This is a genomic window from Motilimonas sp. 1_MG-2023, assembly GCF_030547455.1.
Classification (GTDB): Bacteria; Pseudomonadota; Gammaproteobacteria; order Enterobacterales; family CBDFNC01; genus Motilimonas.
In genome coordinates this window covers 57,672-115,342 of sequence record NZ_JAUOPX010000001.1, presented here as the reverse complement: position 1 = coordinate 115,342, position 57,671 = coordinate 57,672, and the positions used below count along the sequence as shown (strand labels likewise).

Below are 57,671 nucleotides of genomic sequence, written 5' to 3'. Positions count from 1 at the left end.
ATTGTAAATTCGCAATACCATTACCCCCGGGGACACAAGTGCCAGCCCCGCCAGCATTGTAAACTTCCGACACCTCAAGGGCGACTTCAAATGACGTTAATGGATTGCTGCTAGGAACACGACCCGAAGCAGTTAGCCAGCAATTATTATTAAAACTGTGGCGCTGCAATAACACCGATGGCGCTTCACTGAAATTAGCACTGCTTAAATCCAAGGGTTGCCAATTACCCCCACGCTGACCACGCTGTGAAGCATTAGTGGACACAGTGCCAGCATAAATTTTATTGCCGTCAGGCAAGGTTGTTGCACCAGGCAGTACTGCCACAAAGTCAATTTTATTCATTGCCCGCACCACACCACCAAAATTATTAGGGGGTGCAATTTGTGTGACAGTGAACCCTGTTGCGGAAATATTTGTCACTTGCAGTGAAGATGGTGCATCAGCATCAGGATCGCTTGGATCTAAATTTGGCATCGCAAAAACCAACGGCACAGCGCTAAATGGCGTATCAAATGATACCGCCCCTAACGCCACTTGCCCATACTGAATTTCTTGCTGAACTGCTGGTGACGCATTGCGACACATACCATTAAAGTCGGTGTTAGCAATCGCATCAGGGCGATAGTTCACCGTGCCGTTATTACTTATTTGGCCAGCAGCGGCAATGGCACCGTTAACTACCGCGCCCGGTGCAATACTGATGGTCCCTTCCGCAAATATAAAACCATTTACCGTGGTACCGGCACCAATCTCAACATTAGCCTTAGTCGCTATTAATAGATTTTCTGTCAAGTTGCTATTGTTTAAAACGATGGTGCCATTGGAGGCAAAAGTGGAGAAGTTACTATTAAACAACATCCGCGTAGTCGCACTGTTATTCGCTAGTTGATAACTATCGTTTACAAATTGAACAAAGCCATCAATGTAGAAATAATCTCGAGCGGCCAACGTTTCATCAGCAGCCCCCGTTAAGCGCTGAAATTGACCGTCTGAACCATTATTTGGAGGTATATATAACAGATCTGAACTGGTGGCATTAACGGCGCCATTAAACACATCTTCACATAAAGGTAAGGTAGAAATTCGGCTAGTAAAATCGATGACAATGTCATCCCAAGAAATATCAAATCCATTAAGCACATTGATACGCAACACATATTGGCCGGAAGCAAAATCTAAACTACTTAATACTGGATTGGTTGCCACCACATCACCATTACCAGAGATATAACCAATTTGGTGAGAAGTGCCATTTGACTCAATCAACAGCAGTTCTGCTTGCGTATTATCAGGGTTACGTAAATTGTATAAGGTGATACTGGTGAAGTTAGACACTGTGGTTAATGCAAAGCTAACATCCAATGGATTAGCTGAGCCAGCATTAGGAAATAAGGAGTTACCGGTATAGCCATCGTTATTATTGGTCGAGCCAATATGCTGACGCTGAATTAACGCAACGTCATCTGACAACGCCCCGACAAGCTCAATATTGCGGTAAGACAGCTCATCCCAATCGTTACAATTCCTACTGAATTCGCGACCTTGACCCTGCAAACATTGGCCCCAAGCAAACAGCTGATAATCTCCCGGCGCTAAGGTTAAGCCAGAAATATTAAATGTGTGATTGCCTAAGTTAGCAATACCTCGATACAGCTGGTTACCCGATGCATCCCATATCACCAATACCGCCGGCTCAATGGTTGCACTGGCATTTAATAACTTCACTTGGGAAATAGGCGAGACAGCAGTTATTTTAAAGTGAATGGGGTAATGGGCCTGATAAGTAGGTGAAATACCGCCATTGCTCTGCGACACCGCCACATTAGGGGCGATAGCATCGTTGCCATCACCAACTGTCATGCCGCCATAAAGGGTAGTATCGGCCCAGACCTGAGACTGCATCAGCAAAAAAGAAAAATAAACCAAGCATCTGAGCCACCACCGCATCTAAATCTCCTTCGCTTGCGCTTGGATTTTACGCCGAGTGACAAACTCACCGGCATCACATTCGGCCACGCTGTCAATTTGATATAGCTTACGCGAGCTATCTGCTAATGTTTGGCACTCATAAGTCACTACACAACCATGAAAAGCAGTTTGGCTGGATAAATCCAGTGAAGTAATAACGGGAGGATCATCAGGATCCGCACAAAAGCTGCCCACCCCGCCGCCTAACGGAAATAAACGAATAAAAGCTTGCTCTATCCCAGCGTTAGCCGCTAAATAGGCACGGGTGCCATACACTTCATAGCCAATACCTTGTTGTGAATCTTGCAACATGCGGGTTAAGGCGGCGGCTAATAACGACATCACCACAATAATAAACACCGCGATCACTATCGCGCTGCCTTGCTGGCGTGATGCTTGCGCACTAAGGTACATTTTGGATATGAATAGCATGATGAAACACCAAAGACTCTGCGCCATTGTCGCGGCTAAAATTCAAAAACAACTTAACCACACTATTACGGCTTAAGGTGGCCTCGGTAACAGCAAACGGCGGCTGATAATCCGCAGCAGTAGCCGGTAATAACCTTATGCCCTGCGCCATTAAACTGGAGTTGATGATTTGCTCGGGCGGCGTTTCACTGGCCCAGCGCATTTCTTCACGCTGTAAATCACCATTACTGAGCACACAATAACGCACTGGACGCGACACAATATAAATGCGCTGTGAAGGTGACGGTAAAGGCCATAGTGACGCCGCAGCAAGTGCTAACTCATCTACATCACTGCCCGATGCAGCGAGAGTATAACCTGTCACGGGCAATACCGTGCTTGAGCTAGCGCTGTAGATATCATCACTACTTAAGGCATAAACAGCAGCCTTGTGCTCAGCACTAAAAGAATATTGGTCAAATGCAAACACCTTGGCCACCGCCGCTGGCGCATCAGGGCTGACAGGCAGCTCAAGATAACTGCTGCTGGCCACGACCGGAACAAAACGTAAGCAGTTGCCACTATTGCTAATTTGCTGACTGTTAGGCAAAGAGCCTCGGATCTCTCGGTTTAATCGCTCCATAGCAAATCGAGCGCTATTAAGGATTTTCTCTCGCTCTGCGACATCGCGATACAGCTCAGTGCCAAAGCCAAGGTAATTAGTGACCGCAATACCCAGGGCGGCAAGAATGATCATAACAATCACCAACTCAACCAAGGTAAAACCACGCTGAGTGCCATAAAGGGCTCGTTGCCATTGACTCCTCATTAGTAATTCCCCCGATAAGCACTAAATAACTGTTCGTTGCCACTGGGGGACAAAATGGTTAAATCAATCCGCTTTGCTGTATCGGGCCCCCCACCAAAGCTGGGAGCGAGCACTACGTCGATTTTCAGCTGGAAGTTTTGGTATACGCCATTGAGTGGTTGACCTAAGGTATCGCCAAAACTGACCGCATCAACATAAGGGGTAATGTAATCATCCACGTCATTAAAGGTGTTTTCACCGCCGCCCCGCACTTCACCAGCTTCAGGCCCCAAACTTGTTGAACATAATACGATTTGTGCATTTGGATCTGCGTCCCACGCCACCCAACCTTGATTCGCTTGATCAAACCAGCTGCTACCACTGACATTGGCATCACCTTGCCACCAAATTTCACCGCAACGATATAAGCCACCGTTATGATCTGAATACTGGTCATACGAGCGCGACACGATTTCATTTAAAATACTTTGCCCTAACTCCGCCGCGCGCATTTGATGCAAGGGATCGATACTGTCTCTCGATTGCGTTACCAACAGAGTAGTAATAATTGTGAAAGCCACCGCCATCACCACAATGCCAACCACCAGCTCGACCAAGGTAAAGCCCAGTTGAGTGATTGATCGAATTAATGCTGGCTTAGGGCACATGAATATACCCCTGCTGTTCAATGCGAATGCTTAAGTGATTACCTGAGTTAATGCTGATATCACAAGGAAAACTATTGCCACAACCCACCTGCTCAATGCCGTGATAATCGAATAGGTAATTGGCTGGGCTAATAGTCACCTTGCTAGAAAAACCCACCAAATCGTAAGGATCGCCTTGATGCTCAGGAGCACTAGCATCACATGAAATACTTGCAGCAGGGGCTGTACAACTCGCACCGCTACGCACCGTTTCGAGGGAATAAATACAGCGCCCCGCAGCAGACACTTGCACCACGGTCCAGTAACAGGCATTAACCGCCGCGTTAGGACTGGGATCGGCATTCATATTTTGTAATTGGGAAATACGTAAACGAGAGACAAGTTGGTCGCGCACGGTATAATCTTCAAAACTGCCAGAGGACAGCAGTTTAGGTAAAGCAAAGGCCGCCAAAGCGCCAATTAAAATAATCACAATCACCAGCTCTACCAAAGTAAAGCCAGTGGTTTTAGAGGTTAAAATAAATCGCCCTTGGCTGGCCATGGCATGGCTAATTAGCAGCCAGTCTCATTAACAATAATAGTAGGCCTAGCGATACTAGTACCTTCAGTATAAGACGCATTACAAGTCGATACACCACCACTTGGGTAAATCAGAGTAGGATCTGCACCTGAAATAGTCCAATCTCCAGAGCTTAGCTCGATCACTTTCGCAATATTTGAAGCTTCCGCTTCTGGGTAACCAAAAATTGCATCTACAGTCACACCATTACCTATACTAACGGATACTGCAGTTGCTGACTTCTCTAACCCAGCAATCGCTGCTTTGCTATAGGTTAATGTTGAAGCCCCCTCTAGAGCAGCCTTTACTCCCTGTAGAGACGAAATTCTAGCATCCGACTGCAAATCAATAAACTTAGGTGCAGCGGTTGCTGCCAAAATACCTAATACAATAATCACAATCACTAATTCAATCAGTGTAAAACCAGACTGCTTGGTTAAGTTCTTTTTCATAGTAACCCCTTATTTCAAAAATATGTTCTTAATTAATGTTGGCCGCTACCTGACCCGTTGCCGGTTTATAGGTAAAGTTCTTAAATTTTCCGGTATCCGAGCCGGGATCCGTATATAGGCCATCCGAGCCTTTATCCAAGCTATTTACTAAATAGAATAAACAGCTGGTATCCGTACCACCATTGGTTGTAGTGACATAGAATTTGTAAAAATCACCTTGCCCGCTAACATCGCTAAAGCTACTGGCGATACGTGGCGGGTTTTGTAAAATAGAATTCCAAATCGATTCACATTTAGCCGGTGTGAGTGAAGCAGGTGTCACATCTTCATTTTGATTGGTCATCGGATAACCTGGTGAAACCGTACCTGCGGTAACTTCGGCATTGGTCGGCGTGGTTAAATAGAGTTTAGTACCATCATAAATAACGACATTCTTCGCAGCTTCTTTCGAACGACCGATGGCTTCCCACTGGGCACGCGTTAAAGACACGCCTGTAGCAAACCCACCAGCAACCCCTTCAACGCTGGCGTTTTTCGCTTCTTCAGTCACATCTAAAAAACGCGGTAAAGCAGTAACGGCTAAAATACCTAGCACAACCACCACAATCACCAACTCAATAAGGGAAAAACCCGAATGTTTAGTCATTTAAACCCCAAAGTTAGAAATAAAAACATTTTAGAACAAAAATAACGTTATTACAGTGTTTTATCTATTAACCTTTGCTTAATCAACCCTGTTTTAGCCCAATACTCAAAACCACTTTGCTCTGGTAAATAATACAAGCAGCCACTATCACGGCCATTAATATCACCTAATACTTTTACCTGTATCGGCTCGTTATTAATCAGCATATCTGTATCTAATAGCCCTTGCCATAATAATGCACAGTTTAAGCCATTTTTGTTAGCTGCGATTGATTCTGGCCAACCATGAGAGTTAACAAATACCGTTTTACTTCGCCAATTCAGTTGTTTGGGTTTACCCTCTCGGAGCCATTGCAAGTGAACTTCTGCACTCGTTTGCGCAAACAAATTAGCACTAAGGGCAAAACTGGTTTCATTAATAGCGCTTTGCTGTTGTTGAGAAAAGTATATAAAACAACTAACTAATAGCAGCATGATAGCAATCATCAACTCTTTAAAACCAAAGCCTCGTAATAATTGCTCTAAAACCTCTTTATTCTTCATGCCTCGCCCCTTAAAGGTTAACGATCCTATGAACCAAGCCCAAATATTAAGCAACTCGACAGATCTTACCCTCCTTTAAATGCGCGCATCATGTCCCACATAGGAGTAAAGATACCGAGAGCTAGAATTAAAACCATCCCCGCAACTATCGCAATTAATATTGGCTCAATTTTGGCGGTTAGGCTTTTTAAGTCATAATCCACTTCACGCTCATAAAACTCTGCAGCTTCTTGTAACAGCTCATCCACTTGGCCTGTTTCTTCACCAACAGCAATCATTTGCAGCACCAATGGCGTAAACAACCCACTGGCGTTTGAGGTGCGCAGCAGACTTTCACCGCGCTCGATACCTGCCCGCATGCCCAGCACCTGCTGTTCCATATAAGCATTATCGGTTGCCTTCGCCACATAACTGAGCGCGGAATTTAGGGGGACGCCAGCTGTCAGCATCATCGAGAAGCTACGTGCGTAACGTGCCAATAGGGTTCGGTTAATAATGTCGCCAACAATCGGCAAACGTAGCTTATAGCGGTCCCACACTAAGCGTCCTTTAGTAGTGTTATACCAAGCTTTAATGGCAAAATACGTGGCGATAATCGCCATTAGCATATAAGGCCAATAGTTAACGAAAAATGCCGATGTCCCCATTAAGACTCGCGTAGACCAAGGCAGCTCCACACCAAATTTACCGAACATACCGGCAAAAGTCGGGATCACAAAAATATTCAAAATAACCATGGCTGCAGCCAGTGCCATCAGCACAAAACTGGGATAACGCATTGCCGCTTTAACGCGTTTTTGCGTTTCTTGTTCCAATTCCATGTATTGCGATAATTGTAAAAAAGCCTTATCTAATTGGCCTGTGTTTTCGCCCACATTGACAATAGAGAGAAACAACGAGTTAAACACCTTGGGATGGGCTTGCATGGCCACCGACATCGGCCGACCATTACGCATTTGTTCAGACACATCCTGCAACGTGCGCCGCAACAGTTTACTGTGGGTAGAGTCCGCCAAACCATTAATAGCACGAATAATCGGGATGCCTGCCTTGGTTAGCGAGTACATTTGCCGGGTAAAAATCACCATTTGATCCATCGGGATCGAACGCTCTAGCCATAAGCTTAAATCAAAGTCTGACTCTGCTTTTGCCGCCTTTATGGTTAGCGGCATCACACCACGACGCAATAAAATATCGGCAGCGGTGGTTTCATCGTTGGCTTCAAGTCGCCCAGTGATCGGGCTGCCTTGGGCATCACGTCCTTTATATTCAAAAGTGGCCATGGCTATTTACCCATTTTCATCATTCACCGTCCTGCCAGAGATCCACTTGCTCCACTAAACGCAGCACCTCATCTAACGACGTAATACCTTGAATAGCATAATCTAATGCCGAAAAAGCCAAGGGACGATAATGCGCACTTTGTTTAGCGGCTTGAGAAAACGCTTCCGGATCATCACGCCTTAATGCTTCCATCATCGGCTCATCTAGTTCGAGCATTTCGAACACCCCTAAACGCCCTTTGTAACCCGTGTAGTTACAGTTCTGGCAACCTGTTCCTTGGTATAACTGCACTTCTGCTAGCGACTGCTGGGAAAGGTTTTCTAACCAAACCCGCTCACGGGTTTCTGTGTCATGAGGCTTTTTACAGTTGAGGCACAATTTTCTAATCAATCGCTGCGCGACAATGGCGCGCAGAGAGCTTGCCACCAAATAGCCCGGTGCTCCCATATCAATTAAACGTAGCGCACTGGTAATGGCATCATTGGTATGTAAAGTAGATAACACTAAGTGACCGGTTAATGCGCCCCGCAACCCTATTTCCACCGTTTCATGGTCGCGCATCTCCCCCACCAACAGAATGTCAGGATCTTGTCGTAAGGTAGTGCGCAACACGTTGGAAAAGTCTAAACCAATCTTAGAGTTAACTTGAACTTGGTTGATCCGTGGTAAACGATATTCCACTGGATCTTCGACCGTGATGATCTTTTTACCCGGCTCATTAAGCTCAGACAAAGCGCCATATAAAGTCGTCGTTTTACCGCTCCCCGTTGGCCCGGTAACTAAAATCATGCCATGAGGACGTTGTAATTGACGACGAAAACGAGGTAATAATTCAGCCGGCATCCCGGTTTCCTCTAGGGATAAGATACCTGCACTTTGATCCAGTAAACGCATCACCACCGATTCACCAAACTGCACTGGCATGGTGGATACCCGCACATCGATGCTGTGGCCGCGAATCGACATATTAAAGCGGCCATCTTGCGGTAAACGCTTTTCGGAGATATCCATGCCCGCCATCAGTTTTAGCCGCAGCACTAACGCACTAACAATACTGACTTCATTTAATACGCTTTCTTGTAGCACGCCGTCTACCCGCTGACGAATACGCAACAACTTTTCTTCAGGCTCAATATGCACATCCGACGCGCCAACTTGTACCGCATCTTCAAACAAAGACTGCAGCAGTTTAACCACGGTGGCTTCAGAGCCATCTCCGTCTAACCCTGACAAACCAATATCGAGTTCAAGCTTATCTTCGCCATGCTCTTCTTGCAGTTTTTCGGCAAAGGAGGCAATCTCTTTGGTGCGGCGATATAAACGGTCGAATGATTCTATTAATTGCGATTCACGAGCAACAGCTAGCTTGACATCACGGTTAGCAAGTAAGCCCATAATCGTGTCTAGGGCGCGTAAATCTGCTGGGTCAGACATTGCTACCGTGACACTTTTACCATCATCATGTACCACTAAAGCACGTAAACGGCGCGCATGCACTTCAGGTAATAAAGCCACCACCTGACTGTCGATTCGCAGTTGGTTTATATCAATCAGCGGAATCCCCAGTTGGCGCGATAAAAACTCCAACATATCGTCTTCGCTGATAGAGCCGAGGCTTTGTAAGGTTGCGCCTAATTTACGGCCACTTTTACGTTGCTCAGCTAAAGCTTGCATCAGTTGCTCTTCGGTAATGATGCCATCTTCAACTAATAAATCACCTAAACGCTTTTTTAACTTGGGTTGTGCCATATTTGATGCAACTCCTTGACTCGACTATGCCCGATTACTGTAAAAACTCGATACGAGTTCGCACATAATCCATGGAGGCCAAAGATAGCCCACCGATTAACTCTGCCTGCTGATAACTGCGTAAGGCGTCTGTAGAATAGCCTAGTTTTTCCTGGCTGATACCCAAACCAAGCCACCATTTAGCTTGTTTTGGCTGCTGCTTTGCTAAAGCAAGATACGCCGTCAACGCTTTTTCATCTTGATTTAATTGCTGCGCTAATGCCGCCTTGGTGGCATAAAAATCTTGATTACTTTTCACATCCGGCTTAATTCCATCTAATGCCTGAAAAGCTTGCTGGCGCTGTTGTGACGCTAAATAGATTCGTGCTTGCATCAGGCGAAAGTCTGCATTATTTGGCGATATTTTCACGCCCTGATTAAGCAATGCCATGGCTTTTTCACTATTACCACGGCCATAGATAATAGACACAAGATCTTTGCGCACCTGTTGATTTGCAGGGGCGATAGCCAGCGCTTTTTCCAGCCTGACTTGCGCTCCAGCCAAATCACCTTTACTTTTTGCAGTGCTTGCTTGTTTTCGGTACAGCGAAATTAATTCTTCATCGCTGAGCTGAGATTGAGTGATAGTTAATGAGCTGGGTCCCGCCGGAGTAGGTTTGACCATTTCTTTAGCAATCGACCTCTCCATAGGCTCCGCAGCCGCCTTATCCGGTTGCGGTTTCACCACTGGTGCGACATTGATAATTTCTATCGCTTGGTTTTCTGTTGCTTTCGCAGCGAGCTCATTATTATTCGATGGGACAAGCGCTGGCGATACGACTGGCTGTTGCTCCTTAGTCACTGCAAGTTCACTGGAAGGTGTAGTTTGCCCAGCAAGCATTGGCTTTGCGGCAGAAGAAGGAGCTGGTGTTATAAAAACTGTTTCTACTGGAAAGGTTTCCACCTGACTTGTCTCGGGCAGACTTGCCTCGGTTTGAGCAGTCTCGGACTCATTAGATATAACTTGAACTTTCTCTTCTAACGAATCAACAAGCGCTTGTTGCTGCTCACTTTGTACCGCTATGGCCGGCTTATTCTTACCACTAGGCTCTGCACTCACCAAAGCATCTTCAGAGAGCGCTAATTCAGATAAAAATACCACTTGGGTATCAAGCACCTTGATTCTGGCATCATTACTTTTGACCGAAATGGCTTGGACAAGCGGTTTTGTTTCACTGTTTTCAACCGAGGCAAGTTTTTCAACATCTGCGCGGGACTCATTACCCACTCTTTGATCGTCGTTTTTTGCTGTCGCAGCCACTGTTGGTTGCAGAGGTTGCGAAACGGGCGATGCGACAACTGCTACTTCATGCTGAACTAACGCCGCCTCAGTAGCCTGAGAAGTTACACGAGGCGAGGAAAACCAGGCAAACGCGGCGGTAATGGTAAGACCAAATAACACCACAAGCCCCAGCCCTTTTAGTGTGCTGTGACGACTAAACCAAGGGGCTGACGTTAACACTGGACTCACGTTATTATGCTCAGAATGCTCGCCACTCTGACGCTTGGCCAAGTCCCGTTTCATTTGGTTTATCACGCTCATACCGCGCCCCTCAGCCAACTAAAAATCACATAACATTCAAAGAGCACTAGAGGGATCAAGAAATACAGCCACTTTGGCCAAACGGGATAGTGACTGACATTATCCGTGTCTGCGATGGCACTTTGTACGCTAGCTATCGAGATCAAGGGATCACCTTTACCATAACTAACAATCAAGGCTTTATGACATAATATATTGAGCAGACGGGGAATACCGCGACTAGCCCGCCAGATTAACTTAACCGTTTTAGCATTAAAAAGCGGCTCGCCTTGATAACCAGACATCTTCAAACGGTGTTGGATATACAATTTAGCTTCAGCGAAGGTTAATGGCCGCAGCTGATAACTGAATACCACGCGCTGTTGTAACTGTCTTAACTTACTTTGCCTAAGACGCATATCCAGCTCAGGCTGACCAAACAGCACGACTTGAATAAGCTTATCTTTTTCCGTTTCTATATTGGTAAATAAACGAATCGCTTCTAGCGTTTCATCAGGCAGGGCTTGAGCTTCATCAATAAACACCACCAACTTTTTCCCCTGCTCATTCAATCTCATTAAACTACGCTCAATGGCTTGAGTTAAGCTTGCTTGATTAACTTCGCTGTCTATTTTGATTTTTAAGCATGTGGCAATGGCGTGACGGATTTCATGAGCACTGACATAAGGGTTTGGCAAAAACAAACCGACATACTGTGGTGCTAGCTGATTCATCATCTTACGACATAATAAGGTTTTACCTGTGCCAACTTCACCTATTACCTTGATGATGCCTTCACCACCATCTAATGCCGCGACAAGAACCTCTAACGCCTCGGCGTGCGGCGTCAGCTCATAAAAATAATGAGTATCAGGGGTTAGCGTAAAAGGCAGCGCTGCTAAGCCGTAATGCTCCAAATACATATTATTCTACTGGGTACCATTTCTCTAACAAGGTAGAAGAGCGCTCTAACTCTTGCTGCCAAGTGCCATCCACCACAACCGTTGGCTTCAGTAAGATCACCAGCTCGGTTTTAAACGTTTGTTTGCTGCGATTAGTAAATAACTCTCCAACCCAAGGAATATCACCTAATAGTGGTGTTTTTGAAACCAAATCTTTGGTTAAGGTTTTCATTAAACCGCCAATCACGATGACGTCATTTGATTGCGCTTTAACGATGGTATCCGATTCTCGCACTTCGCTTTTTGCCACAGGAATAACCAAGCCATCCTCTGAACCAATGGTGGCATCACCAGCACTGGTGGAACGAAAGCTAATTTTCTTTTGTTGCTCTTCAATATCGATAATCGATGGATGCACATGCAGTAACACCCCACCTTGTTCGTCAATTTGTGGCGTGACGTCCAATGAGATCCCAGAAAAAAACGGGGTTAACTCAACATTTGGTGTCGAGGTAGTCGCATTACCTGTCACTGTCGTGGTTGAAACATCCGTAACAAAGTACTCATCATTACCGACTTTAATAACGGCTTTTTGATTATTAATCGCGGTGATTCGTGGTTTAGACAACACATTCACATCGCCTTGGGTATCAAGCAAAGACACCACCGCACTAAAATCCCCGTTGCTAATAGTAAGAGCACCACCACCGCCAATGGTATTTCGAATCACGTTTTCAGCCACCTTAGAAACACTATCAAAGGCGAGATCCGTCGTGTTAGCATTGTTGGCAAAATCCCAAGTGATACCTTGTTGATAATTATCATCAAGCACAACTTCAATAATTTGCGTTTCTAAAATCACTTGACGATGCAAACGGCTTTCCGCTTTTTTAATAAAGTCCCCCACCATTTTAAGCTCATCAGGGTAAGCTCTTACGGTGACTAAGCCAGCCATCGGGTTTGTTACCACTTTTCGCCCTTCGCCACCACCAATTAAGCCAACTAAAGCCTCTTCCAAAGATTGCCAATAAGTGGTGTTCGTTCGAGTAATAATTTGTGTGCCATTGGTATTACCACTATTAGAACCACTTGAACTATTGGAGCCACCTAAGCTATCCGTTGAGCTGCTACCTGAGTCAAAATTATTTGAATCGTTATTACTGTTTTGATCCGCTAAGTGCCCAGTCGCAACAGTTGTCTTTGTCGCGCCGTCTCGATCCATCAGCAAATAGTTCATGGAAAAGGTTTCAACCCGCATCCCCGATGGGTAGATATGGTAAATGCGCCCTTTGCGCTGAATATCATAGCCGTACATATCTTTTGTTACCGATAGCACTTCATCCAAGGTCACATCTTTTAGATTCAAAGAGATATAACCTTCCACACCGGGGTGGATTGCCATACTAAAGGGGGTATCCTGCACTAATGAGCCAAAAAACTGGTTAGCTTCCACGTTATTAGCCGCCACCTGAAAGCGTTTTTCATACACCCGCTGTTGGCTAGCATTAAGGTCGGTTTCCGGAAGTAGCTCATTTAATACCGTATCGGGGATCGCTATCGGTTGCGGCGCTTTAGCTGCCACTTGTTGTTGCTGATTATTGTCAATGGATTGGTTAATGGCTTCCTTTTGATCTTTCGCGTCTAAAGTTGCGGTTGTTTTACAACCGGCTAAGGCCAATATACAGATCATTAATACGGCATTTTTCATTCTTCTTTCCCTGCAATAGCGCATCGTTTGCTATTTGATAAAGTCAGCATTGAACAGTGATAACTTGATGGTTTTACCATTACGCTTTAATAAGACGTGACTGGCTTGAATACTCAAGACCCGGTAGCCTGATACCATTTCACCAACCCGATAAGCCTGATTGTTAATGACCGCAGACTGATGATCTTGTTGATATAAAATACTTTGTAATTGAGGTAACACTTGCTCTGTTTGCAATGACGGCGCGACGACCAACTCCCCTTGCTTGGGCGCCGTTGGATCGACTAAATCTTCACCCCAAGCAAAACCTGACAAGCTAGCGATAAAGAACAAATATTTACCATTAACCACGTATAAAATCCTTATTGGTACTTAAGGTATAAATTTTCAATACAACTTGTGCATTGGGGTGCTGCTCCACTTGGTAATGAATGGATTGCCAATAGAACTTATCCGGCAACTGCTCCAATGCCGCTAAAAAATCTTTAATCGCAAAAAAGCTACCATTGAAAGTTAAGGTTAAGCCATGGCGAAACAAATTGATTTCTTGATTAAATTCACCATCCATAGGCAACAAAGGAACAGGGGCGATGGATTCAGCTCTCTCTAACGTTAACTTTTGGCTGTTACTTAATAATTGCTCTAACAACTGCGCCATTTTTTGCGCAGAAATAAGATCTAATGTGCCCGCTGCGAGCTGCTTATCCAATTCCGTCACTGCTTGCTTTAATATCTGCAGCTCTTTTTTTGCTGGGCCATCAGGATCTCGCGCTAACAAGATGTTGGCAATGTCAACTTCACCACGTAGCAGATCTATTTGTTGCTGATTTTGCTGATGCAGTTTTTCATTAGACAAACTAGATTGATAAATAGGAGCTAGCCAATAGGTGTAACAAGGGAAAACTAAAATAATAATCCCTGCGCTAAACATCATCAGCCGCTCGCGCATCGACAAGCTAATGACTTTCTCTTTTACTTGCGTCCATTGCGCCCCTAAACTCATGGTGACACCTCAGATTTTTTCGCCGCAGCAACTAACTCAAAAACCATCTCTTGTTGCTCATTGCGAACAACTTTTAACTCAGCGAACTCTTGTCCAGCTAAGGTTTGTGTACCCTTAAAACGACCAATCCAACGCGGCACCGCACTATTGCTGTAACTGATCCCCCCTAAGCTTATTTGTCCGTCTGCCACTTTAATTTCAGTAACACGAATATCGGGATCGTTAACTCGCGCCAAATCAGTTAACACACCTGCAAAACCAGCATTTTTAAAGGTTTCATTGCGCCCCACTGCGGCCAATAATTTTTGCTTAACACTGAGCTCAGCTTGCTGCTGTTGTAATAATTTTTGCAGTCTAGGTGATGACTTATGCTGCGCTAGCTTAGCTTGTAAAGCACTTAACTGAGTTTGCTGCAGGGTGAGATCCGCAGTGCTTTGCCGTGCTAGCACTTGCATCTCTTGTTGACGATAGTTTAGCCATGTAGAGCTCAATAAGATGAGGAGTAAAATAAGCGCCCAGACTGACACCATTTGCGGCAAGGATAACCATACTCGTTGTGGTACAAATTCTTGTGTATAAAGATTAATCCTGGTCTTCATTCCGCCACCTCAACTGAGGTTAAATTCAGCTTTTCGACAAAAGGCAACGCCGCCATCGCAGGTAGCGCATCGCTTTGTTCAGGCGTATCAGGCATCTGTATCGCTATTACTTTTCGGCCTAAGGCTTCACCAATTTGTTCAGCAATTTCATTGGCATGGGGACTAGGCAAGGATAGTTTAATACGACTGACATCAGCTATTTTTAACTGCGCCACGACATAATCCAGCGAACGCTGTATTTCAAGACCTAAACCTTCCAGTAAAAAGGTATCCATCTGTTTGGTTTGTTGACAGAGGGACTGGAATCCCCGCAAATGCCGAGAAAAATATAACGCATTATCACGCACCACAGAAACCAGTACATCGTCGGCGCTATGTTGATAGATTAGCATTTGTGTTTCTGCTTTCGAGGTTAACAGATTCGCCAACGCCAACTCTACAATACCGATATGCTCTAAAGTCAGCCCCGCCATTGCAACGCTTTTTACTACTCGCTTGATCACCGACTTCTGGCTATAAATCACATTTAAGCGTTCAGCCATCATCGGCACTGAGGGCACTTGATAGTAGTCCAACACTAACTCATGGACAGGCTCAGATACTAATTCTTTTATGGCAAAGGGCAGTGACTGGTTTAATTCGTCATCAGCGACATTAGGGCGTTCAATTTGCAGTTGTTGATAGAAATGCTGAGATAGCACTGCATAAACTCGGCCTTTTTTGAGCTGATGTTTCGAGACTATTTCAGACAATGCTTGAGGCCAAAGCTCAGAAGAAGTGACAGGCTGGGTATGAAGCTGCTGCAAGCCTGACTTATTTATCACTACCACGGCGACCATATCAGGTCGAAAATATATCCCGATAGAATGACTTGTTTTAGTTTGCCACAGCTTTGTAAACATTTATAACTAACTACCTGTAATAAAGGTTATCTATATGCTAGATGAAAGCCCAATTAATGAAATTAAAAAGTCATTGATATACTTAAAAAATGTGATATCAATTCCATTCAGGCTAATCCTTTAACCTAGGGATAATTATCTTGTGACACACAAGGTGGCGTATTTAATGGCAACGGGTCTTATCTAAACAGCTAAAAAACGATGGCCTACCAAAAGATACTGAACTGTCTATACTAAATCACTTGCTTAGGTGGTGCAAAATAGTAACCCTGCCCAGCATTAACGCCAATACGTTTTAAAAAATCCCATTCTGCAGCATTTTCCACTCCAACAGCAATCACTTCAACCTGACTGTCAGCGCAACCACCAATAAGACTCCTGATGGCGACCTGATTCATCGGACGAATATGGATATCTCGCACTAAACTTGGGTGTAACTTGAGAATATCTATGTCACAGTCCTTGATGTATTGCATGCTGATCACATCCTGCCCTGCATGATCGACCGCCAGTCGGCAACCCAGCCCTTTTAATGCACGTAGAGACGGCATTAAACGCGCTTGGTGCTTGGCAATATCCTCTTCGGGCAATTCGATGATTAGCTTATTTAAAAGCTGCTTCGGCAGTTGCATTAATTCATAACGTAACCACTGCTGAAAACTTGCTTCCGCCACAGTATTAGCACATAGGTTCAAACTCAAAGGTGAGCTAAGTTCACCACGCTGGCGCAATAAACCTAAGGTTTTTTCAGTCATCGCTCGGTCTATCTCGATGGTCATGCCAACTTTAGCCGCCATGGGTAAAAACTCACCCGCATTGACAATTTTACCTTTTTCATCACGCAACCTAGCCATCACTTCATGGCCTGATTCTCGACCATCCACAGCGCTATAAATAGGTTGTAAAAACAATAACATGCTGCGATTATCTAAAGTGTTTCGCAAAATAGAGCGCCAGCGAATACTGCCTTTAGCCATATCGGGAGCCGCTTGCGAGGGTTCAAACATATACCAACCACTGGCACCTTCTAACCGCGCCGCTCGAACGGCTTTATCAACGTCGTCCATCACTAAGGTTGATTTATTACCAATGAAATAGTTACTCACCCCTACATAATAAAAATCATTCGCTTCAATGATGCTGGGCAAATGAACTTTATTAAGCATTTTACAGAGCTGATTGGCAATATCTTGTGTTTCTTTCAAAGAGACCTGGGGAAACAATAAGGCAAATTGCGCCCCCGCATAACGGGCATAAAATGCACCATTAAAGCGTAAGCCAAATGTCTTTATCACGCCGGCCACTTCTATTAAGATATCATCACCTTGCAGCGCGCCTATGGTGTGGTTAATTTCCCCCAAGCCCGCTAACTCAACCAACATCACCGCCCCTGCCGCGAAACTATCATCACGCAGCGCGGCATCTAAACGGTTTTCAAACGCTAAACGATTGGCTAAGCCCGTTTTATCATCAACAAAAGCATTGGCACGAATATAAGTATCAAAGCGACTGCGCTCTTGCTTGGCATCATTTAGCTGCACTAATAAACTATCAATCACTTTAGCAGCACTACTTGGCCACTCTTCTAAATCTCGATGCGCATTTTTTTTGACTTGACCGAGAGCAATGAGACGCGCTCTTTTTTCCAATTTTTCTGCGCCAGAAAACTGCTGTTTAAGCCAACGAATACATACGATTATAGCGATAAATACAGTAATAAAAGCGATTAACAAACCTAAATAAGATTTATAACCATAATCTAATAAACGAAATGGCTGCTGCACCCAAATGGCAACATAGAAGCGTGGATGCGCTTGCAGGTAATACTTATAAAACACGAATTCATCTTGCGACAACTTACTCACACTTTTAAATCGATAAACAATACCATCATCATTAGCGACCTCGACCTTAGAAATACCGTGGGCACGGAGTAGATTAGGTAACCAAGAGGCAAATTCAGGACTACCTTGACGCGATGCCAGCTGCTTGTCTATCACTTCAATCACTGCACCAATTTGGATTTCTTGCTGCTTATAAACCAGTTGTCGGAAACTAAAGGCTCCTCCAACTACAACACTGGCAGCTGAAGCGATAATGCACAAACAAATAAAGATGATATATCGATTGGTAAACTTCATACATCCCTGAATATCGCGCCCATCAAAGCGCGTTAATTAGCTATTTTTCCCACAGCTAATGTAACATGCAGCAGAGTTCGGACTATTCAGTTTTATATAAAAATGCGACACCGTAAGTCATTTCATTTATCCACAACGACGTAACACAATAATTTGATGGTTGACGATGAAAAAATCCGTAACGCAGACAAAGAAAAAGGGGCGATGCTGTCACATCACCCCCTTGTCTAATGGGTCACAGCATATCATCCGTGATAAAAACCCGCTCCATGCAATTCCTTGACCCTTACCCTTATCCCTAAGGTAATTGGTGTTAATTATTCCAAGTATCCAATCAAAAGCAGTATTTCACCACAAGCCATTAGACCCTCTATTCGCATTAACCATTCCGATAGCGCGAAACCCGAAATATCATTATAACGACTTAACTATACACCGGAACAAACATCAAAAAATATAACAAATGCAATTAAACCACCCCCCTTAACTTACATCTCACTTACATTTACGAAGGATCCTACTGATACTAAAGAGTTACCCGTTAAAATATGTAAAGAATCAATAACAAAGGAGCTTTACCTACAAGAAAAATAGCCAATATCTCACAAGCAAAACAAGCAATATCTTCACCCTAGGTTATTAATTAATGACTTCATTGCTCAACTATAAAAACTGCTTAACCAGTTGCATTTATTATTTTGCTCACACAATGCACATGTTATTTCGAGAGTTTATAGCACTAGTTCGCTAACTATCAGCACCAACCTTAGTCAGCTCGTTTTAACATCAAACGTCATTAAGCTGTCATCTCAGCGGCTCATAATCTTACCGCCTAAAGATATTTATCACAGAGGAAACTATGAGATATCAACAGAATTCGAAATCATTAGAAGGCCAAAGACCACCATTAAACGCAATGCTTACCGGCCACTGTCACGCCAATATAATTTCTAATTTAGAGCCTAATGAGCGGGCCGCTAATTACTTTGATATTCACGCACATCAATTGCTCGATCCCATGGAAGTCATCATCTACTCAGACCATTAAGTGCACTTTCATCTTCAGTAAAAAATCGTTACTCTGATTAACTTGAATGATTAAGTTAAGGGTTTGCATGAAGTTTACTGTGTTAGATATTGCCATGTTGGAATTCAAACTGAGTAATCAAGCTTTACGCCAGCAACTACTGCAAGATTACTTATGCCATGCAAGCGGTGATTTAGAAGCTCTTGCGAGCGCTTATCAAAGCCAAAATAGTGCTGATATAAAGCAGCAATTAACTATCCTGCAAGGCACGGCTAGCTTAGTTTGCGCGAAACCATTAGAGCGCGCCCTCAGCGCATTCAAACAGCAACAAAATACACAAACTTGGTCTGATGTTGAGTCATTACAAGTTCGTCTCAACGAAGAAATTAGCGCTTACTTAGCTTAGGGCTGTTGCTCAGCCAACCAAAGCAAAAAAGCATATTCCCTAGCGGTATCATAGTATTGCTTAAAGCGCCCCGACTTCCCGCCATGTCCCGCGTCTAAATCCGTATGCAGCAGTAGCAAGGTATCGCCTTGTTTATACTCTCTAAGTTTAGCCACCCACTTAGCAGGCTCCCAGTATTGCACTTGTGAGTCATGTAAACCTGTCACTACCAATAAATGTGGATAAACTTGAGCCTTTACTTGATCATATGGGCTATAAGATTTAATACGCTGATAATCCTGATACAAGTTTGGATTTCCCCACTCCTCATACTCCCCCGTCGTTAAAGGTAGGGACTCATCAAGCATTGTTGTCAGCACATCGACAAACGGCACTTGTGCAACCACACCATGGTAAAGCGTCGGGGCTAGATTAATCACTCCTCCCATCAGTAAACCACCCGCACTGCCACCCATAGCGTAAACTCGCTTTGGATCACCGAACCCTTGTTTAATTAACGCCTCAGTTACATCAATAAAGTCATAAAAACTATTATGCTTGTTGCCTAGCTTGCCGGATTCATACCATTGCCTGCCAAGCTCTTCACCACCACGCACATGGGCAATGGCATACACAAATCCACGGTCGAGTAGTGACAACAGATCACTGCTAAACATAGCATCCTCTGATAAACCATAGGCGCCATAGCCATATACCAATAGCGGGTTGTTGCCATGACGCTTAAATAAATGTCGCTTATAAACAAGTGAAACGGGTACCTTTACACCATCACGCGCAACTGCCCAGACACGCTCACTTTGGTAGTCCTGTGCGTTAAAATCGCCCATCACTTGCTGCTGCTTTAAGGTTTTTTGCTGACCACTAGTCAAGTCAACCTCTAGGGTGCTGGCTGGCGTGGTTAGGCTTGAATAACAAAACCTTAATAAGGAAGTATTGGGCTCAGGGTTAATAGCTAACCAAGCGGTGTAGGTAGGATCATTAAATTCAATACACTGATACTGTTGATGCTGCCAATGGCGATAGCGTAATTTCACCAAGCCATTGCAACGCTCTTCAATCACAATAAAATCATTAAATAATTCATAACCTTGCAATAACACATCAGACTTGTGCTCAACAATGACCGGCCACTGAGTAAAAGGTAATGAGATTACATGGTTAGACTGTTCCGGGGCTGCTATTAACGCAAAATTTTTGCCCAAAGCATTGGTTTTAACAAAGAACTGTCCAGCGAAGTGCTCTAACTCATATTCAATATTTTTCTCACGAGCGTTAAATAATTGCGGTTGAGCATCAATGTTATTGGCATCTAAGTAAAGCGCTTCACTGGTTGTACTGGCATAAGCACCAATAACGATCATCTGCTCAGAGCGTGTTTTATGTAAGCTAATATAGAAGCTATCGTCAGCTTCTTCATAAACTAATTGGTCTAGTGAACTTGGCGCACCAAGCTGATGACGATAAACCTGATAGGGTACTAAAGTAACAGGGTGCTTTTTTACGTAATAAAAATATCGGCTGTCATTACCCCAAACCACCTCGCCTGAAGTATCATCAACGCAATGTTCAGCTATCTGGCCAGTGGCTAAATCCTTGATCTTTATCTGGTACAAGCGGCGTCCCAAACAATCTTCAGAAAAAGCTAGCAGCTGCTGGCTAAGGCTCACCTTTGCTTCTGCTAAATCATAGTATTCAAACCCTTCAGCCTGTTCATTTAAATCAAGTAAGCACTCTTCTGCCGCACTCAAATGCTGTTTATTTCGCACTAACATTGGAAATTCACAATCAGGCTCAAAGCGTTGTTGATACCAATAGCCATTTTTAAAATAGGGCACGCTTTGATCGCTAGGCTTTAGCCTCGCGGTCATTTCTTGGTAAAGGGTTTGCTGCAACGCTGCTGTGGGGGCGAGTTGATGTTCGCAATACTGATTCTCAGCAGTTAAGTATTCAAGTACTTCTGGATCACTGCGCTGCTCGTCACGTAGCCAATAAAAATCATCACGACGCAGATCTTGATGATGCTTAATAGAAAATGGCTTCTTCATTGCTTTAGGTGGCCGCACAGATTTAATCCTTCATTAGTAAAAAACCGACTAGGTTACCCGAGTCGGTTTTATGGCTGTAAAATGGTTGAACGTCAAAAAAGAATGGTTATTTTTTCACCCACTGACCAGAGCCATTTAAAATATATTGTCCTGAAGGCGTTTTTTGCAGGGCTTTTTCACCCGCCAGTATTGCCACCTGATCGGTAGTCATACCATTTTTAGCAGCAATTTTTTTATAGGCATCAACGCGTTGGGCGTTAATGCTCGCCACTATCTTATTCACTTCTGGGGATGCTTGTACTGCACCAATCATGCCATCAGGGCGCTCGCCAATTAAACCTTGCTCTTTAGCTTGTTGCAAATCTAACGCCATCACATTAAAGCTTAGCGCGGTAAACAAAAGTAGTATCCACTTTTTCATCATTAACTCCTTAGAACAGCCCGCTATCATCACTGAAGATTTGCTCTAGATCTTTGTCCACCTTGACTCGGATTTCGTGATCTATTTTAACATTTAAATTCACCGTGATCGGCTTATCTGGTACAGCCACTTCCACTCGTGGAGTGCACGCTAATAAAATCACACTGAAGCACAAAGGTGCCAGTATCCTTATCATAAATATTTATCCTCAATTTTTCTTTCCAACTCATTGGAAAAGCGCAAACTGCGCAACAATTGTATCAGGTTTTCTTGGTGCGAATAATTAAACTCAATTGGCCGCGTTTTACTCACCTGAGGGCTAAGCCCTTTAATCAACACTTCAATGCCCATTTCGCCATCGGGTTTATAGTTAAGCTTACCCGCTAAATCAGAATAACGTAAATCCTGTAAAACCTTAAATATAAACTCAACACCTATGTTGGTTGCCGCGAGATTTTGTACCACATCAGAATCCGGTATCATGATTTGTCCACCAGGTGCACGAGCAAACACTTCCCCATTGTAAATATGAAAACCATCGGCTTCCTTATACAGCGGAATGTTGGCATCAATTAACCCCGTTGCACTGGCACCAGGTAATTGCCCGTAAGCGAGTAACCCTGATAACTGCACCCCTTTTACCTTCACATCAGTGCGGCCTATTGCGAGCGGCTTAAAGCGCTGTACCCTTAATTCACCGCCTAAGACAAACCCTTTAAAATCAATTATTTCAGGTTGATTGACATCAGCTTTAAAAGCTAAATCAATGGCGCTTAGTGGAACACCTATATCCAACAAATCGATACTTAAGTGGTTATTATCTTTGACCGATAAAAGTTTATTTCGTTCAATTTTATAGCCTTGCTCAACCTTGAGGGTGGCATTTTCCAATATATAATCTTGCACTAAGCCCGATACATTGACTGCATTCAAAGAAAGGCCAAGTTGACCTGCTTGCTTACCAAAATGGTAATTTCCTGTCCCATTAAGCTCTATCGTGCCTGAGGTAAGCTGCGTTTTATCTAAAAACTTTAACCCTTGCCCAGCTTTATTAGCCTCAGCTAAGGTTAATTTACTCGGTAAAATTTGCCAATTTACCCGCTGCTTATCCAAACTAACTTGCGCACTAATAATTTGCTGCAAAGTTGAAAAATCAAACTTGGCAGCTAGCTGATGAGTAAGGGGAATATAATTCAGCTCACTGGCCAACCTAAAATCAGGTAATTTGTGCTTGCGCCAGCGCGCTTTTTTGGCCGCCATTTCAAAGGTTAATTCTGCTTTTTTAAGAGACAGCTTGGCGGGTTTAGTTAATACCCATTCAACGTCACCAGCATTAAAATCACCTTGTTTGATTGCCCCCTTCACCTTAAACGCTGAAATAGATAACTGCTGGCGTGCTAGATCTAAATGGGCCTTAGCGACCACTAAGCCTTTTGATAGCTGCGGCTTAACGGTAACAGGAGAACTAAGCTCCATTGACAACTGGGTAAAACTATCCAGCTTGCCGCGTAAACTAAACTTAGGAGAGAGAGCAACATGAGTGGGTAAATTAAGCAAAGAAGCTTGCACCCCACCTGACGATAACTCGCCATTAATAACAAATGCTTGGTTTTGCCTATTGATATTAAGCGCGAGCTGATCTTGCTTATTAACTAATTTAACAGTGACCCCCGCCTCCGTTACTTGCCCTGTCAATCGCCAAGGGGACGCCAAAGGTTTGCCACCTTGGTACAGCGTAAGGGATTGTATCTCGACAGAGAGCAAAGGTAACTGCGCAACCCACTCAACCATATTCAATTGAGCTAAGGTTTGATTGAGTGTCGCTAGCACCTGTTCAGGTGTTTGTTTTTTGCTGGAATTAGGCTGGCTAGGACAATCTAGGTCCCAGCGGAGTAACTCAACTTTTAGTATTACTTCTCCTTCATCATTGCGTTCGAGCTCAACCCCTTGCAAAACATTTTTTGGGCACGCCTTATCAAGGCTGACCCGTGCTAACTCAACACTAGAATAGGATAACCAATTTAGATCTATGCTCCAGCCAAGAGATGGCAGCATAACCCAAGTACAACATGTCAGTAGCAATGACTTAATTATTCTATTCATCGTCTCAAGAAGCATGATAGGGAAAACAAACTAGATCAAAGCACATTATTTCAATGAATATCAAATAAATAAAAATCCTTAACCATAGGAGTAAGATTAACACTGACAAAAAACTAATTATTTTGTAAAATCGCCGACCATAGGAGCCTGCAGCCATGGAGTTAAAATATGCCTAAAACACTGCCAATTAAAACGGCGGTCAAAAAGCTCGATAACTCCGACTTAATAAAAACGGGTTTCTGGGTAGGCCAAGTGTTTATGCTGATAGCCACCATGCTGGGGGTTTATTTAGCCTCCCAAGAAGGGATGTCGCAGGCCATGACTTTCAATGACATTAATACCCTACAAGATAACTATCATTTGCGCCGCTCTCTGAGAGATGAGTTTAGCGATAACATAAATAAGCTAGATGAAACCATTGCTTTTTTACGTCAAGGGCACACTTATTTTGCCGAAAAGGATCAACCTAAATTTGACACTTACGTATGGCAGGCAATGCGCTTCTCTCCTCGCACCATGGAAACCCCTGCACCGATCCTGACGGGCGTAAGGCGTTTTCACAGCGAAGTAGATGACTTACTGATGCGTTTAGATAAAAAATTCCTCGATAGGTCCTTAATTACAGAGCGGCTCGAAGCCGTATCAAAACAAGCAAGAGAAGAAACCCTTGCTTACTTAGAAGCAGACTTAATAAATATCAAGCAAGTACTACTTAGCTACAACGTAGAAGTTAATCAAGTACTTTCTTACCAAGCCAAATAACAAGGTTCACTATGCCTAATTCAACTTTTTATAAGCAGTGTCCTTGCTGCAAAAACCAGCCATTAAGGCAAACACAATACCAACATCAAGAAGTCGACGTGTGTACTGACTGTGGCGGGCTATGGTTTGAAGGTGGTGAGCTAGAAGCCTCTTATGCCGACCAGCAACAACAGCATAGCTTGAAAGGTAATATCGGGGATTATGTGGGTTGCAGTGACCGCTCATGCCCTGACTGTCAACACCCTTTGGAGACTTTCAAAATCATTGACAATTTTGATGTCGAGATCGATTTATGTACCCAATGCAACGGAGTTTGGATTGATAAAGATGAGCTCAAAGAGGTAGAGCGCACACCTCACCTAAGAAGTGCGATGATTGAATTAAATAAAACCAACAATTTTGCCAGTTACATTTTTCAATTTATTACCCAAATGCCTGTAGAGTACAATATCAAGCCACGTAACTTTCCTATTGTCACCGTGTCTCTTATTGTACTGAATTTATGCATTTTTTTCGTCACTCTCTCTGGCATGATTGACGAAGAAACCCTTTCCAAATCCTTAGTCATGGATCCAATATACTTTGCCGATGCACCTTGGACACTGATCAGCTATCAATTTCTTCATGGCAGCTGGCTGCATATTCTCGGCAACATGTACTTTCTCTATGTCATCGGTGACAACTTAGAAGACGCGCTGGGTAAAACCACTTACTTACTGCTGTATTTGTTCTTCGGCATAGTCGGGGGCCTCGCTTTTTATGCTATCCATTTAGGAGAAATGGCGCCTATGGTCGGTGCTAGTGGCGCGATTGCCGGCCTGTTCGGTGTTTATCTAATCTTATTTAAAAAAGCCAAATTAAGCTTTATGTTTATCGTATACCAAGCTAGGTTACCGGCTTGGGCTTATTTTTTAATTTGGCTTGGCATTAATGTTTATGGCTTTGTCGCCAGCTCAGAAGGCGTCGCTTGGTCTGCCCATATTGGCGGCTTCATCGCAGGTTTAATTGCTGGCAAAATATATTACTCAAAAGTAATGAAAAACAATCCAGTTATAGCCTTTATAAATGACAATGAAATCAATTTAGCAAGTAATAAATAACCCATCAATAAACAGCGCGCTCAACGAAGCAGCGCGAGTTAACAAGTTTAATCAAAAAACCACCAGCAGCCTGTTTTTTAGCAGGCTGTTCTAATATATTCATGCACTTAGTTTGCTCTAACCACGAGAGCAAAGAAATCTCATGTTGTTAGAAGGTTTCGGCTTATGAATATCAAACAAAAAATGCTCACCAATACACTCATCACTGGGTTAGGGTTATTAGCGTTATTGCTTTTACTGCTACAAGAATCAGCAATTTTAAAAGATTTAAGCATTCGCGTTAGTCAAGCCGAACAATTAACCAGCCATATATTAAGTTTACGCAAATATGAAAAAGATTTTTTAGCGCGAAAAGATTTAACGTATAAGGATAAGTTTGATCAAGAAGCACTGCAAACAATCAACACCTTAGAGCAACTACAAGCCTTCTATCAAAGCATCAACCAAAACAGCGCACAATTAGACCAGCTCAGCGAACAAGTAAAGCTATACCAGCAAGACTTTGATCAGCTTGTTATGCTCAACCAAACCTTAGGACTTGATCATAAAAGCGGCCTTCATGGCAAATTACGAGACTCCGCTCATGAGCTAGAAAAGCACATTATCGAGCTTAATAATGATAAGCTACTAACGGCATATTTAATGGTTCGCCGCAGCGAGAAAGACTTTATCCAGCGTCATGATATGAAATATGCTGACACCCTAAATAAACAAGTTCAAGCGCTCCATTCCCAACTCCTCCCCGACGATGCTGCGGTATTATCGCGCTTTCAATCGCAATTTAATCAATACGTGACCACCTTGAATCAGTTTGGCTTAGATCACAGCCAAGGATTATTAGGGCAGATGCGCCAAACGATTAAGCAAACCGAAGATGTGCTGGTGGCGGTAGAGCTCAACCTGCATCAAATATTGGCACAACGCGTTGATGAAATAACACAGCAAGCGTTGTTCTTGTTCATTGCAATTATGATACTGGTAATTGGTATTGGGGCTTATATTAGTCGCTCAGTGCTTAACCCAATTAATAGCTTGGTTAATGTTATTCAAAACATACAACAAAGTAATAACTTAAGCCTAAGAGTGGAGCAGTCTGGTAAAGATGAATTAAGCCAACTAGGCAGAAGCTTTAACCTGATGCTGAGTAACTTTCAAAGTATCATTAAAGGCGTCAATACCGCAGTAAGCGAGCTATCAGAATCGTCGGAACAATTATCGGTTAATGCTAATAACAATAAAGCTCAAATCAGTAAGCAGCTTGAAGAAACCGATCAAGTCGCCACAGCCGTTACCGAAATGGGCTCAACCATAGAAGAGATTGCCAAGAATACCGAAATGGCCGCCCAAGTAGCGGAGCAAACCAATCGCAATGCCTTACTCGGTAAGCAAAGCGTTGAAGATACGATAAATAAGATTGAGCAATTATCCGCGGCACTTAATAGCTCTTCACAAGCTGTTTCTGTGCTTGCAGAAGAAAGCCAAACGATCGATCAAGTGCTAGACGTCATTAAAAGCATTGCAGAGCAAACGAATCTACTTGCCCTTAACGCTGCGATTGAAGCAGCAAGAGCAGGAGAGCAAGGCCGCGGCTTTGCTGTTGTCGCAGACGAAGTGCGTAATTTAGCCATGCGAACCCAAGATTCGACCCTTGAAATAAGCCAGATTATTGATTCATTGCAACAACGCACTCAAGGTATTGTTAATCTGATTAGCTCTTGTCACCAGCAAGGTAAAGATAGTTCCGATCAAGCCCAGCAAGCAGGCGAACTTCTGACTCAAATTACCAAAGATGTTAGCCACATATCAGATATGAGTACCCAAGTGGCCGCCGCGATTGAAGAGCAAAGCTTAGTATCAGCAGAAGTTAATCGGAATATCATCAATATTAAAGACAGTGCCGAGCACAATAGCGCCTCAGCTCTCAGCAGCGTTCACGCCAGTGATAAAGTGCTGGAGCAAGCAACAGTTTTGCATAACGCAGTGAAACAATTCAATTTGTAACTGAATTATTAAAATCAAAGTCAAGTCAATTTTATTGTCTTGACTCTTTCCCTCTCCAAAAACACAACTACAATTGAAGCAAGCCTGACAACGCAATAGGACTTGCATGTTAATTAAACACAAATTCATCGCCAATAGCTTAGTCATTACAGTAGGTTTATTTTTACTATTTTCACTGTTGATTATTAAAATTAGCGAGTTAGAAAAACTTTCTAAAACGGCTTTAGTAGCTGAGTCACTCAAAACCGACATGTTAATGTTACGTCGCCATGAGAAGGATTTCTTGGCGCGTAAAGATCTTAAATACCAACAAAAATTTAATGATAGTTTTGCAAGTACCAGCGGACATCTGGCAGCAATACGCCAATTTTATCAAGAGACCAACTTACCCAGTACCGAAATAGACACAACCATTAAAGCCATGGAACAATATCAGGTGATGTTTAATCAGCTTGTTGAGTTACAAATTAGTGCGGGCTTAGACCATGAATCCGGCTTAAATGGTGCGCTGCGCGACAGTGCTCATGCTGCTGAGCAGCTTTACAAAAATGTTAGTGACTTTGAGTCCTTGAGCAACTATCTGATGCTAAGACGCTTTGAAAAAGATTTCATGTTACGCCTCGATGTTAAGTACTTAGATCGATTTAATAAGCTGATCACTACCATGATTGAAGGTAATCAGGGTGAAGTAAAGCAAAGCCTGATCGATTATCATGCAAGGTTTAATGAATACGTTAAGCAAGAGCAGGCCATTGGCCTTAATTCTAACGAAGGGCTGTTAAGTAAATTAAGATCGACCATACATCAAACTGAAGATGCCCTCGATACCGTAGAACAGCAGATCAAAAGCATCATCACAGAATCGATTGATAATACCAAAAACCAAGCTATGTTAATTTTTGGTATTATCATCCTTGCAATTATTGCGTTTAGTATCGCTCTCTCTCGCAGTATTCTCACCCCCCTAACCCGACTGTCCGATACCATGAGTGACATCAACCACAATAAGGACTTGAGCAAAAGAGCCAATATCACAGGCAGTGATGAAATTGCTAGTGTTGGGCAGAATTTTGATGAAATGCTCGCCACTTTTCAGGATCTAATTCAAGATGTTAACCACGCTGTGGATACTTTATCCAGTGCCGCTGAAGAGCTTTCTCTCAATGCATCAGAAACTCGCCAAGGCATAGCCAACCAACTACATGAAACAGACATGGTTGCAACAGCTGTCACCGAGATGGGGAGCACCATTGACGATATAGCAAGGAATACAGAAGCCGCAGCTCATCGCGCCGGCGATACGAATAATAATGCTATTAAGGGACGTCAAAGTGTCGACCAAACCATAGATAAAATAAACAACTTGGCAAACAGCCTAACCCTTTCATCAAAAGCAGTAGAGGAACTAGAACAAGAAAGCCAAACCATAGGGCAAGTATTAGAGGTTATTCGTGGTATTGCCGAACAAACCAACCTACTGGCATTGAATGCGGCAATTGAAGCGGCACGCGCTGGTGAGCAAGGGCGCGGTTTTGCGGTAGTGGCAGATGAAGTTCGCAGCTTAGCGCAACGTACGCAAAATTCGACTCAAGAAATTAGTAACATTATTTCGTCATTGCAAGGCAAAACAAGCAGCATTGTCGACCTAATAAAAAGCTGTCATGGCCAAGGCCAAGAGAGTACCGAACAAGCAGAATTAGCCGGTGAGTTACTTGAGCAAATCACGCGCGACGTGACCAATATTTCTGAAACTAGCACCCAAATTGCCGCTGCAATCGAGGAGCAAAGTACCGTTGCTGCTGAGGTCAACCGCAATATTGTCAATATTCGTGATATTGCAGAAACCTCAAATCAAGCGGCATCGCACACCTCACAAGCCAGTGAGGAAATACTGAATCAAGCTAACTCACTGACCCAGTCAGTACGCCGATTTAAACTTTAAGCGCTTACTGACTCCACTCCAAAATGCCCGACACACGTTGTTGGGCATTGGTGACCACCAACCATTTAATGTGTTTTTCGCGCATTAACTCTTCCGCCTCTGCCAACATACATGTCTCATCAACGGTTCTTGGCGAGCGCGTCATCATATCTTGCGCAACACCCGATGTTACTTGATGCCCGGCCAATAAGTAACGACGCACATCACCATCTGTAATCACCCCTAATAGGGCATCATCTTGCATCACTAAAGCCAGTCCAGTGCGCGTTTGCGTCATCACCATTAACGCATCAGTGATCGGCGTATCTGCGCTAACCGTTGGCAACTGTTCGCTGCGCATCACGTCTTTCACTCGGGTCAGTAAACGCCGTCCCAAACTACCGCCGGGGTGATACTTAGCAAAGTCCATCGGGCTAAATTGGGTTTCTAGCGCTAAGGTTGCGGCTAATGCATCACCAATTGCTAATGCGACCGTCGTTGACGTAGTGGGCGCTAAATTATTCGGACAGGCTTCTTTTTCAATACTGGCGTCTAATACCAAATCCGCATTCTTGGCTAAGCTAGATTCTAAGCCGCCAGTAATTGCAATGATCTTATTACCAAAGTGTTTAAGTGAAGGGATGATCTTTAATACTTCATCTGTCTCACCGCTGTATGAAAGTAGCAATAACACATCTGCAGGCTGCACCATGCCTAAGTCACCATGAAAGGCCTCACCGGGATGCATAAAAAAAGCAGGCTGACCTAAAGAGGCAAAACTAGCCGCTATTTTTTTACCAATCAGGCCTGACTTGCCCATGCCACAAACAACAATTCGCCCTTGGCAATGCTTAAGCAAACGAATAGCATCAATATAACGCTGATCAGCGGTCTCAGCTAAGCGCTTTAATGCATCAGACTCCACTTGAAAAACTTCTCGAACGGCATGCATTAATGCATCATTTGACAAATATAACGGTTCAGACATCGGCTTAGCCTATAGTGACAAAATATGCTGCATTCTACTGAAAACAACAGATTTAGTAAAAAAAATCCACGGCTCGCTATTTTGTTCGGCGACGGATCAACTTTAGCAGCAAAGACAATTTCAGATAATCTTTCTCATTCTGCATGCTCGTTTGGTCAGCATATTTAACGCGATTATATAGCCGCGAAAAGTTCATTACCTGATCCGCATTTTTTGGCGAAACCAGTGAAATTCGTAGGCAATAATCTGTTACCGTTTCGCCCGGTAAACGCTCCAACCCTTGCTTACTAAACACCCCATGCAGCGCCATAAACAGCTTATCCTCACGCGCTAAAGTTGGCCTTTGCCATGGCTTTAAACTCCACAAAACCATCAGTGTAATAATGGCGATAAAAGCACCAATAAACAGCCAAATCTGGGCAAAAAAATCAATATCGCCAAACCAACGCTTGATCAAGTCAAATTGCTTTTGATTATCGTAGTTCAATACCCAAACCGCCCACACGTAATCAAATTTCGCCATGGTTAGGTAAAGCTGGTTAACCAACGCATTGCTTCTAAACTTAATTAAGCTTAAATCGCCTGCCAAAAACTCATTCGGTAATGCCGACTCAAGACCCGACTCAACCCGATCTGGCGCAACAAAAGCAGTAGGATCAAAACGTTGCCAACGACCATCAACATAAACCTCCGCCCAAGCATGAGCATCATATTGGCGAACGGTCAAAAAGCCACCTTCACCATCCCACTCGCCGCCTTGGTAACCCGTTACCATTCGTGCAGGTAACTCAAGTAAACGCATGATGTAAACAAAACTACTGGCATAGTGCACGCAAAATCCCGCTTGCGAGCCAAATAGAAAACCATCGATTTGCTCTTGTCCTAATGGCGGTGGCCGTAAGGTGTAACGGAAGTTTTCACCGGCATAACGCTGTAAAACTCGGCTTATTTGCTGTTGTGGCGAAAGGTTCTCTTGTTTTAGCTGCGCAGCCCAAGCCCGCGTTTGCTCATTACCCGATTCTGGTAATAGCAAATTTTGCTGCCTCATGGTCCGGTCTAAATAACGTATTGGCGTATCGGGAAAATAGCTAAAACGCAGCATGCTGCGTTGCGTAATCGGAATGTCATTGCGTAAGGTATAATTAAATAGCAGGTTAGCGCGATTATTTTGGCCATTACTCACCGCTAGGCTAGGTAACCAAGTTTGAAAGCTAGGTTCAAGAATCAACTCATATGATTGCGCGGTCCCCGCAACTTCAACATTAAAGCGACTGCCTCTTTCTGCCAATCGCACCGCACTTTTTATCGACTCACTTTGCGACCATTGGCCCTGCACATACTGATCCATAGTCATCACCCGCCAATAACGCTCATTGGCAGGTGGTACCCCTTGCGCGAAGCTAGCACGAAAAGCAAGAGCACTAGAGCGACTTAACTCGGCAATATCGCCCGGGTTTACCGTTTCAGAAAGACCTGTAGTGGCTTGATTTTGTAATGGCAATTTCCACATCGGCGGTAAACGCGGCAGTAGCACAAACAGCATTAACGCCAAGGGTAAACTAATCAATACCAGCTTAGTTAAATAACGGGTCTGCGCTTTGGCCGAGAGGTGCTCAGCATACAAACTGAGTGCTAACCCTAAATGCAAAACAGCGAGCAACACACCCCATAGCGCCATCATTACAGAAGTTTCAAAAACAAAGAAAACCGCTATTAGCACCATGCCAGTACAAACAAAGACATTAATATCCCGCCGTGCGCTCAACTCCAAAAACTTCAAGGTGTAGCCCAACACAATCAAATGCATCATGGCACTAAACAAGCCTTGGCTGAACACCACGCTCATCAACACACCCGCACCAAGTAAGGCTGCAACGCGATTAACCATCACCGATGGCGCAGCTAAACGGCCAAAATAGATACCTACGCGCCAGCCAATACAGGCCACCGCCAAGACAAAAATCAGCCAGTGAATTTGGTTTGATAGGGATAAAGTCGTCGCCAAATAACAAAGTAAAATAAGCAGTAGATGATGTCGCTTAAAAAACAAATCCATTACATCACCGCCTTATTAAGACCATAAGTTGCTAATGCTGCGAGACAAGTAAGACGCTGCTGCGCCCCTTGCGCAGGAGCAATCTCATGAGTCCCCAAGCGCAAACCATATAAAGCGTTTTGTTCGTCTAAGGTTAAAACCTGAGCGGTAAGTTGGCCGAGTTTAGTTTCTAAATCGCGCCCAGTTTGCGCGTTAAGGTTTAGCCAAACTGCACTGCCTTGAGCTTGTTCAAAGGCTTTACTGTGCCAACCTCGGCCTTGGGCTAACTGCTTCCAAGCAACCGACTTTAACGACTCCCCTATTTGATAAGTCTTTAAGCCGGCAAACTCATCAAAACCAGCTTGAGTACGACTGCGCCCTAAATCGGCCTGCTTATCCGCGCCATCACTGTCTAGCACGACCGCGCTTTCAATAGGCTTGGGATAAACCAATCCTTGCCAGTTCAGATCTACATGAGTCCAAACCCGAAACAGTCCGAGGGGAAACACACTAGAAATCGTCAATCGTCCTGGATTAAAGTAACCACGACGTAACGCCTGACGATAAATCAACACCTGCTGGTCTTTAATCAGTGCATCTAGTCCGTCACCATCTTGTTGAAAAGCGAAAATAAACTGCCCTTGCTCTGGGCGGTGTTCAATCTTTAATGGAAAGGCGATGTATTGCTCAGCAAACTGTGGCTCAGGGTTGGCAGCATAAAGAGTTAAACCAGACATATTCTTATGACTGGCCAGTAAGCAGCTAACAAAAATACTCGATAGCAAAAATGACAAAAATAAAATCAAGTTATTCTGGTAATTTGTACCCAATAAAAACAACGTAAAACACGTCACTAAATACGCAGCACCAAACCAAGTCGGCAGAATAAATAGATTATTTCGGGTCAGAGTGATCTTACCGTTAGGCGGTATATTTTTTTTTAACCACTTATCAAAGCGCTGTTTAAACCACTTGCGAATTGTCAACAAAATCACCTTAAGCCAGTGGATCAACGGCATGTAATAAGGTTTCACTCAACGCCGCACCGCTACTTTGCGCGCCGCCAAGCACGCCTAAACGATGGTCAGTTACAGCAGGAAACACCGCTTGGACATCATCGGGTAACAGATAGTCACGCCCTGCCACCCAAGCCTTAGCTTTCGCAGCTTGCAACAAGGTTTTACTGCAACGTGGCGATAATGGATTAGGGTAAGTAGCGTTATAGCGACTCTCTGCCACTAAGCGTAACAAATAATTAAGTACTGACGCACTGGCAGAAACCTCTCGCACCTGTGCTTGCATCGATAGGAGCTCTGCAGTATCGATTACCTGTGATACTTGATTAAACTGCTTTCCTTGCAGCATCGCTAGCTCAGCTTCCATGTTAGGAAAGCCCAATTCAATACGCATCATAAAGCGATCTAGCTGCGACTCAGGTAAGGGAAAAGTTCCTGCTTGATCGAGCGGGTTTTGTGTCGCAATGACAAAAAATGGCTCAGGTAATGAGTAAGTCTCACTGTCGATACTGATTTGATGCTCTGCCATCGCTTCTAGTAAAGCACTTTGGGTTTTCGGGCTAGCGCGGTTAATTTCATCGGCAAGCAAAACTTGGTTAAAGATGGGGCCTTTATGAAAATGAAATGCCTGTTTTTGTGGATCAAAGATAGACACCCCCAAAATATCCGCCGGTAGCATGTCACTAGTGAACTGCACCCGGTGATAACTTAGCCCTAAGGTAGTGGCTAACCCTTGTGCTAAGGTCGTTTTCCCCATGCCGGGCAAGTCTTCTATTAATAGGTGCCCACCCGCAAGGAGACAAACCAGCGCCAATTCAACTTGCGCTTCTTTGCCTAAAATCACTTGGTTTAGTTGGCTTAGAATTGGGGAAACATTTTTTCTCATTGAATTTATTCCTAAAAATAGAACAGAAACGATAGCAACAAACACAAAAAAGGGAAGCCTTGGCTTCCCTCTTCAATTGATAAATAACACTATTTGTGACTTGCCACCGCTAAAAGCGAGCCCGCTCCAATAAACATGCCACCAAAAATCCGATTCTGTAAGCGCATATGTCGCTCACTACGAATGAAAAAGGCGAGACGTGTCGCTAACAAGGCATAGCCAATCATAACCACCATATCCACCAGCACCGAAGTGGTACCAAGAATCAAAAACTGTGGCGCTTGCGCTGCATTGGGATCAATAAACTGTGGCAGTAACGCCACCAAAAATACAATACTTTTCGGATTGGTCACATTAACCAACAAGGCATGACTAAATAATTTTGCTAACGGCATTGGCTTGGCGCTCACTTGCGCCACGTCCATCGCACCCTGCTCCCTAAATTTCATCACGCCTAAATATATTAAGTAACCAACGCCAACCCACTTAATAATATTAAACGCCAGCGCTGATTGCGCCACTAACGCCCCTAACCCAATTGCAACAAGTACGAACAAGAGAATCAGCCCCACCTGCAGGCCAATAATCGACACCAATGCACGCTTAAAACCATAATTCATGCCGTTCGACATAGTATTAACCGCACCGGCGCCGGGCGAAACACTCAAGATAATGCCTGCAATTAAGTAGGCCAACCACACTTCTAATGTCATTTACTGCTCACTTATAATGGAATCTCGCTAACGTCTTTGCCACTGCGCTAACGGCTCGGCTTGCTCTGCAAAGATAAAAGGATCCCAGAGCCAATCGCTAGCGCCCCTATTAATTGAAACCACGCCAGTTGTTCACCTATAAACAACACAGCAAGGGCGGTGCCAAATACCGGCATCAAGTGGATAAATTGCCCAGCGGTACTTGCGCCGATCAATTTTACGCCTTGATTCCAACAAAAGTAAGCCACTAATGATGCAAAAATAGCGGTATACCCTATTGCCGCGCCATTTTCCAAACTAAAATGCCAACTTGCTTCAGATGTTAGGTTAAACCAATATAAAGGACTAAGCACAAAACTACCCACGCTAATACTAAAACCTAGAAAAGCGACCGCCGACAACTCTGCAGGTTTCACCTTTAAACCGATCGAGTAAATCGCCCACAGTAACGTTGCCAAAAGCACCCAAAGATCGCCTGTATTCACCCTTAGATTAAGTAAGCGACTAAGCTCGCCATGGCACACTAAAAAGATCACTCCCAGTAAAGAAATCAGCACGCCTAAACCTTGCTTGAGCTGAATCGTCACTCCCAATAATAACGAACATACAATGATTAAAATCGGGATCATGGAGTTGATTAGCAAGCCATTTGTCGCTGTCGTTGTTTGCAACCCCAAATAAACACAAGTATTAAACCCAGCAACCCCCACCGTCGACAGTAAAAACAACGGCCAAAAATGGGCTTTAATGATCGCGCGTTGCTGCCAAATCGGCTTAATAGCAAAAGGCAATATCAAACACATAGCCAAGGTCCAGCGCCAGTAAGCCAGAGCAATGGGAGGAATGTCACTGGAGACGTAACGCGCAAATACGAAATTGCCCGACCAAAACAGGGCTGACAATGCAGGTAAAAAGTAAGCTGACTGTGGCAAAATAACCCCTAACTTAGATTTTATGATCGGTAAAAAACCAAAACTGACGTAAACTTATCACCTATAAGTCATGATTACAGCTGAAGAATTACCTTGGCCTTTAACAATAAATACAACCTTACCCTAGAATCAGAGCTTCCTGACAAATATGCCAGCCATATTGGCCCATTTTGGCAAAAGTATAGTCATGCTAGTGAATTTATCGGCGTGGATGGCGTTATTATTCGTTATGTCCAAGTGATTAAACCTGAACACCAGCAAGCTATCATCATCTCGCCTGGTCGAATTGAAAGCTATTTAAAATATCAAGAGCTTAGCTATGATTTATCGCAACTTGGTTTTGACATTTATATCATTGATCACCGAGGCCAAGGACTGTCGGGACGCATGACGCCCAATAGCGAACAAGGCCATGTGCTGCAGTTTTCCGATTACGTCACCGACTTTGCCTATTGGGTTGACCAAGAGCTCGACTTAACACGCTATAGCAACACTTTTCTCATCGCACATTCAATGGGCTGCGCTATCAGTGCTTTGTATTTAATGGATCATAATCAACGCTTTGATAAGGCAGCTTTCTGTAGCCCAATGTTTGATATTAACTTAGGCCCTTTTAGTGCCAAAATGGCATTATCGATTACCAACGCCGCGATAAAATCCAATACTATGATGCGTCGGCCTGCTCAATATGCCCCTGGCCAAGGAGGTTACCACCCCATACCGTTCGAGGAAAACGACCTAACCCAAAGCCCTGCTCGCTATCATTACTTCAGACAAATATACCAAGCACACCCCGAGATACGTTTAGGTGGCGTAACCCATCAATGGCTTAATCAAGCTATTTTATCGACCAATTATATAATTGAAAATGCCGATAAAATAACGACTCCTTTACTCGTACTTCAAGCCTCAGATGACAACGTCGTCAACCCTCAAGGGCAAAACCAATTTTGCGCAAACTTGTTAAAAGCCGGCCGTCCCTGTATTGATGAAGAGCCAATCATTATCGGTCATGCACGACATGAGCTCTTAATAGAACGAGATAAATATCGCGTACCGTCAATTAACTGGATTTTGGATTTTTTCTTACTAGACTGAAGCTTGTAAAGCCGTAATTTGGCCTACATCAGTCAGTTAGCAAAAATTAATATCGCTAAATATACGCAGTAAAATTTTCAGTCTTTGCTCTAGCGCACAAAAATGACGCAAATTATGAAATTAGCCTGAGCATGACTTTGATACAATCTAAGCATTATTCTAACAACAGATGGATTGGCTAAAGGGACCCACCATGAAAGCTATCTCATTGATCAGTTTGATCTCTCTACCTATGCTTTGGTCATGTGCGCAGACACCAAAGTCAACACCTCCGGCTCCCGTCATCGTTGAAACGGCGATGCCTGAACGCGTCCCTTTCAGCCAAGTGTTGGAGACTAATTTCAGAGGCCAACTTGCATTAGGTGAAGGCGAAGCATGGTTTACCCCTTGTGGCTTTAAAGATTCTTTCCCGCTAACCTATGGCGAAGATCTAAGAATGATTTATAACAAGATCTCACCGAAAGCCTTTGAACCCACTTATATAGAGTTTGCCGGGGAAATCGTTCCATCCACAAACCAAACCGACGCTTCAATTAGGGTCGACCGTGTTCACCACATGGCGCTCAGTAAAACCTCCCCTCAATGCACTAAAGCCGTAACCGGATTTCACTTTAAAGCGCATGGCGATACGCCCTATTGGAATGCATTAGTTGCAGGACAAAACCTAACCTTTACCACTCAATCGAGTAGTCAAAAGTACGACATCAATCTCTCTAAGTTTGAAACCACGCAGCGCAATAACATTACAGCGGTGGGTAAAAATGGATTTTTATTGCAACTCAATATAAACCCTGGCCACTGCTACAGTAATAATGGTCGCGTGTATTGGGGTTATCAGGCAAAAGCCAATGCCGCATGGGATAAATACCAAGGGTGTGCCGAACCGGCTTGGCCTGAAGTAGACGAGACCATCATCGGTAACTACATGGGTAATAAATTACACTACGGGCAAACTATTTTAGACTTAGCGCTAAATGATGATTATTCCGCGACCCTAATTACCCAAACTCAGCAAGGGAGAAAAACCGAGTCAGGCTTTTGGAAATCCAATAACCCAGCTGAAGTCTCTTTATTTTTGACCCAATCGTCAGGCAAACCTATTGCCAAGGAGATAATCTTTAGCCGCGATGGGTTAGCCCTAGTCGCAAGCCAAACCAATAACTCTGGCACCGTTACTAAGTATCAAAATAATGCTTTTCAACTGGACAAGATGTCTGGCGGACAAGTCTTAACCTTCATGCCACAAAAGCAACCAAAACAGCGTCAGTTTAATGCCGCTAACATCAACCCTACGGGGCTAGATCGAACGGTACAAAAGGCAGTAACAGAATACTTCCGTTATCATCGTACCAATCCGGGTAATACTAAATTCAACTCTGTTAAGTATGACTTAAATGGTGATGGCATCGATGACGCCATCGTACAACTTAACTGGTGTAGTAAGCAGGGCTGTGTCCTATTAGTATTTCAAGGAACCGCTAAAGGCTATCAATTCCTGAGTCGAACCGAAAATGTTGCATCGCCCATCGTAGTTGGTCAAACAGCGCAATATGATTGGTTAACCCTATACAGCCAAGTATCAGGCAGCTGGCGCAGTTTATATTACAATGGTGTCAGCTATCCAGGTAATACCAAAGGGCTAACAAGTAGCAAAATAGATAACAGCACAGGCGTGGTACTCTTTTCATCTGGAAAACCACGCACTTGGCATAGCATTCCTCGTTAGCCTTTGAATCAACTCACCTTCCTGCTACAACCGTAGCAGGAAGCAATTTTCTTCAGCAATCTCCGCTAAAAATGGCTATAATTTAAGCATAATAGTGTTTTCTTGGGGGCGATATGCAAATAGGTTCAACGTCATCATTTCAATCTTCTAGTTTAATTTCACAACAAAAGAAAAAGGAAGAGGAAGAAAATGAAAAACTCGCCAGCGGTAAACGAATAAATTCAGCCGCAGATGATGCTGCCGGCTTTTCTATTAGTCAGCGGCTTACCTCGCAAATTAATCAGTCCGCCCAGCTCAATGCTAATGAAACTTACAACCAATCTCTCGCCAGTACCGAAAGCAGTGGCTTACAAAACTCATCTGCTTCTGTACAAAGGATCAACGAGCTGGTTGTTGCCAGTGGTAATGGTATTAACGGTGCAAATGAGCTAGGTGCCATTCAGTCTGAAATAAATGAACTTGTGAGTGGAATAGATAATGCGAGTAGCCTTGGCTTAGACACTATCAATGTCACTACACAAAGCGTTGATGCAAATTTAGCAACAGGGCAAGCTGCGCAAGAACAGTTGTTATCATCACAAAGTGACTTAGGCGCACAAATCAATGCATCTGATTCTTACCAACGACAACTCAGCAGTGCATTTGAGAATCAGAGTGCGGCACGTTCGCGTATAGAAGACGCTGATTACGCACAAGTAAGCTCAGATCAAAGTAAGGCTGAAACGCTACTAGAGGCGAGCGTGAGGGCACAGAAAGAAAAAGAAGAAAATGAGAAAAATGCAGTAACAAACCTACTTGGTTAGCGACTACTTACTTATAATTTAAACAAGTGTCGGTGCTGCCATAAACACTCACCCGACCTAATAGATAAGCAATAAAATGGGCTCTTCGTGAGTCCATTTTTATGCTACCTGCTTAATCGCAATACTTTGATCGTGGGCAGCGCGAACATTAGCAGCATAAGCCTGACCTTGATATTGCAATTGCTCTTTTTTAATCAAAGAAATGGCATCCGCCACGCAAACGCCACATTGCGCAGATAAGCCTAGCTCGCGTTTGAGGGCGCTAAAGCTTTTTCCCGTGGCAACCGCCTCGCGAATGGTTTTATCGGTGATCCCTTTACAAATGCAGATATACACGATGAGAGCCCTACTTATCAAACTTGCTGAGAAATTAAACAAATTATAAATCAAAATAAGAATGATTAACAATAACAATGTGTGTTATCACAATAAATTTGACCATACATAGAAGTAAAAAACGGTATAACTTATTAAAAGAAATGAACTTATAAAAAGATAAATTGACTTTAAATTGACCTTGAAGATTTTCACCTGTCGCAATTTCTAAGGCGCCATGGCCAGAATACTCCTCCTTTTCATCAATGGCGGGATCGTTTTTGCAGTTAAGTAACCCGAGTTTTGGATAAGCAAAACTGAGGTTAAGTGTTACCACATTTAAGAACAAACCAAGGTTAAATAACCTTGCCCATAGCCAAGTACGGCTAGCTCCACATCCACCCGTTCCGAGTTGGGTTTATTGAACATTTTTTCCAATTTAGGCATAGATTTCGCGGCAAAATTAACACTTTGTAAGGTCAGGCAGCATCCTGTTTTTTGCTCTACCATACTCGCACCTAACACCTTAAAGACTTGGTTTACATTAGCCATCATGGCTTTAGGCACCGATTTTTTCTTTATAATTTCGTGGGTTTGAGCATCCTCTAAACCATCCATACCGGCACCAAGAACCACTAAACCCGCAAAGTCAATGACCGCTACGGCGCGCACCTTTTTTCCGCCATCAACAAACATAGCCAAAAAACAGGGTAACCAGCGCCCGTGAAATGCACTGCCCGGCACCGCCTCTAATAACAACTCTTTCACCGAAAAAGCATTAAAAACAGTGTCGATAGCGTTCACTCTCGGTAATAGGATCCGATCTTGAATTTCTTGAGATAAACAAGCCGAAGCGCTAGCTTTAACCACCTCTGTATCGCCGTCATCATTTTCATCCAGCAGCGGTAACATGGCTTGATGCAAGGCTTCATCTTCAAACGGTTTGCTTAAAACAAACTCCGCACCAGCGGCAAGGGCTTGCTTTAATTTCACCTTAGCAGTTTCAGAAGTAACAAAGCCTATTTTGACCTTAATTCCCTGCTCTTTCACGGCCTGAAGCAGCTCAAGTCCCGTCATTTTTGGCATATACCAATCAGATAACACAATATCAGGCTGCCACTGTTTAATGATAGCTAAAGCTTCAACACCATCAGAAGCCAGTTGAGTATCGCAACCACCGTAACCGCAAGCTTTTAATGAACGCCTCACAATGGCTTGCATTGCCTTGCTGTCATCTACAATCAGTATTTTCATTCAACATCTCCTGCAGCTGAGCGAAGCGCTCCAGCGTCCTTTACTAGCATCACATAAACGGGCGCATGACTAATGAATAACAAACAGCCAAGCGAGTCCCTTTGCATAATCAGCTCAGCAACATTCACTGGTGACCATATTTTATTTGGCAACGTCATTTCATCATTTAGCGCCAGTGCTGTTTTCAGATGCCCAGCGATAATATTAACCATCTCACCTAAAGCGTCATCAAGCTGAACTTGACTGGCTGGCTCACTGCCTAAATCAAACATTACATCCGCTAAAGACCGAGCGGCAGGCTGGCTGCTAGCCAACAGCACACTTTGCTGACTAGGCTCAAAGGTCACACTGACTAGCCTATCTAAACCACTCAAATACTTTTGATGCTTGGCGAAATCAAAACGAACCAATACGACCGGACAAAAATGCTGCCACAGAGCGCTTACTGTCTGATCAAAATCAGCTTGTTGCATATTGAAACGCCCCAAATCGGCTAAAGTTCGATTTTTGCATTATGCTAAGTAAGGTAAATATTTCTTATTATTCAAGAGTAGCACAATGCATGATGACCACTTTATGACCATTTTTGTTATCGAAATGGCACTGTTTTTTCTCATTGTGTTAGGAGGGCTATTCTATTGGCAAAAACAAGGTAAAAAACGATTACAAGAGCAACTCGAGCAGGCCCAACTAACTATTGCCAAGCTTACTCAGGCGTTAAAAGCAAAAGGCAGTACGCCTGAGCCACAAGAATTACGGGATGCGTTGAAACAAAGCCAATTAAAAATCGACAAACTCAGTCAAGTTTATCAAGCACAAATAAAACTAATAAAACAAGTTGCTGATATTTCTGAATTGCCTGCTGAAACGAAAGGCACCCACCAAAATATCACGGAACATATCATCCGGTTAAAGCAGCAAGCCACCGAGTCAGGTGAAATAATTGATGAAATGACGGCGGCACTTAACGAGAGTTACTTAAAGTTTGATAACTTCAGTAAAGAAGCAAATGAACAAGAACAGAAACTAAAAAAACTATTAGATGAAGCGGTCAATAAATCCACTACCAGCGCCGAAGAGCAAGCGCAAATGGAAGCTCACGCCGAAGCCGTCGGCATTGAATGCCAGCAACTCACCGAAAAACTAAGCGCGGCCGAACAAGATATCACCCAATACAAAATGAGTGTCGACTCACTAGAGCAAGAGTTAGCGCGACTTCAGCAAAGTAGCCAAAAAGATGAAACAACAACCCTGAAAAAACAACTCGCCGAAGGGCAGGCAGAGCTGAGTCGCATCGTGCGAGAAAAAGATTTTATTGAAAAGCAGTTTTTAGAGCTACTTGATAGCGCGGAAGACTCCACCGATTTAGCCGCAGAGCTCACCCGAGCGAAAAATGAATACGCCCTGCTAGAGCAAAAATTTATCGAGGCTGAATCACAACGAAACGACCCTAATTAAATCTAGGTTAACACTCACTCCGAAAAGCCACTTTGAAATTCATACCAAAGTGGTACCTATCGAGTTCAAATCAATAAAGAAGAGCTAGTACAAATAAACTACAACTACAGCCCCATCAAAAATTCAATTTTACCGGGCTTAATTACTATCTCTTTGCCCACTTTCTTAATCATGGCTTGATTCATGTCTTGTTCATCTAAAACATAAATAGGCTGCGTTTGTAAAAACATCTGCAATGCTTGAGAAACCTGAGGGACCAACTTCGCCACCTCACTGCCTAAATCAGCCGGGTCGGAGGAAACATTAGTTAAAGTAACATCCTTTAAATATACCGCCCCTTCTTTCTGGTTGTACCAAGGCTTAGCACTAAAGTCGACGGTAACAGAGCCTTTAAATGGGCGCAGCGGGTTTTGTAGCTCTAGGCTAGAAGTGCCTGACACTTGCAGTGCATCGGCCTGCTCTCTACCGAATTTAACGGCAACCTTGCCCAATTCAGCTTTAACATAAAGAATACCAGGAATCCCATCTTCATGCTTAAAGCTAACCTGGTCATTGATATAACTCGCCACTTCTTGCTCTGACAGCGAATAAGTTTGACTACACGCACTGGCTAATAGAGCTAGGCCTACAACTATGCCTTTTTTCATGTTTATCCAAGCCATTAATGTTTACTCTCCAATATTATTGTCATTGTTTGATTCAATACGCTTTATCAGCTTTGCAGGCACTCCTGCCACTAAAGAGTCAGGAGCAACATCTTTGGTGACTACCGCGCCGGCGGCAACAACTGAGCGCGCACCGATTGTAACCCCCTGGCAAATAACCACATTACCGCCAATCCAAACATCATCTTCAACCACTATCGGTAAATTACAACATTCCCATTGCCTACGTTTTTTAAAATCAAGGGGATGAGATGCAGTATAGAGCTGGCTTGAAGGGCCGATTAAGACATTATTACCTATGGTGATTGGCGCATTATCTAACATGGTCACGCCCATATTGATAAAACAACGGTCGCCGATGCTAATCGTCTTGCCAAACTCGCATAAAAAAGGCGGGGTAATAATAGTTTGAGAACCAACCTTGGCAAAAATTTTCTTAGCTAAGGCGCGCCCTTTCGGGGCAAAGGTGCGATTAAACTGCTGTATTAATGTAAACGTTTGATGGCGTAACACTTGAATCTCGTGGGCATCTGGATCGAATTCTACATCCAGCTGCATTTTTTCTAGTTCGGTCATTTCTCACCTTAGCACCACCAATAAGTTGGCAAATCATAACTGAAACTTATCCATTTGGGTGCATCATTTTGGTTAAGCATAAATTAGTTTGCTGAACAAAATGTTGAAAAGCCACAAACGAAGTTTCTTCTAATTCAATGTGCCCCAGCTTTCTATCCGCATATACTAAGCCAATACTGCGTTTTTCCACCGCCAAAGGAGCTATGAAAAAACCGCTCTCGGGGGTTAGCTTAAGTAGCTTAGCGCTAATAAAACGCTGCCACTTATCATGATGTGAACGACACCAAATAGGCTCAAAAGACTGCAAGCTATGGGCAAATAAATTCTTTTCACGCCCAATTTCCACTTCAAAATCATCTTTAAGGTGCACTGAATCTTTGCCTGATACAAAGCGAGGTTTTAGGCCGCGTCGATCGCGTGTCAGCATAAATATCAATACCGTATCCATACCGATACCGCGATAGATACCTTCAAGGGCTGAATGCATCACCATATTGATGTCAACCTTCTCAACGGCCATATTGGTTAACTCATGTAAAATTTTTAATTGCAATGCTTCATTGCTTACCGCAATCTCTGAATCAGCAGGCAACACCATATCTTTCACATTAAGGTATTTAACTAAACGCCCTGCACCATAAGCATTCATTAGCTCAATGGTGCCTTGCTGACAAGATTGAATTTCTTTTTCCACCGTTTGTGGCCCAACGCCCAGCAGCTGGCCGATTTTAGCTTCATATTGCTGCTTTTTTTTGCCGTTGGGGTGAATAGAGATTAATTCCGCACTCAAGCCATCGGCCAGCATTAATGCGCGCATTAAATAGTTTTTCTCTGGCTCGTCAGCAAGAGAGGCTTCTACTGTTGCACCGAGATGCCAACTTGTCGCTAACCCTTGGCTCATACGCTCAAAAGAAGTCCCTAATAAGTCTCGAACTAGGCCCTGTTGGTACTCTATCGATTTATGATGCTGCTCTGCAAAACGTAATTGCTCATCGAGAAAAATAGCTACATCGCTGTTACTGCGCCAAAACGCCGCTTCGCCTAAACGTCGCATTAAGGCTGCTAAAAAATATTCTTCTTGGGTATCGGCATCATTTTTATGCAGTAATTTTTTTACTAGCATTCCAGCCAGTAAAGAGCGAGCAATAAGCAAAACTAAACGTTGGTAAACGTTAGGGTCCATTCGATGATCAGCCAGTAAAGTGTCAAGCATTTGCGCGGTAATACAAATTTGTTTAATGGCTTTAAAACCTAGCATCACTACGGCTCGGCTCACCGTTGTAACCTGTTGTCGACCACGGTTATAGCAAGCACTATTGGAGATCCTCAAGATCCGAGCAGTTAACCCATGATCATGTAAAATAGCTTGCCCAAGCTGCGATAATGAAGCGGTGTCGTCCTTGGCAATTTGCTCTAATTTAGCCACTGTATCTCGTAATACTGGCATTTCATGTTCGCTGATATAGCGAACCCAAGCTTCCTGTCCGAATAATCCTTTACAACTCATGATTAAGTTTCAGCCCATGCTGGTGCTATTTAGTAATAAGTCAAAGTGTAGGAAAAGTTTGCGATGAATGGGGAATAAGGAAGATGAGCTGTGAAATAAAGCGAAAAAAAAGCCTCTTTTTTGAGGCTTATGTGACAGTCATACAATTTCAACATCAGGCAAGTGATTAAATCTTGCCTGATAAGCGATAGGATTATACCGCCGAGTTTAACTGCACCACGACCTTACCAAAATTATCACCTTGCAGCATGCCAATAAAAGCAGGTACTACAGACTCTAATCCTTCATAAAGGTGCTCTTTATATTTCACCTGTCCTGACTTCAACCATTGATCCATCACAGGAACAAAACCATCGTAGCAGTGACCGTAATCATCAAAAATAATAAAGCCTTTCACTGTTAAGCGTTTAACTAAAATAGTACCCATTAATTGTGATAGACGATCAGGCCCAGCAGGCAGCTCTGTGGCATTATATTGCGACACTAAACCACACACAGGCACGCGAGCGCCCGTATTAAGTAACGGCAACACGGCATCAAACACCTTACCGCCTACATTCTCAAAATAAATATCGATGCCTTTGTCACACGCTTTATTGAGTTGGTCAGCAAAATCTTTCGCGTTGTGATCAATACACGCATCAAAGCCTAATTCATCTTTAGCGTGAGCACATTTTTCTGCGCCGCCTGCAATACCAACCACTTTACAGCCTTGCAACTTAGCAATTTGCCCAACGGTTGCACCTACAGGCCCCGTTGCAGCCGCCACCACTAAGGTATCACCAGCTTTGGGTTTACCTATGTCCATCAAGCCCATATAAGCCGTAAAACCAGGCATACCTAAAATGCCCAGCGCATAAGATGGGTGAGCAGGATTTTTGCCCAAATTAAACAAACCTTCACCATTGGACACCGCATAGTCCTGCCAACCACTGTAAGATAACACCCAGTCGCCTAACTCGAATTTATCATTGTTGCTACGCACCACTTGCGACATGGTCGCCCCCACCATCACTTCTTTTAAGCCCACTGGCGGCGCATAAGATTCGGTGTCGTTCATGCGTCCACGCATATAAGGGTCAAGTGAAAGGTAAATAGTACGCAGTAGAATTTCACCGGCTTTCGGCTCAGGGATTTGCGTTTCATTAACAATAAAGTTGTCTGGCGTTGGCGCGCCAACAGGACGAGAGTTCAATAAAATCTGACGATTATAAGAATGTGCTTGGCTCATATGATTTTCCTTAATCAATAAAAACAACCTGCCATGGCAAGTGACACTGTGGAGATGCAATATCGCATGCTAGCAACGCGGTGTCTACGTTATGAAAACCTTAATCGATCAGTCTTGCGACTCAGACCAAACCGCAAATTCATTACCACTGGGCTCAATAAAATGAAAGCGACAACCACCAGGAAACCCAAAAATAGGCCGGTTAACCACCCCGCCAGCCTGCTCTACTTTTGCTAATGTCTTATTAATATCATTACTGTAAAAAACCAATAACGCACCACCGCGGTCAGAGTGGCTAGCCAACTCAGCTTGGTAAAATCCACCGTCTAGCCCTTGACCAGAGAAAGCCGTATATTCAGGGCCAAAATCCGTAAATGTCCAACCAAAGACTTGACTAAAAAAAGCTTTTGTTAATGCTAAATCTTTGGCCGGAAATTCAACATAGTTTAACTTTTCATGCTTACTCATCATCGCACTCCCAATAAAAATGGCGCGAAACTCGCGCCATTAAGTCTGTTTGACTATCGTCTATTACTTTAAGAAACGTAACGTAAATGGCACTCGGAATTGCTCGCCTTTTGAGGCTGCAATCGCCCCCATAATACAAAAGATAAGGTTACAAATAGCAATCACAGGAATCAATAATGCACCAATAACAATAATACTTAAGATAAATGCCACCACATAAGCGATAGCCACCGTAATAGACCAGTTTAGCGCCTCTTTAGCTTGATCTTTAATGTAAGCATCATCGGTTTTAACTAAATACAAAATCAAGCAAGGAATAAAACCAAAAAAGATAGTTGCCACCCAACCAATCAACGCCATGTTCTTTGAATCTTGGCTTATTTCAGTCACACCTTGAGATATTTCGTTACTCATTAATTGTTCCTTAAACTATTGATAAAAATAAAGTAACAAAATCATACCCGAAACTCACCACAACTTCTGTGATGCTGGATTTAAAAGCAGCGCTTCAAATCAATAGCCAAAACCTATTAAACTAGTAGAAACAACCCAATTTACCTAATCAACGTAAAGCGTACACTCAAGTTAACTTAATCAATTCGATTAACAAGTTATATCAGGAGGCCTTATGCCTGCATTGTTAGTAAAAGATTTCATGAGCAAAAAAGTGGTTAGTTTCACCAACGAAACGTCAATTGCTGTGGCCGTACATAGCTTACTGCAGTCGCATCAAATTGGCGCCCCTGTCATCAATGAACATAAACAGGTAATCGGTTGGATCTCAGAACAAGACTGCTTAGACAAAATGCTCAAGTCCAGCTATCACTGTGACGAAACGGCACTGGTCGGTGACATTAAGAATGAGCAAGTTTTGAGCGTGTCTCCGCTAGATAACGTGTTAGATTTAGCCAATAAAATGCTCGGGCAAAAACCAAAAACTTACCCCGTGGTAGAAGATGGAAAACTGATCGGCATCATTGCGCGCCGTGATATTCTTAACGCCGTCGATCAACATCTAAGCAGTTGTTACACCCGCAAATAACTTAAATGCTTTATTTAGCGTTAAGGCCCCACTTTGCGCTAAATTATTTACTATACCCAATCAACTTGAAGATGCATGTTTCAAGCCTCTCCAGGTTGATTGGGTATATATTAATAGACACAAGGCTACTAACCATTACATGATTAAGGCTGTTTCAGTTTAGGAATCAGCCAAATGCAAAAAATAGTCACCATTACCGCTAACCCCGCGCTAGATTGCGCATCCACTACCCCGCGTATCATTGCCGAAGCGAAACTACGCTGTACTGACCCCGTGTTTGAGCCCGGTGGCGGTGGCATTAACGTGTCTCGCGCCATTAAAAAACTAGGTGGCGATTCAGTGGCTATTTATCCCGCCGGCGGCTCAACGGGCGAGCACTTAACCCAATTACTTGAACAAGAAGGCATCACTTGCCAGCCATCAACCTGCGCAACTTGGACCAGACAAAACCTTAATGTAGTCACGCCCAACGATAACGCACAATACCGTTTTATTATGCCCGGCGCGTCGCTTTCAGCTGACGAGCAACAACAACTGTTAGCACAACTAGCGCAACATCAAGATGCCGATTACTGCGTGATCAGCGGTAGCTTAGCCGAAGGCATGCCCGGTGACTTGGTTGCCGACATTGTTAACTATTGCCAAAGCCAGCAGATTAAAGTGATTTTTGATGCCTCAGGCCCTGCCCTTGAGAAAGCGGTCGCACAAGGTGGGTTATATCTTATCAAACCCAACGCCAACGAGCTCGCATTGCTAACTGGCTCAGAACTGATTGTGCCCGAAGAGCTAGAGCAAAAGGCGCGAGAAATTATCAACCAAGGTAAAGCCGAGGTGGTATTAGTGTCATTAGGGCCACAAGGCGCGCTCCTTGTCAGTAACGATATTTGTGAACAAATCGTGCCACCAAGGGTCAAAAAGAATAGTACCGTAGGTGCTGGCGACAGCATGGTTGGCGCCGTTAGCATGGCACTAGCACAAGGAAAAACCCTTCGCGAAGCGGCGCGTTTAGGCGTGGCTGCAGGCACTGCCGCCACTATGAACCATGGCACTCAGCTATGTAATGCTGATGATGTTGCTAACTTGTACCAGTGGATATTAAGCAAGCATCCCCTAGTATAAACGGTTAAGTCGTAACATTTTTGCTACTTTTTAAGCCGATAATGATTTCCGAACAGATGTAAACTTTGTTAAAATCGCCGAAAATTAAAGGAGAGTTACACCATGCCAGTTTATGTAGTGGGTCATAAAATCCCAGATTCAGATTCTATTTGTGGCGCTATCGCCCTTGCTTACCTAAAAAATCAAATTGGTGAAGCATCAGTGCCAGCACGTTTAGGTGAGCTATCACCTGAAACTGCATTTATCTTAGAAAAATTTGGTTTTGAAGCACCTGAATACAAAACCAGCTACGCCGGTGAAGAAGTTTACATTGTTGATCACTCAGAACTGACTCAAGCGCCAGATGATATCGACCAAGCCACTATCGTTGGCATTGTTGACCATCACAAACTAGGCGACCTCACCACATCAACCCCCCTTGAGTGTTGGATCCGCCCTGTCGGTTGTAGTAACACCATTATTAAAATGATGTACGACTTTCACAACGTTGAAATTCCAGCCAATATCGCGGGCATTATGATGTGTGCCATCTTAAGTGACACGGTTATCTTCAAATCTCCTACTTGTACCACGGCCGACATTAAATGTGTTGAAGCCCTTGCAGAAATCGCAGGTATTGCAGATTTTAAAGAACTCGGCATGGAAATGTTTAGAGTAAAATCAGCTGTTGACGGCACCCCAGCGCGCGACCTTGTGATGCGTGACTTCAAAGATTTCAACATGAATGGCAACCTAATCGGTATTGGCCAGTTAGAAGTGATTGACCTGTCTGTGTTTGATGAAATCAAAGCTGACCTAGAGGCTGACATCGCAGCATTAAAAGAAGAAGGCAAACGTCACAGCGTAATGCTACTGCTAACAGACATCATGAAAGAAGGCTCAGAGCTACTAGTAGTAAGTGATGATGTGAGCGTTGTTGAGCGTGCCTACGGTAAAGCGCCAGTAGATGGTCGCGTTTGGCTAGACGGCGTATTAAGCCGTAAAAAACAAGTGGTACCGCCGCTACAAGATGCACTTGCTTAATTAACCTCAGTTCTGTTTAAGCCTAACGCTGCCAGATAAAGTATGTTTTACGGCAAAATTTCGTTTTCAGGGATGAAAACGCAAAGCTTATAGGGACATATTCACAGCGTTTTTGCAGGAAAGCATACTATTTCGCTTATCCAAGATTCGGATTAATTAGCGGATTGGCAAAAAAACCGGCTTACATAGCCGGTTTTTTATATCTCACGTTTGAAAAGCAGCAGCTAATTTAGCGGCAAGGCGGCGGCAAGTACTTAACCGCAAGCGTTGAACCGGTGCAATCCCATTCAACTTGATCACCATTTAAGCTCGCCTGATAAATCAACGCACCTGTCAACTTAGATTCTGGAGTAAATTCCACTCTAATGCGCCCGTTATAGACATCAAGCAACGCTATCGCTTTGTTATCTGGGTAACGCACCACATCAATCGCTTCGTTATCGGCTGGCAATACTTGCTCTTGTGCAACATAAGCAGCTATTTTTGCTTGCACTAACTGCGCCTGCGCATGGCCCATACCAGCATTCGCTTTAATGGTGTAATCTTGATAAGCAGGGATCGAAATCGCCGCCAAGATACCGATCACGGGCACCGAGACGAAAGGCAATAACACCATCACCAAAATAAGCACAGTGCCACCCTCATTGCCCAGCTGGCGGCCCTGATTGTATTTATTATTCCATTGCTGCTGATCCGTGGCTAAAAACACAATGCCTTCAATTAAACCAACAATCGCAGGAATCAAAGTCCAGCTAAATAACAAGTAAAACACGCCCCACCATTGGCCGAGAAAAAACCGGTGCAAGCCCAACGAGCCACCAATAATCGCCAACAACGCCGACGCTACTCGGCTTTTATATTTCAGCTCAACTTGTTCCATTAATCATCCCTTATGATTTTTAATCAGGCTTAACTCTGCATCCAAGCCATCTTGCTCTTGTTTCACGAGACGCCGTAAATACATCCATGTAGGCTTAAATCAAGGCATCCCTGCCTTGGATACTCGTTCAATCAAAATCAAGATGACTTACCACTACTTAAGCGGCTCATTTTGACAAAAAATTTAGTTTTAGATACAAAAAAAACCTAAAACCGCCAAGGTTTTAGGCTTAATGTGAACAAGCTAACAATCAGCTGTGAATCCCTGTTGGCTAAGCCATTTTATTAGACAGGCGTAAGCGCTCGCCTTGCACCACATCCAAAGCCGCTTCTAGCGCCGCTTGGCGTGAGTCTAAGAACTGCGATTTCGGCACCATCTCGGAGACAGAAAGGCGATCAAGCTGTGCTTGCGTATCCTTGTGGGGGCACAAAATAAAGACCTGACAACGCGCTTCTAATGCATCTTTAATTGCGTTTTCCAAGGCCAATGCCACTGTGACATCTATCATCGGCACATCGCTTAAATCTAAGATCATCGCCTGGTATTTATTGATACTGCTGTGCTGGCGAGTAATGGCTTTTGAGACACTAAAAATCATCGGACCAGACAGATAAAAGAACAACACCTTACCGTTGGTTTGGTCTAACAAATCACGCTCTTCCGGCGTTAATGGCACATCATCTTCAGCATCACTGATGGCTTTAACTTGTTTTGCTTGCTCGCGACTTAAACGCTCAATGATGATGATATTAGAAATAAATACCCCTAATCCCACCGCCACTATCAAATCAACAAAAACGGTCAGTAACATCACGCCATACATAATAACCGTACTTTGCATACTCACTTTATGAGCGCGTTGTAAAAAGCTCCAATCAAGGATATTAAAGCCAACGTAAACCGCAATACCGGCCAGTACCGACATCGGAATTGGCTCGGTTAAACCGCCAGCAACCAATACCACTAACGCCAATACTAAGGCACGAATAACCCCAGACAGCGGAGAGCGCGCACCCACTTGAATGTTAACAACCGTGCCCATAGTCGCGCCAGCGCCCGGCAAAGCACCAAACAAACCCGAAATCATATTGGCGATACCTTGACCGCGCAGCTCCTTGTCAGAATCATGCTCTTTACGAGTGAGCGAGTCACCGATAACGGCCGTTAACAAGGTATCAATACAACCTAGCGTACCCAACACTAAAGCATCAATTACCATGGTGGTAAGCAACTCAGGGGTAAACGTAGGCAAAACAATACTGGGCAAGCCACTTGGAATTTCACCAATGCGACGAATGCTGTCCATATCAAACAACCACACTGACAGCAGCGTTACCGACACCAATGCCACCAGCTGAGCGGGCACATATTTACGATAAGCCTTCGGCATTAAAAATAGGATCGCGAGGGTTAAACCACCCAGAAACAATTCATTGAAATGCAAATTACTGATGGTTTCTGGCAGCGACATCAGCGTACCAGACACCCCGCCGGAAGGCGCGGCATGGCCCATTAACGGCGACAACTGCAAAATGATAAGAATGACGCCGATGCCCGACATAAAGCCGGATATCACGCTATAGGGCATTAAGGTAATGTATTTGCCCATTTTTAATGAGCCGAGAATAATTTGGAACAGACCCGCCATCATCACCACGGTAAAACTCATGGCGACCCCCGCTTCGGGGTATTTAGCCACCATCGCGGTTAACACCGCCGTCATGATCACTGTCATCGGCCCGGTTGGCTCGGAAATAAGGGAAGATGAACCACCAAATAAAGCAGCAAATAAGCCAACCAGAATGGCGCCCCACAAACCAGCTTCCGCGCCAGCCCCAGATGCCACACCAAACGCTAACGCGAGGGGCAGTGAAACGATTGCGGTAGTAACGCCACCAAACGCATCACCTTTTAAATTGAATTCTTTAAACCTCTGAAGAGACACAATTGCATTCCATGTTAGGTTAAATTTTCAGGATTCTACCATTTAAGTCACAGATGAATAGCATTTTTTGTGTTAAGCATCGTGCGCAACCCCGCTAAAGTTAAGCAAAAAAGATGTAATCGACATTAAAATCAAAAGAAAATAAAAAAACCTTTGACATAATATGTCTTGAGCAACTAATCTTTTCTTCATACTTTCCATCCCGCTACGCCTTGGAGCCAAGCATGAGACTTTGCCATTCACTGTGTTTTGCACTTATTGCACTGTTATACAGTTTACCAACCCTTGCCACCCCCCTACAACCCGACCCCAATTGGCAAATTCATCAGCTCGATAACGGCTTTCAGTACCGCCTGTATTCGGTAGATGAAACCAGCGATCGCGTGCAAATCTACCTGTGGGTAAAATCGGGCGCAATTGATGAAACATATGAGCAAAAAGGCGGCGCTCACTTACTTGAGCACATGGCGTTTAACGGCACCAAGCATTTTCCCGGACATAAAATAAAAGCCCTATTTGAACAATCAGGGCTCGCTTTTGGTCAAGACTTAAATGCCTACACTTCTTTCAAAGACACCGTATACACTTTGAGTATTCCTGAAAATGACAACGAGTTAATGAACGAGGTGCTACTGTATTTATCCGATGTGGCACAAAACATCACCTTAGATGAAACCGAAGTGGCTAAAGAAATTGGCGTGGTAAAAGGCGAGTATTATGCGCGACTTGGCAATACTCAAGATCCTGACACTTACTATATGGAGAAAATGTCCAAGTTCAGTGGCTATAACTTTAAGCAACTTATCGGCACAGAGACGCAAATAGAAGAACTTAATGCTTCAGAGCTAAAAAAATATTACCGCACTTGGTATCGCCCCAATAATATGGAGTTATTAGTCGTAGGCAATTTCAATCAAGAGCAACTTAGCCAATCAATTCAAAAAAAATTCTCCCATTTAGAAGGTCAAGCTCCCGTCAAAAAACGTCCTGCTGAGCCTAGATTTCAAAGCGCTGGTCTCACTTTTAGCAGCGAGAAAGTTAAACAAAGCCGACTGAGTTTTAATTACCTGCTTCCTGAAAGAGCGCTAGTCACAGAGCAAGATAAGTTTAACGAGCACTTGATCCAATTTACCAATGCCATGCTCAGCGACCGCCTAGGCCGTGCTAATGAGTTAGCTGACAGCGCCTTTTTATCAGCACAAAGCTATATCGGAATACCAACTTATGTTGGCAACAATGTTGTGTTTTCTCTCAATGTCGAGCATGGTGAAAAACAAATAAAACCGGTAACTCATTGGCTAACAAAAGAAGTTAAAAAAATACAGCTATATGGTTTTACCGAAGCAGAGCTTAACCAACAAAAACAACTCTATCTAGCCCTGCTGAGTCAGTTAAATCAGTTAAGCAAGCAGGCCACATCTGAAGCCATCATAGAAAGCCACCTCACGTTACTGCAACAGCAGCACACGCCGATCAGCCAAGATGACGAGCAACGACTACAACAGCAGTTTATTGCGCAGATAACGCTAGCTAAGGTCAATGACTTTGCCAAACAGGTGTTAGTCAACCCGCAAAAATACCAAGTTACTCAGGTCAGCCATGCTGCCGCCGAGCCTTATGAACTTGAAATTTGGCAAAGTGAAGCGCAGCAGCAAGATGTTAAGGCCTACACCGAAAAGCAATTTACCTCGAACTTTAATTTATCAGCCAAAATCCAAGGGCAAGGTGAAATCATCAACACTGCGGCCTACCCACAATATGGTATTGAGACGTTCACCCTAGCCAATGGCTTGGAAATATTACTGCAACCCGATAACACCAATAAGGGCGAAATATACTTCCACTTTTCCGCGCTAGGTGGCGAGACCAGTTTAGCGCCAAAATACCGCGCCGCTGCCGCCATGCTCGCTGATGTCCAATTAGCCAGCGGCCTTGGTGAGTATTCGGCAAAGCAGACCGTGCAGCAGTTTATTGCACATTCCACCGACATCCTTCCTTTCATCAATAAGGGAGAGCATGGCCTAGCAGGAAGCACCACCAACGAGCACCTTGAAGTTGCCCTTGCAGGCATCAGGCAAGCCGTCAGCTCAACCAAAATAGATGAACAAATGCTGCAACACATCAAACAAAACTTCTATGACCATCAACGCATTGCAAGAATTGATACGCAAAACAAACTAATTAAAAAAGCCCTGTATGGCAATAATAAATATGAAGAGGATATCTCGCTTTACCGTATTAATAAGCTAACGAGTCAAGACCTGATTGACGTAAAAACGGCCCTATTTGGCTCAGCCAATGGCTTTAAGCTCACCTTGGTTGGCGATTTTGAACCCAGTGCAGCCAAACAATTGATTAACCAATACCTAGGCAGCCTACCCAGTGGAGATAAACATAGCGCACGCACTGCCCCCTTGTGGGTAAGCACGGAAAAAACAGAGCGACAGATAAACATGAACTTTGGTAATCGTGCCGATCTAAGAATGGAATTTGTTTACCAAGGCGTTACGCCCAGTGTAAAGCAAACCTATGGTGCAGACTTAATCAGTCGTATGTTAAGGGTTAAGCTCACTGACACAGTGCGCGAAGAATTGTCTCTCTCCTACTCGCCTTATGCCGTCTGCGACCCTATGGTAAGCCTCAACTACAGCCATTGCCGCATCCAAATTGTTACCGAAGCGAAAGATGTCATCAAAGCTAAACACGCTGTCGAGCAAATTCTCAGCAACTATTACAGCCAAGGTGTTGATGCAACGGAATTATCCCTGCGCAAAAGCAGTTTAGAAACCGCTATGTTAGATACCTTTAAAGACCCCAAAAGCCGCGCTGAGTTGATCCACCGTGATCTCGTTTATGGTTATCAAGTAGGAGAAATACTGGAAGTAAAAGCGAACGTTGCCAGCATCGACAAGCCATACATCGACGGCTTAATCAAGCAAATGTTGCAACAGGCAGGGCAAATAACCTTGGTGAACGAGCCTTAATAATCAAGCTATTAATTCAGTGCAAGTTAGCCCACTAACTTGCACTGTCTGGCAAGCCTTTATTCCCACAAAAGAAATGAAACTAATCTGTGCATCACGCCGTATAATCGCAGGGCATAGCGAAAAAGACTCGCCACAACAAAACCAACTAATAGCCAAGTCATGACTAAGGAGCTTTGATTGCTTAAATATTGCGCTTTATTGGCCCTGTTGTTTTCGTGTATCACGCTAGCTACTCCCCAAGGGAGTTGGCAGCTAGTTAAATCAGAACAAGACATTACCTTGTATTCACGCAAACATAGCGACGGCTTAGTTGAGATCCGCGCACAAATGTTTACCCCCACCAGCTACTCTGCCTTTCTCAACTTGCTGGAAGATACTCAACACGTGCCAAATTGGCTTGAAAGTGTCACACGTATTCGCGTGCTAGCGCAAATAAGCCCAACGGAAAACAAGGTGCACACCATATTTAAAGCCCCCTGGCCAGCGAAGGATCGCGACATGGTCACCTACTCACGTTACTTCTTTGACCAAGGAGCCTTTAAGTTACAAATATCAGATGCGTCAAATACCCTGCCTAAGCAAGCAGGTTACATTCGCATCACTAAGGTCAGCGGGATGTGGACACTACAACGGCTCAACAACGGCACCACTCATATTGAATACCTTGCTTTTGCCGATCCCGGCGGCGCACTGCCAAAGTGGCTGGTAAATAAACTATCTATCGACAGTGTATTTAACACATTTATCGGCTTACGCCGTGAGTTAGTGAAGTATCAAGATCAAGTTAACCCTAACGTACTCAAACTAGCACGCGAACAAGGGCGGCTTATGCAGTAGTGATAACCAGCTACTGAAGAAGGTGGTTGAGGGCTGAAAACAACAAATGCCAGTCAGGAGCCTGACTGGCGCACCTAAAACTCAAGGCATCAATTTAATTGACTTGGGCGTCCAGCAATTGCTGATAAGTAAACTGGTGATTTGCTGTTTCACCATTATTGTAGGTACTTAACACTTCGATATAGTCAGGGTATAAGGTCAGCACCAACTGCGTGTTCTGATCGGCGGCGATACTCACTTTACCGCTAGCATACTGATGAGGTACGTAGCGATCGGATAATAAAATGGGGCTTAAGGTATTCACCTCTAAACTGCCACCAACGCCTTCAAACTCGCTATAAAGCTTAACGTTTTTATAGGTTAAGCTAAATTGGTCACCAGAGATCCCCATGTTGGTTTCAACCTTGTCGAACCTAACTTCGTTACGCTCACCGTAATTAATGTAAAGATCGGGGTACACTTCTGGCACTTGAATAT

The 57,671-nt window shown here is 43.8% G+C and carries 55 protein-coding genes (2 of these 55 cut by a window edge); 15 read left to right on the top strand and 40 right to left on the bottom strand.

All coding sequences use genetic code 11. The features are described 5' to 3' along the window. The 18 genes from Q4519_RS00515 to Q4519_RS00430 form a co-directional block, all read right to left on the bottom strand. Window positions 1-1,948, bottom strand: partial view of an H-type lectin domain-containing protein gene (locus tag Q4519_RS00515; protein ID WP_303508371.1) — the start only. It extends 2,705 nt beyond the left edge of the window; only the first 1,948 of its 4,653 coding nucleotides appear in the window; its start codon is at window positions 1,946-1,948; the stop codon falls past the left edge of the window. Next, on the bottom strand, window positions 1,949-2,401 hold the full coding sequence (locus Q4519_RS00510; RefSeq protein WP_232799956.1) for a PilX N-terminal domain-containing pilus assembly protein: 453 nt from the start codon (window positions 2,399-2,401) through the stop codon (window positions 1,949-1,951). Continuing rightward, window positions 2,373-3,209, bottom strand: coding sequence for a PilW family protein (locus tag Q4519_RS00505; protein WP_303508367.1), 837 nt, complete (start codon window positions 3,207-3,209; stop codon window positions 2,373-2,375). The genes Q4519_RS00510 and Q4519_RS00505 overlap by 29 nt, the downstream gene beginning before the upstream one ends. After that, complete coding sequence (locus Q4519_RS00500; RefSeq protein ID WP_303508364.1) at window positions 3,209-3,856, bottom strand: prepilin-type N-terminal cleavage/methylation domain-containing protein; 648 nt, start codon at window positions 3,854-3,856, stop codon at window positions 3,209-3,211. The genes Q4519_RS00505 and Q4519_RS00500 overlap by 1 nt, the downstream gene beginning before the upstream one ends. Then, window positions 3,846-4,397 carry a type IV pilin protein gene (locus tag Q4519_RS00495; protein ID WP_303508362.1) on the bottom strand — a complete coding sequence of 184 codons (552 nt, stop codon included), beginning with the start codon at window positions 4,395-4,397 and terminating at the stop codon, window positions 3,846-3,848. Before Q4519_RS00495 ends, Q4519_RS00500 begins: the two co-directional genes overlap by 11 nt. 11 nt (window positions 4,398-4,408) lie before the next feature. After that, a complete protein-coding gene (locus Q4519_RS00490; protein WP_303508359.1) occupies window positions 4,409-4,867 on the bottom strand; it encodes a prepilin-type N-terminal cleavage/methylation domain-containing protein in 459 nt (152 codons plus the stop codon). Window positions 4,868-4,895: 28 nt separating this feature from the next. Continuing rightward, window positions 4,896-5,513, bottom strand: a complete 618-nt coding sequence (locus Q4519_RS00485; protein WP_232799959.1) for a prepilin-type N-terminal cleavage/methylation domain-containing protein — start codon at window positions 5,511-5,513, stop codon at window positions 4,896-4,898. Window positions 5,514-5,563: 50 nt separating this feature from the next. Beyond that, on the bottom strand, window positions 5,564-6,055 hold the full coding sequence (locus Q4519_RS00480) for a hypothetical protein (protein ID WP_232799960.1): 492 nt from the start codon (window positions 6,053-6,055) through the stop codon (window positions 5,564-5,566). Window positions 6,056-6,120: 65 nt separating this feature from the next. Then, window positions 6,121-7,338 (bottom strand): type II secretion system F family protein, encoded by a 1,218-nt coding sequence (locus Q4519_RS00475; RefSeq protein ID WP_232799961.1) that lies wholly within the window; start codon window positions 7,336-7,338, stop codon window positions 6,121-6,123. Between the two features lie 19 nt (window positions 7,339-7,357). Further along, entirely contained in the window at window positions 7,358-9,088 is a 1,731-nt protein-coding gene (locus tag Q4519_RS00470; protein WP_232799962.1) for a GspE/PulE family protein, read from the bottom strand. Window positions 9,089-9,122: 34 nt separating this feature from the next. After that, a complete protein-coding gene (locus Q4519_RS00465) occupies window positions 9,123-10,670 on the bottom strand; it encodes a lipopolysaccharide assembly protein LapB (protein WP_303508349.1) in 1,548 nt (515 codons plus the stop codon). After that, entirely contained in the window at window positions 10,667-11,572 is a 906-nt protein-coding gene (locus tag Q4519_RS00460; protein WP_303508347.1) for an ExeA family protein, read from the bottom strand. The genes Q4519_RS00465 and Q4519_RS00460 overlap by 4 nt, the downstream gene beginning before the upstream one ends. Window position 11,573: 1 nt before the next feature. Continuing rightward, a complete protein-coding gene (mshL, locus tag Q4519_RS00455; RefSeq protein WP_303508344.1) occupies window positions 11,574-13,259 on the bottom strand; it encodes a pilus (MSHA type) biogenesis protein MshL in 1,686 nt (561 codons plus the stop codon). 30 nt (window positions 13,260-13,289) lie between these two features. Then, a complete protein-coding gene (locus Q4519_RS00450) occupies window positions 13,290-13,610 on the bottom strand; it encodes an MSHA biogenesis protein MshK (protein ID WP_232799966.1) in 321 nt (106 codons plus the stop codon). Beyond that, on the bottom strand, window positions 13,603-14,262 hold the full coding sequence (locus Q4519_RS00445) for an MSHA biogenesis protein MshJ (RefSeq protein WP_303508341.1): 660 nt from the start codon (window positions 14,260-14,262) through the stop codon (window positions 13,603-13,605). The genes Q4519_RS00450 and Q4519_RS00445 overlap by 8 nt, the downstream gene beginning before the upstream one ends. After that, window positions 14,259-14,861, bottom strand: coding sequence for a PilN domain-containing protein (locus Q4519_RS00440; RefSeq protein WP_303508339.1), 603 nt, complete (start codon window positions 14,859-14,861; stop codon window positions 14,259-14,261). Before Q4519_RS00440 ends, Q4519_RS00445 begins: the two co-directional genes overlap by 4 nt. After that, entirely contained in the window at window positions 14,858-15,763 is a 906-nt protein-coding gene (locus tag Q4519_RS00435) for a hypothetical protein (RefSeq protein ID WP_303508336.1), read from the bottom strand. The genes Q4519_RS00440 and Q4519_RS00435 overlap by 4 nt, the downstream gene beginning before the upstream one ends. A gap of 233 nt (window positions 15,764-15,996) precedes the next feature. Beyond that, a complete protein-coding gene (locus Q4519_RS00430) occupies window positions 15,997-17,904 on the bottom strand; it encodes an EAL domain-containing protein (protein ID WP_232799970.1) in 1,908 nt (635 codons plus the stop codon). A gap of 859 nt (window positions 17,905-18,763) precedes the next feature. On the opposite strand from Q4519_RS00430, the gene Q4519_RS00425 reads away from it, so the two are divergent. Together Q4519_RS00425 and Q4519_RS00420 are read left to right on the top strand one after the other, a co-directional pair. Next, window positions 18,764-18,952 (top strand): hypothetical protein, encoded by a 189-nt coding sequence (locus Q4519_RS00425; RefSeq protein WP_303508333.1) that lies wholly within the window; start codon window positions 18,764-18,766, stop codon window positions 18,950-18,952. Between the two features lie 67 nt (window positions 18,953-19,019). Then, window positions 19,020-19,337 carry a hypothetical protein gene (locus Q4519_RS00420; RefSeq protein ID WP_303508330.1) on the top strand — a complete coding sequence of 106 codons (318 nt, stop codon included), beginning with the start codon at window positions 19,020-19,022 and terminating at the stop codon, window positions 19,335-19,337. On the opposite strand, the gene Q4519_RS00415 is transcribed toward Q4519_RS00420, so the two are convergent. The 4 genes from Q4519_RS00415 to Q4519_RS00400 form a co-directional block, all read right to left on the bottom strand. Beyond that, entirely contained in the window at window positions 19,334-21,400 is a 2,067-nt protein-coding gene (locus Q4519_RS00415; protein WP_336623431.1) for a S9 family peptidase, read from the bottom strand. The two genes, Q4519_RS00420 and Q4519_RS00415, sit on opposite strands and share 4 nt — an antisense overlap. A gap of 88 nt (window positions 21,401-21,488) precedes the next feature. After that, window positions 21,489-21,803, bottom strand: coding sequence for a YdbL family protein (locus tag Q4519_RS00410; RefSeq protein WP_232799973.1), 315 nt, complete (start codon window positions 21,801-21,803; stop codon window positions 21,489-21,491). A 10-nt stretch (window positions 21,804-21,813) separates the two neighbouring features. Further along, a complete protein-coding gene (locus Q4519_RS00405; RefSeq protein ID WP_232799974.1) occupies window positions 21,814-21,999 on the bottom strand; it encodes a YnbE family lipoprotein in 186 nt (61 codons plus the stop codon). Further along, window positions 21,996-23,906 (bottom strand): YdbH domain-containing protein, encoded by a 1,911-nt coding sequence (locus Q4519_RS00400; protein WP_303508326.1) that lies wholly within the window; start codon window positions 23,904-23,906, stop codon window positions 21,996-21,998. The genes Q4519_RS00405 and Q4519_RS00400 overlap by 4 nt, the downstream gene beginning before the upstream one ends. Before the next feature lie 168 nt (window positions 23,907-24,074). Here Q4519_RS00400 and Q4519_RS00395 point away from each other — a divergent pair, with 168 nt between their 5' ends. The 4 genes from Q4519_RS00395 (at window position 24,075) to Q4519_RS00380 (ending at window position 29,711) form a co-directional block, all read left to right on the top strand. After that, window positions 24,075-24,668, top strand: coding sequence for a hypothetical protein (locus Q4519_RS00395; protein ID WP_303508323.1), 594 nt, complete (start codon window positions 24,075-24,077; stop codon window positions 24,666-24,668). Window positions 24,669-24,679: 11 nt separating this feature from the next. After that, window positions 24,680-25,768, top strand: a complete 1,089-nt coding sequence (locus tag Q4519_RS00390) for a rhomboid family intramembrane serine protease (RefSeq protein WP_303508320.1) — start codon at window positions 24,680-24,682, stop codon at window positions 25,766-25,768. Between the two features lie 165 nt (window positions 25,769-25,933). Next, window positions 25,934-27,769: a methyl-accepting chemotaxis protein gene (locus Q4519_RS00385; RefSeq protein ID WP_303508318.1), complete on the top strand. Its 1,836-nt coding sequence runs from the start codon at window positions 25,934-25,936 to the stop codon at window positions 27,767-27,769. A 106-nt stretch (window positions 27,770-27,875) separates the two neighbouring features. Next, window positions 27,876-29,711 (top strand): methyl-accepting chemotaxis protein, encoded by a 1,836-nt coding sequence (locus tag Q4519_RS00380; RefSeq protein ID WP_303508315.1) that lies wholly within the window; start codon window positions 27,876-27,878, stop codon window positions 29,709-29,711. A 4-nt stretch (window positions 29,712-29,715) separates the two neighbouring features. On the opposite strand, the gene Q4519_RS00375 is transcribed toward Q4519_RS00380, so the two are convergent. The 6 genes from Q4519_RS00375 to Q4519_RS00350 form a co-directional block, all read right to left on the bottom strand. Beyond that, window positions 29,716-30,678, bottom strand: coding sequence for an SIS domain-containing protein (locus Q4519_RS00375; protein WP_303508313.1), 963 nt, complete (start codon window positions 30,676-30,678; stop codon window positions 29,716-29,718). Window positions 30,679-30,754: 76 nt separating this feature from the next. Continuing rightward, the gene (locus tag Q4519_RS00370; RefSeq protein WP_303508310.1) at window positions 30,755-32,734 is read right to left on the bottom strand and encodes a DUF3488 and transglutaminase-like domain-containing protein; all 1,980 of its coding nucleotides are present in this window, start codon (window positions 32,732-32,734) and stop codon (window positions 30,755-30,757) included. Further along, window positions 32,734-33,699, bottom strand: a complete 966-nt coding sequence (locus Q4519_RS00365) for a DUF58 domain-containing protein (protein WP_232799982.1) — start codon at window positions 33,697-33,699, stop codon at window positions 32,734-32,736. The genes Q4519_RS00370 and Q4519_RS00365 overlap by 1 nt, the downstream gene beginning before the upstream one ends. Before the next feature lie 10 nt (window positions 33,700-33,709). Then, the gene (locus Q4519_RS00360) at window positions 33,710-34,615 is read right to left on the bottom strand and encodes a MoxR family ATPase (RefSeq protein WP_303508305.1); all 906 of its coding nucleotides are present in this window, start codon (window positions 34,613-34,615) and stop codon (window positions 33,710-33,712) included. A gap of 89 nt (window positions 34,616-34,704) precedes the next feature. Next, window positions 34,705-35,328, bottom strand: coding sequence for a homoserine/homoserine lactone efflux protein (gene rhtB / locus Q4519_RS00355; RefSeq protein ID WP_232799984.1), 624 nt, complete (start codon window positions 35,326-35,328; stop codon window positions 34,705-34,707). Between the two features lie 47 nt (window positions 35,329-35,375). Continuing rightward, complete coding sequence (locus Q4519_RS00350) at window positions 35,376-36,260, bottom strand: DMT family transporter (protein WP_303508301.1); 885 nt, start codon at window positions 36,258-36,260, stop codon at window positions 35,376-35,378. Window positions 36,261-36,353: 93 nt separating this feature from the next. Between Q4519_RS00350 and Q4519_RS00345 the strand changes: the two genes are divergently transcribed. The 3 genes from Q4519_RS00345 (at window position 36,354) to Q4519_RS00335 (ending at window position 39,887) form a co-directional block, all read left to right on the top strand. Continuing rightward, window positions 36,354-37,358, top strand: coding sequence for an alpha/beta fold hydrolase (locus Q4519_RS00345; protein ID WP_232799986.1), 1,005 nt, complete (start codon window positions 36,354-36,356; stop codon window positions 37,356-37,358). Window positions 37,359-37,551: 193 nt separating this feature from the next. Beyond that, on the top strand, window positions 37,552-39,084 hold the full coding sequence (locus tag Q4519_RS00340) for a hypothetical protein (protein WP_303508297.1): 1,533 nt from the start codon (window positions 37,552-37,554) through the stop codon (window positions 39,082-39,084). Between the two features lie 113 nt (window positions 39,085-39,197). Continuing rightward, the gene (locus Q4519_RS00335) at window positions 39,198-39,887 is read left to right on the top strand and encodes a flagellin (protein ID WP_303508294.1); all 690 of its coding nucleotides are present in this window, start codon (window positions 39,198-39,200) and stop codon (window positions 39,885-39,887) included. A gap of 99 nt (window positions 39,888-39,986) precedes the next feature. Here the strand turns inward: Q4519_RS00335 and Q4519_RS00330 are convergent, their stop codons facing one another. From Q4519_RS00330 to Q4519_RS00320, 3 genes are all read right to left on the bottom strand, one after another. Next, a complete protein-coding gene (locus Q4519_RS00330) occupies window positions 39,987-40,223 on the bottom strand; it encodes a (2Fe-2S)-binding protein (protein ID WP_232799989.1) in 237 nt (78 codons plus the stop codon). A gap of 318 nt (window positions 40,224-40,541) precedes the next feature. Next, window positions 40,542-41,456 carry a response regulator gene (locus Q4519_RS00325; RefSeq protein WP_303508290.1) on the bottom strand — a complete coding sequence of 305 codons (915 nt, stop codon included), beginning with the start codon at window positions 41,454-41,456 and terminating at the stop codon, window positions 40,542-40,544. Beyond that, on the bottom strand, window positions 41,453-41,929 hold the full coding sequence (locus Q4519_RS00320; RefSeq protein ID WP_303508287.1) for a chemotaxis protein CheX: 477 nt from the start codon (window positions 41,927-41,929) through the stop codon (window positions 41,453-41,455). Before Q4519_RS00320 ends, Q4519_RS00325 begins: the two co-directional genes overlap by 4 nt. A gap of 85 nt (window positions 41,930-42,014) precedes the next feature. Here Q4519_RS00320 and Q4519_RS00315 point away from each other — a divergent pair, with 85 nt between their 5' ends. Then, on the top strand, window positions 42,015-42,914 hold the full coding sequence (locus Q4519_RS00315) for a hypothetical protein (protein ID WP_303508286.1): 900 nt from the start codon (window positions 42,015-42,017) through the stop codon (window positions 42,912-42,914). 104 nt (window positions 42,915-43,018) lie between these two features. Here the strand turns inward: Q4519_RS00315 and Q4519_RS00310 are convergent, their stop codons facing one another. The 6 genes from Q4519_RS00310 to Q4519_RS00285 form a co-directional block, all read right to left on the bottom strand. Then, complete coding sequence (locus Q4519_RS00310; RefSeq protein ID WP_303508285.1) at window positions 43,019-43,561, bottom strand: DUF1439 domain-containing protein; 543 nt, start codon at window positions 43,559-43,561, stop codon at window positions 43,019-43,021. 21 nt (window positions 43,562-43,582) lie between these two features. Continuing rightward, window positions 43,583-44,155 carry a sugar O-acetyltransferase gene (locus tag Q4519_RS00305; RefSeq protein ID WP_303508283.1) on the bottom strand — a complete coding sequence of 191 codons (573 nt, stop codon included), beginning with the start codon at window positions 44,153-44,155 and terminating at the stop codon, window positions 43,583-43,585. 46 nt (window positions 44,156-44,201) lie between these two features. Continuing rightward, window positions 44,202-45,662 carry an HDOD domain-containing protein gene (locus Q4519_RS00300; RefSeq protein ID WP_303508280.1) on the bottom strand — a complete coding sequence of 487 codons (1,461 nt, stop codon included), beginning with the start codon at window positions 45,660-45,662 and terminating at the stop codon, window positions 44,202-44,204. Between the two features lie 193 nt (window positions 45,663-45,855). Beyond that, window positions 45,856-46,893 (bottom strand): NADP-dependent oxidoreductase, encoded by a 1,038-nt coding sequence (locus tag Q4519_RS00295; protein ID WP_303508277.1) that lies wholly within the window; start codon window positions 46,891-46,893, stop codon window positions 45,856-45,858. Window positions 46,894-47,001: 108 nt separating this feature from the next. After that, window positions 47,002-47,361 (bottom strand): VOC family protein, encoded by a 360-nt coding sequence (locus tag Q4519_RS00290; RefSeq protein WP_232800044.1) that lies wholly within the window; start codon window positions 47,359-47,361, stop codon window positions 47,002-47,004. A 63-nt stretch (window positions 47,362-47,424) separates the two neighbouring features. Next, window positions 47,425-47,775 (bottom strand): DUF4870 domain-containing protein, encoded by a 351-nt coding sequence (locus Q4519_RS00285; RefSeq protein WP_232799997.1) that lies wholly within the window; start codon window positions 47,773-47,775, stop codon window positions 47,425-47,427. 214 nt (window positions 47,776-47,989) lie between these two features. Here Q4519_RS00285 and Q4519_RS00280 point away from each other — a divergent pair, with 214 nt between their 5' ends. From Q4519_RS00280 to Q4519_RS00270, 3 genes are all read left to right on the top strand, one after another. Beyond that, complete coding sequence (locus Q4519_RS00280) at window positions 47,990-48,403, top strand: CBS domain-containing protein (RefSeq protein ID WP_303508270.1); 414 nt, start codon at window positions 47,990-47,992, stop codon at window positions 48,401-48,403. A 174-nt stretch (window positions 48,404-48,577) separates the two neighbouring features. Further along, window positions 48,578-49,522, top strand: a complete 945-nt coding sequence (gene pfkB / locus Q4519_RS00275) for a 6-phosphofructokinase II (RefSeq protein ID WP_303508266.1) — start codon at window positions 48,578-48,580, stop codon at window positions 49,520-49,522. A gap of 102 nt (window positions 49,523-49,624) precedes the next feature. Beyond that, window positions 49,625-50,545, top strand: a complete 921-nt coding sequence (locus Q4519_RS00270) for a manganese-dependent inorganic pyrophosphatase (protein WP_232800000.1) — start codon at window positions 49,625-49,627, stop codon at window positions 50,543-50,545. Between the two features lie 229 nt (window positions 50,546-50,774). Here Q4519_RS00270 and Q4519_RS00265 read toward each other — a convergent pair whose 3' ends face one another. Next, entirely contained in the window at window positions 50,775-51,425 is a 651-nt protein-coding gene (locus tag Q4519_RS00265) for an NINE protein (RefSeq protein WP_303508261.1), read from the bottom strand. Window positions 51,426-51,696: 271 nt separating this feature from the next. Next, the gene (locus Q4519_RS00260) at window positions 51,697-53,373 is read right to left on the bottom strand and encodes a SulP family inorganic anion transporter (RefSeq protein WP_232800045.1); all 1,677 of its coding nucleotides are present in this window, start codon (window positions 53,371-53,373) and stop codon (window positions 51,697-51,699) included. A gap of 221 nt (window positions 53,374-53,594) precedes the next feature. On the opposite strand from Q4519_RS00260, the gene Q4519_RS00255 reads away from it, so the two are divergent. Both Q4519_RS00255 and Q4519_RS00250 read left to right on the top strand, forming a co-directional pair. Then, complete coding sequence (locus Q4519_RS00255; protein ID WP_303508258.1) at window positions 53,595-56,354, top strand: pitrilysin family protein; 2,760 nt, start codon at window positions 53,595-53,597, stop codon at window positions 56,352-56,354. Window positions 56,355-56,534: 180 nt separating this feature from the next. Continuing rightward, window positions 56,535-57,194 carry an START domain-containing protein gene (locus Q4519_RS00250; protein ID WP_303508256.1) on the top strand — a complete coding sequence of 220 codons (660 nt, stop codon included), beginning with the start codon at window positions 56,535-56,537 and terminating at the stop codon, window positions 57,192-57,194. A gap of 94 nt (window positions 57,195-57,288) precedes the next feature. Here Q4519_RS00250 and Q4519_RS00245 read toward each other — a convergent pair whose 3' ends face one another. After that, window positions 57,289-57,671: the final stretch of a hypothetical protein gene (locus tag Q4519_RS00245; RefSeq protein WP_303508253.1), read on the bottom strand. It continues 628 nt past the right edge of the window; only the last 383 of its 1,011 coding nucleotides appear in the window; its start codon lies off the right edge, out of view; the stop codon is at window positions 57,289-57,291.

Excerpts from the sequence above, each read along its gene's own strand:
- Q4519_RS00510 (WP_232799956.1), bottom strand. The coding sequence starts at position 2,401 with ATGCTATTCATATCCAAAATGTACCTTAGTGCGCAAGCATCACGCCAG.
- Q4519_RS00505 (WP_303508367.1), bottom strand. The coding sequence starts at position 3,209 with ATGAGGAGTCAATGGCAACGAGCCCTTTATGGCACTCAGCGTGGTTTT.
- Q4519_RS00500 (WP_303508364.1), bottom strand. The coding sequence starts at position 3,856 with ATGTGCCCTAAGCCAGCATTAATTCGATCAATCACTCAACTGGGCTTT.
- Q4519_RS00495 (WP_303508362.1), bottom strand. The coding sequence starts at position 4,397 with ATGGCCAGCCAAGGGCGATTTATTTTAACCTCTAAAACCACTGGCTTT.
- Q4519_RS00490 (WP_303508359.1), bottom strand. The coding sequence starts at position 4,867 with ATGAAAAAGAACTTAACCAAGCAGTCTGGTTTTACACTGATTGAATTA.
- Q4519_RS00485 (WP_232799959.1), bottom strand. The coding sequence starts at position 5,513 with ATGACTAAACATTCGGGTTTTTCCCTTATTGAGTTGGTGATTGTGGTG.
- Q4519_RS00480 (WP_232799960.1), bottom strand. The coding sequence starts at position 6,055 with ATGAAGAATAAAGAGGTTTTAGAGCAATTATTACGAGGCTTTGGTTTT.
- Q4519_RS00475 (WP_232799961.1), bottom strand. The coding sequence starts at position 7,338 with ATGGCCACTTTTGAATATAAAGGACGTGATGCCCAAGGCAGCCCGATC.
- Q4519_RS00470 (WP_232799962.1), bottom strand. The coding sequence starts at position 9,088 with ATGGCACAACCCAAGTTAAAAAAGCGTTTAGGTGATTTATTAGTTGAA.
- Q4519_RS00465 (WP_303508349.1), bottom strand. The coding sequence starts at position 10,670 with ATGAGCGTGATAAACCAAATGAAACGGGACTTGGCCAAGCGTCAGAGT.
- Q4519_RS00460 (WP_303508347.1), bottom strand. The coding sequence starts at position 11,572 with ATGTATTTGGAGCATTACGGCTTAGCAGCGCTGCCTTTTACGCTAACC.
- mshL (WP_303508344.1), bottom strand. The coding sequence starts at position 13,259 with ATGAAAAATGCCGTATTAATGATCTGTATATTGGCCTTAGCCGGTTGT.
- Q4519_RS00445 (WP_303508341.1), bottom strand. The coding sequence starts at position 14,262 with ATGAGTTTAGGGGCGCAATGGACGCAAGTAAAAGAGAAAGTCATTAGC.
- Q4519_RS00440 (WP_303508339.1), bottom strand. The coding sequence starts at position 14,861 with ATGAAGACCAGGATTAATCTTTATACACAAGAATTTGTACCACAACGA.
- Q4519_RS00435 (WP_303508336.1), bottom strand. The coding sequence starts at position 15,763 with ATGTTTACAAAGCTGTGGCAAACTAAAACAAGTCATTCTATCGGGATA.
- Q4519_RS00430 (WP_232799970.1), bottom strand. The coding sequence starts at position 17,904 with ATGAAGTTTACCAATCGATATATCATCTTTATTTGTTTGTGCATTATC.
- Q4519_RS00425 (WP_303508333.1), top strand. The coding sequence starts at position 18,764 with ATGAGATATCAACAGAATTCGAAATCATTAGAAGGCCAAAGACCACCA.
- Q4519_RS00420 (WP_303508330.1), top strand. The coding sequence starts at position 19,020 with ATGAAGTTTACTGTGTTAGATATTGCCATGTTGGAATTCAAACTGAGT.
- Q4519_RS00410 (WP_232799973.1), bottom strand. The coding sequence starts at position 21,803 with ATGAAAAAGTGGATACTACTTTTGTTTACCGCGCTAAGCTTTAATGTG.
- Q4519_RS00405 (WP_232799974.1), bottom strand. The coding sequence starts at position 21,999 with ATGATAAGGATACTGGCACCTTTGTGCTTCAGTGTGATTTTATTAGCG.
- Q4519_RS00400 (WP_303508326.1), bottom strand. The coding sequence starts at position 23,906 with ATGAATAGAATAATTAAGTCATTGCTACTGACATGTTGTACTTGGGTT.
- Q4519_RS00395 (WP_303508323.1), top strand. The coding sequence starts at position 24,075 with ATGCCTAAAACACTGCCAATTAAAACGGCGGTCAAAAAGCTCGATAAC.
- Q4519_RS00390 (WP_303508320.1), top strand. The coding sequence starts at position 24,680 with ATGCCTAATTCAACTTTTTATAAGCAGTGTCCTTGCTGCAAAAACCAG.
- Q4519_RS00385 (WP_303508318.1), top strand. The coding sequence starts at position 25,934 with ATGAATATCAAACAAAAAATGCTCACCAATACACTCATCACTGGGTTA.
- Q4519_RS00380 (WP_303508315.1), top strand. The coding sequence starts at position 27,876 with ATGTTAATTAAACACAAATTCATCGCCAATAGCTTAGTCATTACAGTA.
- Q4519_RS00375 (WP_303508313.1), bottom strand. The coding sequence starts at position 30,678 with ATGTCTGAACCGTTATATTTGTCAAATGATGCATTAATGCATGCCGTT.
- Q4519_RS00370 (WP_303508310.1), bottom strand. The coding sequence starts at position 32,734 with ATGGATTTGTTTTTTAAGCGACATCATCTACTGCTTATTTTACTTTGT.
- Q4519_RS00360 (WP_303508305.1), bottom strand. The coding sequence starts at position 34,615 with ATGAGAAAAAATGTTTCCCCAATTCTAAGCCAACTAAACCAAGTGATT.
- rhtB (WP_232799984.1), bottom strand. The coding sequence starts at position 35,328 with ATGACATTAGAAGTGTGGTTGGCCTACTTAATTGCAGGCATTATCTTG.
- Q4519_RS00340 (WP_303508297.1), top strand. The coding sequence starts at position 37,552 with ATGAAAGCTATCTCATTGATCAGTTTGATCTCTCTACCTATGCTTTGG.
- Q4519_RS00335 (WP_303508294.1), top strand. The coding sequence starts at position 39,198 with ATGCAAATAGGTTCAACGTCATCATTTCAATCTTCTAGTTTAATTTCA.
- Q4519_RS00325 (WP_303508290.1), bottom strand. The coding sequence starts at position 41,456 with ATGAAAATACTGATTGTAGATGACAGCAAGGCAATGCAAGCCATTGTG.
- Q4519_RS00320 (WP_303508287.1), bottom strand. The coding sequence starts at position 41,929 with ATGCAACAAGCTGATTTTGATCAGACAGTAAGCGCTCTGTGGCAGCAT.
- Q4519_RS00315 (WP_303508286.1), top strand. The coding sequence starts at position 42,015 with ATGCATGATGACCACTTTATGACCATTTTTGTTATCGAAATGGCACTG.
- Q4519_RS00310 (WP_303508285.1), bottom strand. The coding sequence starts at position 43,561 with ATGAAAAAAGGCATAGTTGTAGGCCTAGCTCTATTAGCCAGTGCGTGT.
- Q4519_RS00305 (WP_303508283.1), bottom strand. The coding sequence starts at position 44,155 with ATGACCGAACTAGAAAAAATGCAGCTGGATGTAGAATTCGATCCAGAT.
- Q4519_RS00300 (WP_303508280.1), bottom strand. The coding sequence starts at position 45,662 with ATGAGTTGTAAAGGATTATTCGGACAGGAAGCTTGGGTTCGCTATATC.
- Q4519_RS00295 (WP_303508277.1), bottom strand. The coding sequence starts at position 46,893 with ATGAGCCAAGCACATTCTTATAATCGTCAGATTTTATTGAACTCTCGT.
- Q4519_RS00290 (WP_232800044.1), bottom strand. The coding sequence starts at position 47,361 with ATGAGTAAGCATGAAAAGTTAAACTATGTTGAATTTCCGGCCAAAGAT.
- Q4519_RS00285 (WP_232799997.1), bottom strand. The coding sequence starts at position 47,775 with ATGAGTAACGAAATATCTCAAGGTGTGACTGAAATAAGCCAAGATTCA.
- Q4519_RS00280 (WP_303508270.1), top strand. The coding sequence starts at position 47,990 with ATGCCTGCATTGTTAGTAAAAGATTTCATGAGCAAAAAAGTGGTTAGT.
- pfkB (WP_303508266.1), top strand. The coding sequence starts at position 48,578 with ATGCAAAAAATAGTCACCATTACCGCTAACCCCGCGCTAGATTGCGCA.
- Q4519_RS00270 (WP_232800000.1), top strand. The coding sequence starts at position 49,625 with ATGCCAGTTTATGTAGTGGGTCATAAAATCCCAGATTCAGATTCTATT.
- Q4519_RS00265 (WP_303508261.1), bottom strand. The coding sequence starts at position 51,425 with ATGGAACAAGTTGAGCTGAAATATAAAAGCCGAGTAGCGTCGGCGTTG.
- Q4519_RS00255 (WP_303508258.1), top strand. The coding sequence starts at position 53,595 with ATGAGACTTTGCCATTCACTGTGTTTTGCACTTATTGCACTGTTATAC.